The organism is Demequina ureilytica (assembly GCF_048553575.1).
In the GTDB taxonomy this organism is placed as follows: domain Bacteria; phylum Actinomycetota; class Actinomycetes; order Actinomycetales; family Demequinaceae; genus Demequina.
Genome location: NZ_JBLZIE010000002.1, coordinates 1 through 54,961 on the forward strand (window position 1 = coordinate 1; position 54,961 = coordinate 54,961).

59 protein-coding genes (1 of these 59 cut by a window edge) are annotated in these 54,961 nt (G+C 67.7%); 25 read left to right on the forward strand and 34 right to left on the reverse strand.

Features of this window, described 5'->3' with window-relative positions; all coding sequences use genetic code 11:
- Window positions 1-55: 55 nt before the first annotated feature.
- The 3 genes from ACNI3K_RS06740 to ACNI3K_RS06750 form a co-directional block, all read right to left on the reverse strand.
- Window positions 56-1,264, reverse strand: coding sequence for an HNH endonuclease signature motif containing protein (locus ACNI3K_RS06740; protein WP_419391117.1), 1,209 nt, complete (start codon window positions 1,262-1,264; stop codon window positions 56-58).
- Between the two features lie 95 nt (window positions 1,265-1,359).
- Window positions 1,360-2,058, reverse strand: coding sequence for an AMIN-like domain-containing (lipo)protein (locus ACNI3K_RS06745; protein ID WP_419391118.1), 699 nt, complete (start codon window positions 2,056-2,058; stop codon window positions 1,360-1,362).
- Window positions 2,059-2,332: 274 nt separating this feature from the next.
- Window positions 2,333-2,488, reverse strand: coding sequence for a DUF6131 family protein (locus ACNI3K_RS06750; RefSeq protein ID WP_419391119.1), 156 nt, complete (start codon window positions 2,486-2,488; stop codon window positions 2,333-2,335).
- A gap of 239 nt (window positions 2,489-2,727) precedes the next feature.
- On the opposite strand from ACNI3K_RS06750, the gene ACNI3K_RS06755 reads away from it, so the two are divergent.
- Together ACNI3K_RS06755 and ACNI3K_RS06760 are read left to right on the forward strand one after the other, a co-directional pair.
- Entirely contained in the window at window positions 2,728-3,498 is a 771-nt protein-coding gene (locus tag ACNI3K_RS06755; protein ID WP_419391120.1) for an ABC transporter ATP-binding protein, read from the forward strand.
- A 5-nt stretch (window positions 3,499-3,503) separates the two neighbouring features.
- A complete protein-coding gene (locus ACNI3K_RS06760) occupies window positions 3,504-5,384 on the forward strand; it encodes an FtsX-like permease family protein (RefSeq protein ID WP_419391121.1) in 1,881 nt (626 codons plus the stop codon).
- Here ACNI3K_RS06760 and ACNI3K_RS06765 read toward each other — a convergent pair.
- The 6 genes from ACNI3K_RS06765 to ACNI3K_RS06790 form a co-directional block, all read right to left on the reverse strand.
- The gene (locus ACNI3K_RS06765) at window positions 5,381-5,632 is read right to left on the reverse strand and encodes a hypothetical protein (protein ID WP_419391122.1); all 252 of its coding nucleotides are present in this window, start codon (window positions 5,630-5,632) and stop codon (window positions 5,381-5,383) included. The two genes, ACNI3K_RS06760 and ACNI3K_RS06765, sit on opposite strands and share 4 nt — an antisense overlap.
- A gap of 148 nt (window positions 5,633-5,780) precedes the next feature.
- Entirely contained in the window at window positions 5,781-6,263 is a 483-nt protein-coding gene (locus ACNI3K_RS06770) for a hypothetical protein (protein WP_419391123.1), read from the reverse strand.
- Window positions 6,264-6,362: 99 nt separating this feature from the next.
- A complete protein-coding gene (locus ACNI3K_RS06775) occupies window positions 6,363-6,707 on the reverse strand; it encodes a hypothetical protein (protein WP_419391124.1) in 345 nt (114 codons plus the stop codon).
- Window positions 6,707-7,060, reverse strand: a complete 354-nt coding sequence (locus ACNI3K_RS06780; RefSeq protein ID WP_419391125.1) for a DUF4288 domain-containing protein — start codon at window positions 7,058-7,060, stop codon at window positions 6,707-6,709. The genes ACNI3K_RS06775 and ACNI3K_RS06780 overlap by 1 nt, the downstream gene beginning before the upstream one ends.
- A 427-nt stretch (window positions 7,061-7,487) precedes the next feature.
- Window positions 7,488-7,973 carry an FBP domain-containing protein gene (locus ACNI3K_RS06785; RefSeq protein ID WP_419391126.1) on the reverse strand — a complete coding sequence of 162 codons (486 nt, stop codon included), beginning with the start codon at window positions 7,971-7,973 and terminating at the stop codon, window positions 7,488-7,490.
- A 258-nt stretch (window positions 7,974-8,231) separates the two neighbouring features.
- Window positions 8,232-8,927: a hypothetical protein gene (locus ACNI3K_RS06790; RefSeq protein WP_419391127.1), complete on the reverse strand. Its 696-nt coding sequence runs from the start codon at window positions 8,925-8,927 to the stop codon at window positions 8,232-8,234.
- Between the two features lie 211 nt (window positions 8,928-9,138).
- Between ACNI3K_RS06790 and ACNI3K_RS06795 the strand changes: the two genes are divergently transcribed.
- Both ACNI3K_RS06795 and ACNI3K_RS06800 read left to right on the forward strand, forming a co-directional pair.
- Complete coding sequence (locus tag ACNI3K_RS06795; RefSeq protein ID WP_419391128.1) at window positions 9,139-10,290, forward strand: ThuA domain-containing protein; 1,152 nt, start codon at window positions 9,139-9,141, stop codon at window positions 10,288-10,290.
- A 215-nt stretch (window positions 10,291-10,505) separates the two neighbouring features.
- Window positions 10,506-10,688: a hypothetical protein gene (locus tag ACNI3K_RS06800; RefSeq protein WP_419391129.1), complete on the forward strand. Its 183-nt coding sequence runs from the start codon at window positions 10,506-10,508 to the stop codon at window positions 10,686-10,688.
- 99 nt (window positions 10,689-10,787) lie between these two features.
- On the opposite strand, the gene ACNI3K_RS06805 is transcribed toward ACNI3K_RS06800, so the two are convergent.
- Together ACNI3K_RS06805 and ACNI3K_RS06810 are read right to left on the reverse strand one after the other, a co-directional pair.
- Entirely contained in the window at window positions 10,788-11,579 is a 792-nt protein-coding gene (locus tag ACNI3K_RS06805) for an NAD-dependent epimerase/dehydratase family protein (RefSeq protein WP_419391130.1), read from the reverse strand.
- A gap of 124 nt (window positions 11,580-11,703) precedes the next feature.
- A complete protein-coding gene (locus tag ACNI3K_RS06810; RefSeq protein WP_419391131.1) occupies window positions 11,704-12,210 on the reverse strand; it encodes a hypothetical protein in 507 nt (168 codons plus the stop codon).
- Window positions 12,211-12,428: 218 nt separating this feature from the next.
- On the opposite strand from ACNI3K_RS06810, the gene ACNI3K_RS06815 reads away from it, so the two are divergent.
- The 5 genes from ACNI3K_RS06815 to ACNI3K_RS06835 all read left to right on the forward strand — a co-directional run bounded on the left by ACNI3K_RS06815 (window position 12,429) and on the right by ACNI3K_RS06835 (window position 18,981).
- Window positions 12,429-13,520, forward strand: a complete 1,092-nt coding sequence (locus ACNI3K_RS06815) for a histidine kinase (protein ID WP_419391132.1) — start codon at window positions 12,429-12,431, stop codon at window positions 13,518-13,520.
- Entirely contained in the window at window positions 13,517-14,122 is a 606-nt protein-coding gene (locus ACNI3K_RS06820) for a response regulator transcription factor (RefSeq protein ID WP_419391133.1), read from the forward strand. Before ACNI3K_RS06815 ends, ACNI3K_RS06820 begins: the two co-directional genes overlap by 4 nt.
- Window positions 14,123-14,259: 137 nt before the next feature.
- A complete protein-coding gene (locus ACNI3K_RS06825) occupies window positions 14,260-14,715 on the forward strand; it encodes a hypothetical protein (protein WP_419391134.1) in 456 nt (151 codons plus the stop codon).
- A 109-nt stretch (window positions 14,716-14,824) separates the two neighbouring features.
- A complete protein-coding gene (locus tag ACNI3K_RS06830; RefSeq protein WP_419391135.1) occupies window positions 14,825-15,772 on the forward strand; it encodes a hypothetical protein in 948 nt (315 codons plus the stop codon).
- A 356-nt stretch (window positions 15,773-16,128) separates the two neighbouring features.
- Window positions 16,129-18,981: a TrlF family AAA-like ATPase gene (locus tag ACNI3K_RS06835; RefSeq protein WP_419391136.1), complete on the forward strand. Its 2,853-nt coding sequence runs from the start codon at window positions 16,129-16,131 to the stop codon at window positions 18,979-18,981.
- Window positions 18,982-19,473: 492 nt separating this feature from the next.
- Here ACNI3K_RS06835 and ACNI3K_RS06840 read toward each other — a convergent pair whose 3' ends face one another.
- On the reverse strand, window positions 19,474-19,830 hold the full coding sequence (locus ACNI3K_RS06840; RefSeq protein WP_419391137.1) for a phenylalanine--tRNA ligase subunit beta-related protein: 357 nt from the start codon (window positions 19,828-19,830) through the stop codon (window positions 19,474-19,476).
- A 183-nt stretch (window positions 19,831-20,013) separates the two neighbouring features.
- On the opposite strand from ACNI3K_RS06840, the gene ACNI3K_RS06845 reads away from it, so the two are divergent.
- Complete coding sequence (locus ACNI3K_RS06845; RefSeq protein ID WP_419391138.1) at window positions 20,014-20,469, forward strand: hypothetical protein; 456 nt, start codon at window positions 20,014-20,016, stop codon at window positions 20,467-20,469.
- Between the two features lie 1,257 nt (window positions 20,470-21,726).
- Here ACNI3K_RS06845 and pheT read toward each other — a convergent pair.
- Complete coding sequence (gene pheT, locus ACNI3K_RS06850) at window positions 21,727-24,342, reverse strand: phenylalanine--tRNA ligase subunit beta (RefSeq protein WP_419391139.1); 2,616 nt, start codon at window positions 24,340-24,342, stop codon at window positions 21,727-21,729.
- A complete protein-coding gene (gene pheS, locus ACNI3K_RS06855) occupies window positions 24,342-25,430 on the reverse strand; it encodes a phenylalanine--tRNA ligase subunit alpha (RefSeq protein ID WP_419391140.1) in 1,089 nt (362 codons plus the stop codon). Before pheS ends, pheT begins: the two co-directional genes overlap by 1 nt.
- A gap of 406 nt (window positions 25,431-25,836) precedes the next feature.
- Here pheS and ACNI3K_RS06860 point away from each other — a divergent pair, with 406 nt between their 5' ends.
- Window positions 25,837-26,319 (forward strand): hypothetical protein, encoded by a 483-nt coding sequence (locus tag ACNI3K_RS06860; protein WP_419391141.1) that lies wholly within the window; start codon window positions 25,837-25,839, stop codon window positions 26,317-26,319.
- Here ACNI3K_RS06860 and ACNI3K_RS06865 read toward each other — a convergent pair.
- From ACNI3K_RS06865 to infC, 8 genes are all read right to left on the reverse strand, one after another.
- Window positions 26,316-26,837, reverse strand: coding sequence for a hypothetical protein (locus tag ACNI3K_RS06865; protein ID WP_419391142.1), 522 nt, complete (start codon window positions 26,835-26,837; stop codon window positions 26,316-26,318). The two genes, ACNI3K_RS06860 and ACNI3K_RS06865, sit on opposite strands and share 4 nt — an antisense overlap.
- 93 nt (window positions 26,838-26,930) lie before the next feature.
- The gene (locus ACNI3K_RS06870; RefSeq protein ID WP_419391143.1) at window positions 26,931-28,499 is read right to left on the reverse strand and encodes a diguanylate cyclase; all 1,569 of its coding nucleotides are present in this window, start codon (window positions 28,497-28,499) and stop codon (window positions 26,931-26,933) included.
- Between the two features lie 111 nt (window positions 28,500-28,610).
- Window positions 28,611-30,236 (reverse strand): sensor domain-containing diguanylate cyclase, encoded by a 1,626-nt coding sequence (locus tag ACNI3K_RS06875; RefSeq protein WP_419391144.1) that lies wholly within the window; start codon window positions 30,234-30,236, stop codon window positions 28,611-28,613.
- Window positions 30,220-31,329, reverse strand: coding sequence for a diguanylate cyclase (locus ACNI3K_RS06880; RefSeq protein ID WP_419391145.1), 1,110 nt, complete (start codon window positions 31,327-31,329; stop codon window positions 30,220-30,222). Before ACNI3K_RS06880 ends, ACNI3K_RS06875 begins: the two co-directional genes overlap by 17 nt.
- 56 nt (window positions 31,330-31,385) lie before the next feature.
- Window positions 31,386-32,228: a TrmH family RNA methyltransferase gene (locus tag ACNI3K_RS06885; protein WP_419391146.1), complete on the reverse strand. Its 843-nt coding sequence runs from the start codon at window positions 32,226-32,228 to the stop codon at window positions 31,386-31,388.
- An 11-nt stretch (window positions 32,229-32,239) separates the two neighbouring features.
- Window positions 32,240-32,620, reverse strand: a complete 381-nt coding sequence (rplT, locus tag ACNI3K_RS06890; protein WP_419391147.1) for a 50S ribosomal protein L20 — start codon at window positions 32,618-32,620, stop codon at window positions 32,240-32,242.
- Between the two features lie 26 nt (window positions 32,621-32,646).
- Window positions 32,647-32,844 carry a 50S ribosomal protein L35 gene (rpmI, locus tag ACNI3K_RS06895; RefSeq protein ID WP_419391148.1) on the reverse strand — a complete coding sequence of 66 codons (198 nt, stop codon included), beginning with the start codon at window positions 32,842-32,844 and terminating at the stop codon, window positions 32,647-32,649.
- Window positions 32,845-32,909: 65 nt separating this feature from the next.
- Window positions 32,910-33,752: a translation initiation factor IF-3 gene (infC, locus tag ACNI3K_RS06900; protein ID WP_419391149.1), complete on the reverse strand. Its 843-nt coding sequence runs from the start codon at window positions 33,750-33,752 to the stop codon at window positions 32,910-32,912.
- 146 nt (window positions 33,753-33,898) lie between these two features.
- Between infC and ACNI3K_RS06905 the strand changes: the two genes are divergently transcribed.
- Genes ACNI3K_RS06905 through ACNI3K_RS06925 form a run of 5 tightly spaced genes read left to right on the forward strand, consistent with a single transcriptional unit; the run spans window position 33,899 to window position 37,319 of the window.
- Window positions 33,899-34,264, forward strand: coding sequence for a DUF1844 domain-containing protein (locus ACNI3K_RS06905; RefSeq protein WP_419391150.1), 366 nt, complete (start codon window positions 33,899-33,901; stop codon window positions 34,262-34,264).
- A gap of 3 nt (window positions 34,265-34,267) precedes the next feature.
- A complete protein-coding gene (locus tag ACNI3K_RS06910; RefSeq protein ID WP_419391151.1) occupies window positions 34,268-35,203 on the forward strand; it encodes a hypothetical protein in 936 nt (311 codons plus the stop codon).
- Entirely contained in the window at window positions 35,200-35,970 is a 771-nt protein-coding gene (locus ACNI3K_RS06915) for a S1 family peptidase (RefSeq protein WP_419391152.1), read from the forward strand. The genes ACNI3K_RS06910 and ACNI3K_RS06915 overlap by 4 nt, the downstream gene beginning before the upstream one ends.
- 57 nt (window positions 35,971-36,027) lie before the next feature.
- Window positions 36,028-36,588 (forward strand): hypothetical protein, encoded by a 561-nt coding sequence (locus tag ACNI3K_RS06920; RefSeq protein WP_419391153.1) that lies wholly within the window; start codon window positions 36,028-36,030, stop codon window positions 36,586-36,588.
- The gene (locus ACNI3K_RS06925; RefSeq protein WP_419391154.1) at window positions 36,585-37,319 is read left to right on the forward strand and encodes a trypsin-like peptidase domain-containing protein; all 735 of its coding nucleotides are present in this window, start codon (window positions 36,585-36,587) and stop codon (window positions 37,317-37,319) included. Before ACNI3K_RS06920 ends, ACNI3K_RS06925 begins: the two co-directional genes overlap by 4 nt.
- A 22-nt stretch (window positions 37,320-37,341) precedes the next feature.
- Here the strand turns inward: ACNI3K_RS06925 and ACNI3K_RS06930 are convergent, their stop codons facing one another.
- Window positions 37,342-38,088, reverse strand: a complete 747-nt coding sequence (locus ACNI3K_RS06930) for an SseB family protein (RefSeq protein ID WP_419391155.1) — start codon at window positions 38,086-38,088, stop codon at window positions 37,342-37,344.
- A 43-nt stretch (window positions 38,089-38,131) separates the two neighbouring features.
- On the reverse strand, window positions 38,132-38,869 hold the full coding sequence (gene priA, locus ACNI3K_RS06935) for a bifunctional 1-(5-phosphoribosyl)-5-((5-phosphoribosylamino)methylideneamino)imidazole-4-carboxamide isomerase/phosphoribosylanthranilate isomerase PriA (RefSeq protein ID WP_419391156.1): 738 nt from the start codon (window positions 38,867-38,869) through the stop codon (window positions 38,132-38,134).
- A gap of 160 nt (window positions 38,870-39,029) precedes the next feature.
- On the opposite strand from priA, the gene ACNI3K_RS06940 reads away from it, so the two are divergent.
- From ACNI3K_RS06940 to ACNI3K_RS06960, 5 genes are all read left to right on the forward strand, one after another.
- A complete protein-coding gene (locus tag ACNI3K_RS06940) occupies window positions 39,030-39,434 on the forward strand; it encodes an ArsR/SmtB family transcription factor (protein WP_419391157.1) in 405 nt (134 codons plus the stop codon).
- A complete protein-coding gene (locus ACNI3K_RS06945) occupies window positions 39,434-40,108 on the forward strand; it encodes a cation efflux transmembrane domain-containing protein (protein ID WP_419391623.1) in 675 nt (224 codons plus the stop codon). Before ACNI3K_RS06940 ends, ACNI3K_RS06945 begins: the two co-directional genes overlap by 1 nt.
- A 394-nt stretch (window positions 40,109-40,502) precedes the next feature.
- Window positions 40,503-41,339 carry a transporter substrate-binding domain-containing protein gene (locus ACNI3K_RS06950; RefSeq protein WP_419391158.1) on the forward strand — a complete coding sequence of 279 codons (837 nt, stop codon included), beginning with the start codon at window positions 40,503-40,505 and terminating at the stop codon, window positions 41,337-41,339.
- 1 nt (window position 41,340) lies between these two features.
- Window positions 41,341-42,009: an amino acid ABC transporter permease gene (locus ACNI3K_RS06955; RefSeq protein WP_419391159.1), complete on the forward strand. Its 669-nt coding sequence runs from the start codon at window positions 41,341-41,343 to the stop codon at window positions 42,007-42,009.
- A complete protein-coding gene (locus tag ACNI3K_RS06960) occupies window positions 41,996-42,808 on the forward strand; it encodes an amino acid ABC transporter ATP-binding protein (protein WP_419391160.1) in 813 nt (270 codons plus the stop codon). The genes ACNI3K_RS06955 and ACNI3K_RS06960 overlap by 14 nt, the downstream gene beginning before the upstream one ends.
- 47 nt (window positions 42,809-42,855) lie before the next feature.
- Here ACNI3K_RS06960 and hisH read toward each other — a convergent pair whose 3' ends face one another.
- Genes hisH through ACNI3K_RS06980 form a run of 4 tightly spaced genes read right to left on the reverse strand, consistent with a single transcriptional unit; the run spans window position 42,856 to window position 45,859 of the window.
- Window positions 42,856-43,515, reverse strand: coding sequence for an imidazole glycerol phosphate synthase subunit HisH (gene hisH, locus ACNI3K_RS06965; protein ID WP_419391161.1), 660 nt, complete (start codon window positions 43,513-43,515; stop codon window positions 42,856-42,858).
- A 42-nt stretch (window positions 43,516-43,557) separates the two neighbouring features.
- Window positions 43,558-44,172, reverse strand: coding sequence for a hypothetical protein (locus ACNI3K_RS06970; RefSeq protein ID WP_419391162.1), 615 nt, complete (start codon window positions 44,170-44,172; stop codon window positions 43,558-43,560).
- Window positions 44,169-44,768 carry an imidazoleglycerol-phosphate dehydratase HisB gene (gene hisB, locus ACNI3K_RS06975; protein WP_419391163.1) on the reverse strand — a complete coding sequence of 200 codons (600 nt, stop codon included), beginning with the start codon at window positions 44,766-44,768 and terminating at the stop codon, window positions 44,169-44,171. Before hisB ends, ACNI3K_RS06970 begins: the two co-directional genes overlap by 4 nt.
- A complete protein-coding gene (locus ACNI3K_RS06980; RefSeq protein ID WP_419391164.1) occupies window positions 44,765-45,859 on the reverse strand; it encodes a histidinol-phosphate transaminase in 1,095 nt (364 codons plus the stop codon). The genes hisB and ACNI3K_RS06980 overlap by 4 nt, the downstream gene beginning before the upstream one ends.
- A 163-nt stretch (window positions 45,860-46,022) precedes the next feature.
- On the opposite strand from ACNI3K_RS06980, the gene ACNI3K_RS06985 reads away from it, so the two are divergent.
- Both ACNI3K_RS06985 and ACNI3K_RS06990 read left to right on the forward strand, forming a co-directional pair.
- On the forward strand, window positions 46,023-48,251 hold the full coding sequence (locus ACNI3K_RS06985) for a RecQ family ATP-dependent DNA helicase (protein ID WP_419391165.1): 2,229 nt from the start codon (window positions 46,023-46,025) through the stop codon (window positions 48,249-48,251).
- A 48-nt stretch (window positions 48,252-48,299) separates the two neighbouring features.
- Window positions 48,300-48,782 carry a VOC family protein gene (locus ACNI3K_RS06990; protein WP_419391166.1) on the forward strand — a complete coding sequence of 161 codons (483 nt, stop codon included), beginning with the start codon at window positions 48,300-48,302 and terminating at the stop codon, window positions 48,780-48,782.
- 25 nt (window positions 48,783-48,807) lie between these two features.
- Here ACNI3K_RS06990 and hisD read toward each other — a convergent pair whose 3' ends face one another.
- The 3 genes from hisD to ACNI3K_RS07005 are packed head-to-tail and all read right to left on the reverse strand — an operon-like array spanning window position 48,808 to window position 51,448.
- Complete coding sequence (hisD, locus tag ACNI3K_RS06995; RefSeq protein WP_419391167.1) at window positions 48,808-50,112, reverse strand: histidinol dehydrogenase; 1,305 nt, start codon at window positions 50,110-50,112, stop codon at window positions 48,808-48,810.
- A 37-nt stretch (window positions 50,113-50,149) separates the two neighbouring features.
- A complete protein-coding gene (locus ACNI3K_RS07000) occupies window positions 50,150-51,010 on the reverse strand; it encodes an SDR family oxidoreductase (protein WP_419391168.1) in 861 nt (286 codons plus the stop codon).
- 51 nt (window positions 51,011-51,061) lie between these two features.
- Window positions 51,062-51,448, reverse strand: coding sequence for a DUF4260 domain-containing protein (locus ACNI3K_RS07005; RefSeq protein ID WP_419391169.1), 387 nt, complete (start codon window positions 51,446-51,448; stop codon window positions 51,062-51,064).
- 142 nt (window positions 51,449-51,590) lie between these two features.
- Between ACNI3K_RS07005 and ACNI3K_RS07010 the strand changes: the two genes are divergently transcribed.
- Window positions 51,591-52,460, forward strand: a complete 870-nt coding sequence (locus ACNI3K_RS07010) for an SDR family oxidoreductase (protein ID WP_419391170.1) — start codon at window positions 51,591-51,593, stop codon at window positions 52,458-52,460.
- 12 nt (window positions 52,461-52,472) lie between these two features.
- Here ACNI3K_RS07010 and ACNI3K_RS07015 read toward each other — a convergent pair whose 3' ends face one another.
- From ACNI3K_RS07015 to ACNI3K_RS07025, 3 genes are read right to left on the reverse strand one after another with little or no spacing between them, the layout of a single operon-like run.
- The gene (locus tag ACNI3K_RS07015) at window positions 52,473-53,456 is read right to left on the reverse strand and encodes a M56 family metallopeptidase (RefSeq protein ID WP_419391171.1); all 984 of its coding nucleotides are present in this window, start codon (window positions 53,454-53,456) and stop codon (window positions 52,473-52,475) included.
- The gene (locus ACNI3K_RS07020) at window positions 53,453-53,845 is read right to left on the reverse strand and encodes a BlaI/MecI/CopY family transcriptional regulator (RefSeq protein WP_419391172.1); all 393 of its coding nucleotides are present in this window, start codon (window positions 53,843-53,845) and stop codon (window positions 53,453-53,455) included. Before ACNI3K_RS07020 ends, ACNI3K_RS07015 begins: the two co-directional genes overlap by 4 nt.
- Window positions 53,842-54,381, reverse strand: coding sequence for a hypothetical protein (locus tag ACNI3K_RS07025; RefSeq protein WP_419391173.1), 540 nt, complete (start codon window positions 54,379-54,381; stop codon window positions 53,842-53,844). Before ACNI3K_RS07025 ends, ACNI3K_RS07020 begins: the two co-directional genes overlap by 4 nt.
- A gap of 111 nt (window positions 54,382-54,492) precedes the next feature.
- Here ACNI3K_RS07025 and ACNI3K_RS07030 point away from each other — a divergent pair, with 111 nt between their 5' ends.
- A protein-coding gene (locus ACNI3K_RS07030; protein WP_419391174.1) for a DsbA family protein crosses the window boundary here: on the forward strand, window positions 54,493-54,961 show its 5' portion. It continues 323 nt past the right edge of the window; only the first 469 of its 792 coding nucleotides appear in the window; it begins with the start codon at window positions 54,493-54,495; its stop codon lies beyond the right edge, outside the window.

The window sequence follows — 54,961 nt, forward strand, 5'->3', positions numbered from 1 at the left end:
ATCCACCCAATCTGTCTGGGTGGCCTCGTTTTCGCCCGTCGCTATGGCCTCGTTTTCAAGCGTCGCCGACAGTCAGGCCGCCGTGCTGCCACCACCGAATGTGATGGGCCTCGCAATGCTCCGGCGGTGCATGACACTTCGCGCACCCACCATCCCGGTGCAGCAACGCGATGCGCTGCTCATCAGTGAAGAACCGCTCCCGCACCCCCTGATCCAAGATCTCGCTGTCACCGCCCAGGACCTGCGGAAGGAGCCCCGCATCCCCCGACAACCGGCGCAACTGACCCACCGACACGGGCTGCTCGATCCCATCGACACTTCCCAGACCCTGACCACGCATCAGATCCGACAGGCCCATCCGCACCACGATCGTGGTCCGCACCCCCGACTTCTCCGTCCGCGTGCATCCCAAAGCGTGCCGAGCCAGCTCGAACAACGCATCAGCCCGCATCTGACCCACCGTTCGTGTGTCCGCATCAGGATCATCACTGCGACCCTTGTTGCGCACATCCCGCGTGGTCATCTGCTCCAACACGTTGATGATCGGCGCCGCCGTCACCGCATCCATCTGCCCATGGATCACCACATTGCCCTCGTGATCCTGCTTCCACCACAGAAACCTCGCCTCGTGATTCTCACGCTCACGCTGCTCGTGACCGGCACGGTCGGCATGGGCCACAGCACGAGCGACCATCTTCCGCACCTCATGCGCAGCCATCGACTTCGCTCGCGACACCAGACGCTCCTCAAGCGCCACCAACGCTGCGTCCTCGACGCGATCCGACAACTTGTTCAAAGCACCCACGATGAGGGCTGCGGCATCAACCGACAACTCCCCCGCCACCGACGCCGCGGCAACCACCGGATACTTCGGTCCGGGCACCTGCTCAACCCCCGCGCTGGCTGGGTCAGGATCACCAGCCACTGGCGGCTTGGGCGCGAACGCCTCCCCCGCCGCAATCGACCTCTTCGCTCCCGCGACCGTGCCGCCACGCACGTTCGACAACAACTCACCCGCGGTTCCTTGGCCCTCGCGCCGCGCCAATCCACCACCGGGAAGGTCGGGGGTGGAGCGGCGCGCAATCTCGCCCGCGCATCGGGCGCCCAGAGCGCCCACCACCCGCTCCAGGCGAGCCACCGCGCCGTTCACGTCGAGCAACTGGTCCTTGGACAGGCCCGAGACATCGCGAGACGCGAGCTCGCCCACCAGGGCGCTCACCTCGTCGATCTCCGCTGCCTGAATGCCAGGCGTCTCAATGGCCATGAATCAAGTCAAGCACCGAGGTCTGACATCGACGCGCCGCGCCCCCTACCAGGGATAACGCAACAATACAGGCCTCCCAGGTAGGCGCATCGGCCCTAAGGGTGCTGGACGTCGATGACCACTCGCGTGGGATCCTCAAGACTGAACACGCGGAACGGCTCCTCCGAGCTGAGGCCCACGTAGATGTCGACCTGCCCCTCGTAGACAGATCCGTACACGACCTCCTCGATCACGCCCGCGGCCTCAGGCTGGAACCGCTCGGGGCCTTCGTACTCCGCAGCGTCCTCCTCCGTCGGGTAGACGACTCCGTCCACGTGCGTCACGAGCGAAGCCTCGCCGGCAAGATCCACTGTCCTGCCCGAACCCGCCATCGTCGGTTCATCGACGTACGAGCTGCTCCATCCGGGCTGTCCGGGCCCCTCGAGGTCGAGCACGATGCGGTCGTAGCCCTCGTGCACTCCGAACCGCATGTCGACGGGGCTCAGTTGGGCATCACCGCTGGCGTCGGCCGTGTCGGTGGCGCGGTCCGCGGGGAACGGCGCCTCCTCTTCGGGGGGCTCGTCGTCCTCGGCCGGGTCGGGCTGCGTCGTGACTGTCTCCGTCGGCGTGCTCACCGGCTCGTCCGAAGGCGATGGCGTGGGCGCGGTGATGGTCGTGGCAATGTCCGTGGGCGTGGCCGTCGTGGGAGAGGTGGTCGTGATGTCCACCTCGGGGTCCTCCGAGCCGCAACCCGCGATCAGCAGGCCACCGGCGGCGGTCAGGGCAATCGTTCTGGTCAGGTGTTCGTGTCGCATGGCTTCCCTCCGTAAGTAGAGAGCCGGCGTCGCAGCGCCGACCAGGGCGTGCACCTCTCCATCCTCACCCGGGACGCCATGGTTCGCAACGTCGGCGCGGCGGCTGCCAGGGAGATCACGCACAGGCCAGGCGCCCGATGCGCGGGTTGGCTGGGTAGGGGGCGTGCGGCACCCCCGGGAACGCCGAAGGCGAGCACGATGCGGTGGTCGCCATCGTGCTCGCCTTCGGTCTAGCAGTACTCAACAGCGAGTTGACAAGAACTCGCCTACTGGATCAGAAGTAGTGCTTGCGGCCGCCGACGCCCTTGCCGGACCTGCCGATGAGAGCCAAGACGAGGCCGACCACCACGAGGATGCCGCCGATGGTCGTCAGGACCGGGATCGAAGCCAGGAGGCCGATGATCAGGAGAATGAGGCCGAGGATGATCAAGATATTTCCAATCTGTAGCGGCCCCCGAGAAGGGGGCCGTGGTCGTTCTGTCGTGGGGGTAAACACCCCAAAGGCCACGTATCTTCCCTCATGAGGCAGCGCACCCCTCTGTTGAAGGCGTTCCATCCAAAGATGGAACCCTCCCAGTAGGTCCTTTCGCCGCTAGAGGCGCACCCCTCCAGATCCATACCTTGGCCTCAGCTGGCGCATCCCGCGCCGCCCCAGCCAAGGAGAGATCTATGAGCACCCCAGCCACCACACAGCCCGCCCGCACCACAGCACCGCCGACCACAGCCGTCAGCCTCACCGACGTCCGCAAGACCTACTCCACCGGCCCGCAGCCGGTCCACGCCCTGCGCGGCGTCAGCCTCGCCGTCGCCAAGGGCTCTTTCACCGCCGTCATGGGCCCCTCTGGCTCCGGCAAGTCGACCCTGCTCAACGTCGCCGCCGGCCTGGACCAGCCGTCCTCGGGGCGCGTCGTCATCGGCGACACCGACATCAGCCACCTGTCCGCGGACAACCTCACCAAATTCCGCCGGCGCCGTGTGGGGTTCATCTTCCAGTCCTACAACTTGCTCCCCCACCTCAGCGTCTCCGAGAACCTGCGGCTGCCGTGGTGGCTCGACAACCAGGCGCCGGACCCGGTCCGCGAGGCAGAACTCCTCGCCACCGTCGGGCTCCAAGACATGGCAAACCGCCTCCCCACCGAGCTCTCCGGCGGGCAGGCGCAGCGCGTCGCGATCGCACGTGCCCTCGCCACCCGGCCCGAGGTGATCTTCGCGGACGAGCCCACCGGCGCCCTCGACTCCCACACGGGAGCTGCCATCCTCAAAACCCTCCGCGACGCAGTCGCCACCTACCAGCAGACGCTCGTGATGGTCACGCACGACCCTCAGGTCGCATCGGCCGCCGACGAAGTGGTGTTCCTCGCCGATGGTGCCGTGGTGGACCGAGCCGCGAGCGCATCGGCCGCCCAGATCTCCCAGCGCGTGCTCGAGCTGGGACGGTAACGGCCATGCGACAGATCTCCTTGCGCGCACTGCGCGCCCACTGGCCCAGCGCGGCAGGCGTCCTCCTCACGATGGTGCTCGCATCGGCCCTGATCTTCGCCTCGGGCGTGCTCATCGAATCGGGACTGCGCGAGAGCGACCCGTTCTCCCCCACCGCCACCATGCTCCCCGCAGTCATGGGGTCCTTTGGCGGCGTCGCGATCATGCTCGCCGTGTTCGTCGTGTCATCGGCCTTCGCCGCCTCCCTGCGGGACAGGCGCCGCGAGTTCGCGCTGCTGCGCGCGGTCGGCGCCACCGGAGGCCAGGTGCGGTCGCTCATCTCCACCGAGGTCATGACGATCTCTCTCGCCGCCCTCGTGGTGGGCAGCGTCGCGGGGTTCTTCGGCGCCAAGGCGCTAGTGCCGCTGTTGCGCTCGAGCGGCATCGTCGAGGAGGGCTTCGCGCCCGTTCTTTCCATATGGCCGATGCTCGGGACGGCAGTCCTGCTCCTCCCCGCCGCGTGGCTCGCGGGTCGCTTGGCGGCTCGCGAAATGTCTCGCCTCAGCCCTACGTCCGCAGTGAGCACCACGGCGGCCGATGCGCGCGCGCTTGGCAAGGGACGCGTCACCGCGGCGTGGGTCTGCTTGGCAGGTGGCCTGGCGGCCACCACGACCCCTGTATTTGTTCCGGGAGCGATGGGCGGGGCGACGGGTGCCGCATCGGCGCTGCTGTTCATCACCGCCGTCGCGCTGGCCGGGCCCGCGCTCGTGCTGCGCGGTGCGACCTGGCTGGCCGGGCGTCGGTCGCTCCAAGCCCGCGCCGCCAGCCTCTTGGCCACGGCGAATGCACGCGGCTACTCCCGTCGCCTCACTGCCGCGGTGGTGCCGCTCGCGCTGCTCCTGTCGCTCGGCTCGGTGCAGACGGGCTTCAACCAGACGGTCGCACAGGCTGGCGCTCAGCAGTTGGGCGGTGCGATCTCGGGCGACTTCGTGTGGCAGGGGTCGCCTGAGCGGGCGGCCGATGCGCGCGAGACTCTCGCAAGCCTGCCCGGCGTGACCGCTGTCGCGTCTATGGGCACGGGGATGGTCCAGGTGAAAGTAGAAGCCACCGACGAGGATGCGCCGTTTATGGACGGGCTCTCATGGGAGGCGGGGTCCGTGATGATGCTCGACGACCCCTCCGGGCTCGTCGATCCTGACGTGACCGAGGGGGACCTCGCGGAGCTCGAGGGCGCCGATACGATCGCGCTTGCCTCGGACGGGCTGACGCTGACGGGCAAGGGACTGGGCGACACGATTGACCTGCGCCACCCCGATGGGTCCGAGTCGGCGCCGACCATCGTCGCGATCTACGAACGTGGGCTCGGACTGGGAGGGCTGATCGTCGGGCCGGATGATGTCGATGCCGCTGGTGCGGGCTCCCCGACGGTCATCGTCGAGGCCGTTGCCGGCGATCAGGATGCCGTGCTGCGCGCGGCCGACGAGGCAGGACTCTCGCTCGTGCCCGTCGACGACTACGTCGACGCCGCGACGGAGATGGGCAGCTCCGACAGTCGACTCTCGAACGTGCTGCTGATGGTGCTGCTCGCGTTCATTGGAATCGCGGCCGGCAACGCGCTGGTGATCGCGACCCGATCGAGGGCTGGCGAGTTCGCGCTGCTGGGCCGGCTCGGCGCGACTCGTCGGCAGATGCGGTCAATGCTCGGCATCGAGGCGGCACTGGTGGCTGTTGCCGCCGCGGCGCTCGGCACACTGACCGCGCTGCCGGGACTGGTCGGGGCATCGCTCGCGATGGTGCGCGGGTTCAGCCTGGGGGTCGATCCCGTGTTCTGGGCGGGCCTCGCCGGAGCAGTCGTCGTGATCGCCTTCGCGGGGATGGCAGGTGCGCGCCTACGCGTGCCGGCCTAGAGACTGCGCTTCAGGAACTCCCGAAATTCAGGTTCCACCATCCAGGAGGCGCCGCCCTCGCCAGTACGGTCCAACTTGATGGCGGCACCGTACTGGCCGAGGAGTTCGCCCATGTCGTCCGCCAAGAAGGTCTCCCGCTCGGCGATGATCTCCACGATCTGCTCCATGGAGAGCTCGCTCTTGGCTTCGACGAAACGGTCGTTGTTGAAGTCATTCATGCTTCGAGCATCGGTGTTGAAGTCGTCCATGCTTCGAGGCTAACGCCGCTGCGCGGGCGGTGCACAGCCAGTCACTAGGCTCAGATAGCCTCGATGTCGAACGCGGCGAACGCCATCGGCAAGGCCCAGATGACTGCTCGTCACTCACTCCGCGCCACGGGCGCGGGCAGCGGTGGATCTAGTCGAGAACCGGCCGGCGGGGGCGCAACACGTGACCGAACGAGGCCAGTAGAACGGCCGTCACGGCCACCAGCTGAACGGCGGAGCTCCGTCCTCCGTACTCGATCCAGCCGAGCAAGCCGCCGCCGTACGGTCCCGTGTCGTCGACGTGAGGAACCGATTGATAGGGCCACGCCATGTACGACACCACAATGATGCCAAGCACGAGCGCCGCAAAGGCAGCGCTAGCCGTTCTCGATTCGCGGAGATCAATCCGCATCGTCGCGAGCGTCAACACCGCGATCGCGGCGACGCCCAAAAGCGCACGCCCCACAATGAGCCAGACGGGTATGTGCGAACCGACCAGCAGTTCAACCTCGTTGTTGGCGTCCAGCGAGACCCCGTCGCGTGCTGCGCTGATCCGCATCTCAAGGAACCCGGTCGCGAGCACCAATATGGCGCCAGTAGCCATTCCGGCGAGGGCATAGAGGAAAGGTTTCATGCGGCTCCACCGTACAAGCCCGAGGCGACCCAGAAGCCTCCGCGTGAATATGCCGCCCGGCTACACCAGCGGGCTTTGACCGACCGTGCCGTTCTGCGATCAGCCGTATCGCCCAGCATGGAGGACCAGGAAAGGCATCGCGATGAGGGCCAGCGCCGCAGCGAAACTCCATATCCACCGCTTGGCATGACGGGCGTTCCAGGGTACGAGCGCGGCCGGCACGGCGGTGACGACTACGGCGAACGCCAAGTAGCCCAGCGTTCCTGCGGTGCGGACGTTGAACGCCCAACCATATCCGGGCCGATCACAATGCCCTAACCCACACAGGTTGATGCTCCCGAGCAATAGCGCGGCGCCAGCCAGCGCCAACGGCGCTGGCATCAGCCACAGCAGGTGCAGCCATGGACGTGGTCGCCGGGTCGGCTGCTCCTGTGTGGAGGCCATCATTCCTCAATGCGCATTTGTCGCTCGCCGCCGTTGTCAAAGAACCGGGTGATGTACTCGTCGGGTTCGAGCGCGCTATCTCGCATCAAGGAGAAGATCTCTACGCCGATACCGAGGTCGTCGGCGATTCGAAAGCACTGCGCCAATCCGACGTATTTCATCGTCGAGTTCTTGTCGTGGAACGCACCCGCATAGTCGTTGGCCTCCTGCTCTGCGCTCTCCATGGCGCTCTCTGCAGACGCAGACCGCCACAGCGTGATTCGCTCCTCATAGGTGTAGTCATCCTCGCCAATGGATTCGAGTACGAAGACACATCGCACGGAGTACCACGCGAGGATGGGCTCGGGTTCCATGCCCGTCATTGTCCTGCCCAACAGGATCGTTTCCGAGTTCCCTCACCGATAGCGCGAAGCCGGCGAAACTCACGCTTTCCACTTCTTCCTGTCCGGACCCTGCCACCGGCCGTCGTTGCGCGTTGAGAGCCCAGTGCCGCAAGCGTCGCGGCCACGGTGAGTGCGCCCGGGTCCTCACGCCGCCTCGCGGGCAAGGCCGTGGTCGAGACGATCGATCTGCGGCACCTCGACGGGTCCGAGGCAGCGCTCGTGCCTTTGGCTGCGGTCGCGCTTGGCACTCTCACCGCGCTCCCGGGACTGGTCAGCGCGCCGCTCGCGACGGCGCGGGGCTTCAGCTTCGGTGTCGTTCCCGTTTTCTGGGCGGCCCTGACCGTGATCGATTGGAGTTCACGGTCAGGGCGCTGGCGGCACGCAGCCGTCCCAGGCGTCAGGCGATCTCTGCCACGAACGCCGCCGCGCGCAACTGCAGGTCCTCGATCTGCCGCAATCGCGCCGCCTCGACGTCGAAGCCCTCGTACCAGGCCTTGGGCGTCCTGCGGACGTTGACCGAGCATTGAAAGTCCTGGCAGACGAGTGTGCTGACAGTGTCACCGTTCCGCCCTGCCTTGCCCGGCAGCTTGGCGTTGTAGAGCACCACGTCGTTCGGGAGAGTCACGTCGTGGCACCACGAGCACTGTGCACGCGAGCGCGGCAATGAGCCGGGATGCCGGAACAGTACTCCGACGAGCTCGCGCTCGAGAGTCGGAACGATCGCGTATGCGCGCCGCGGGAGCTTGGGGTCGCGCCAGCCCAGGTAGTCGAGCCCGTCCCAGTCGAGTCGATCAAAGTCGGCGGGCAGGGTGAGATCGTTGACCTCCTTGCGGGAGGCGTTGATGAAGGACGCGCGGAGGGTCTTCTCGGGAAAAGGGAGCATGAGGTGTCGCTTTCGAAGACACCCGGGGCGCGCGCATGGCGCCGCTCGGGTGGAGGTTTTCAGGGTTGACACTGTGGCCGCGCCGAATGGCGCGGCCGGGGCGTCACGCCCTGATGCCGGCGATACGGGCGCCGACCACCTCCTGAAAGCTCACCCAGCCAGTGTACGGCCCGCGGTAGGCAGGCGACTCAGCCCCCGCATCGGCCCTGTGCCCGGGGCTCCCCGTCCTCGGTCTCCGGCACCGGGAAGCGCCAGCCGTCAGTCGTCTGCGTGGTTCTGAAACTCCTCCGGGACCGCGTCGGGGTCTCCGCTCGGGTCCAGGAAAAGGTGGATGTGGTCGCCGCCCGTCTCAAGCACAAGAGAGTCGAGCCTGGCCCCACCCGCCTGCCACAGGCTGACGGCCTCGAGGCGGTCGCGCCCGACGTCCGCCAGCAGGTCCTGCTGGCGACCGGGCTCGGAGGCCTGGGCCGCCGCGACATCCTCCACAGCCGAACGGAGGAGTGCCACCGATCCGAGGAAGGCGGCCCGCGTCACGGCCTGGTCGTCGTTGCCCTGGCCGGTGGCCGACAGCGCGTCTTCGGCCTGGTCGAGAGCGGAAATCCACTCTTCGACGTCGGCCTGCGCCCCGGCATCCAGGTCGGTCGCACCCGACCCGTCGTCCGGCGGGACCACGGCGGCCAGTCCTACGAGCACATCCCCGAGCAGGTCGTGGGCGACCTCCCCGGCCGACGCCAGCTCCTCAGCGAGGTCGGCGGACTCCTGCCGCTGCCCCTCGGCCAGCTCGGCGGCGATGGACTCGATGGACCCGGGTTCGGGGGTCGCAGAGGCCTGGGCCGCGCCATCGCCCGTGCTCTGGCCCGCGAGCACGCCGACCACTGCAGCCCCCAGGACGGCTCCCACCAGCACCGATACCAGTGCCACGATGACGACGACCCGCCCCCGTGGAGCGGCCACCCTTGCCGGCCCTGAAGTCGATCTGCCTGCTGGTTCCGGTCCATTCGATCTAGCCGCCACGGCCGCCACCTCCTCGTGATCGCCCCCAATGTACGTGATCCGCCTCACGCAATTGACACGACTCTATAAGTTGCAGGACACGCGAAATGTGCCTACCGTCGAATTGCGGCGGTCAACGAGGACCGCCCACTGACGATGGCCAGGAGTCCCTATGAACCGTCTGATACGTACGTCCCTGGCGGCCGCCCTAGGAGGCGCGCTCGCCCTTCCTTTGCTCGCCAGCGTCCCCGCCGGCGCAGTTGATGATGACCCCGGCGAGGTCGCCGCTAACGAGCCCTATGAGGTGCTCGTCGTCGGCAAGACGCTCGGCTTCCGCCACTCCAGCATCGACGAGGCCACCACAGCGATCATGGCCCTCGGCGAGGCCAACGATTTCAGCGTCGATGTGTGGGATCCGCCCACCGATAGCAACAGCTTCTGGCGTGACTCCCCCGGCCAGCCGGAGCGCACCCTGCCGAGCACGCCGTTCACCTCGGCGGAGGACCTCGAGCAGTACGCCACCATCGTGTTCGTCTCCACCGTGGACGCCACGAACAACATGAATCCGGCGACGCGGACGCTCCTCGACGAGTCGGAGCTCGAGGCGTTCCAGGGCTACATCCGCAACGGTGGCGGGTATGCCGGCGTCCACGCGGCGACCGACACGATGCACACGATCCCGTGGTACTCGCAACTGACCGGCGGCGGAGCGCGCTTTGTCGGCCACCCGCAAAACCAGGATGCGGTGCAGATCGTTGAGGACCAGACGCACCCCTCCACCGATCACCTCGGCGAGACCTGGGAGCGGTATGACGAGTGGTACAACTTCAACGTGTCGCCGCGCCCCGAGGTCCGCGTTCTCACCAGTCTCGACGAGACCACCTACAACGGCGGTTCCATGGGTGCGGACCACCCCCTGTCCTGGTGCCACAACTTCGAGGGCGCTCGCTCTTGGTACACCGGCGCCGGCCACACCGAGGCCTCGTTTGTCGAGCCGGCGTTCCTCGAGCACCTGCTCGGCGGCATCGAGTGGACCGCCGGCGCGGTCGACGGCGGCGGCAACTGCGTGACCTGGTACGAGGTCAACACGCTGATCGATGACCTGGTCGACGATGGCAGCGTCAGCGACAAGGCTGCTGACCGCATCACCAAGCAGCTGGACAAGGCTCAGGCAAAGGCGGAAGCCGGCAACCACACTGCGGCTGCGGGCAAGCTCAACGCCGCCTCGGCCCAGGTGCGGGCCCACGTGAAGGACGACGCCACCGCCGACCTGCTTCGCGGCAAGATCGCGGACTTGCAGGATTGGCAGGCCGCGATCGACTGATCCACGGCCCTCGCAACACTAGGCCGCACGACCACAACCCTGCCGTCCACTCGGGCGGCAGGGTTGTCGTGTGTGAGGGGGCCTGACCGCGGCGGGCGGGAGCGCGCCCGTCAACGGGGCCGATGCGCGGGTGGCCGCAGTGTCGACGTCGCCTTGGCAGCGGGTTGAGACATCTTTCTTGACTCCGACGCGGCGTCATATTTCTTGCTCAACGCATGAAGCTCCTACCTGCGACCTACCTCGCCTCCTACACCTTGTCCGCGCTGGGCAACTCGATCGCCGCCGTCGGGCCCGCAGTGCTTGCCGGAACGTGCATGGGCGTCGTGATCGACCGAATCAACCGGCGCAGCTTCTCGGCAGCGATGGTCAGGACCACCTCACGGCGATCTACGAACTGATCAGCCACCCCAACGAGACGATGCGACCGCGACGGCGATGACGACGTGGGCGAATCTCGACGACGAGGCCAGCCTCGAGAGCGCTGAAGAGAGCGCCGGCTACTCTCGCATGCGGTCTAGCGAGTACTCCTCGGACGCGTAGCGCCCACCCTGCGGCATGCTGGCGTCAATCGGCTCGAGCGCACCCCAGCCGGCCGCATCGTCCTCGGGGACGAACCCAATTGCCGTTCCTGCGTCGAGGTCCCACCAGCGTTCGGAGTTCGCGGAGACCGCGTAGAATACAGCACTCGCTTGCGTGGTCGTCATGGCGGCGAGGAGCGCGCGCACCGCATCGGCGGGGCTCAGCCAGGTGCGCTGCTCGCGCGGCGAGCCCGGCTGCTGCTCGTAACTGCCGATGCGCACCGAGACGGTGCTGATCCCGAACTTGTCGGTGTACAACTGACACAGCGCCTCGCCCGCCACCTTAGAGACGCCATTAAAACCATCGGGCCGGGCGGGCATGTCGGGCGAAACCATCGTGCCTGCGGGATACATGCCCGTCAGACGGTTGCTACTGGCGTAGACCACTCGAGGCACTCCTGCCCGTCGAGCGGCCTCGAGCACGTGATACGTGCCCACGATGTTCACCGTCGCCAATTCGTGGAAATCTGCCTCATCTGGGATGCCGCCCAAATGGATCACCCCGTCAGCGCCCTCACACAGGGCCACCATGGCGTCGAGATCCCCTACGTCGGCCTGCACCACTCGGTCGTCTTGCCCTACCGGCGTTGTGGTGACGATGTCTGTCGAGACAAGTGCCACCTGACGCTCGTGAAGGGCGGCGCGTAGCTCAGTTCCGATGGTCCCCGCGGCTCCGGTGACAACCCAGCGACTGTTCGCGATCTCAACCATGCGAGCACCCTACGGCGATGCTCCGACACCACCTGGGCGGAAGGAGTGGTGCGGGCGAGACGCCAAGCCGCGAGCGCATCGGCCGTCGTGCCGCCGATGCGCCCGCGGACTTGGAGTCTGTCGCTCAGCCGAACCACCGAATCGCGAACTCGGTGAAGAAGCCGAACAACACTCCCCACGCGATGATCGAGATCCCCATCCAGAAGTACACGCTGCGTGCCGAGGCACCGAGCGCGACCATGGTGGGTCCGGTGAACTGGCTGGGAAGTGCGAATGGACCGAGCAGCGAAACGCCAGGCACGCCGAACCGATCCATATACTTCTCGATCTTCTGGCGGCGCTTGGTCGGCACGGACGTCGCCCCGCCACTGCGCCCATTGATGACCGCTCTACGGGCGCGAGCGGCGCCGGCGATGAGTAGGAACGTCGTGATCGCATTGCCGACTGAGGCGATCGCGACCGCGACGATGGGATCCAGCCCCACGAGGATGCCCATGAAGCTCCCCATGTAGGACTCAATGAAGGGGATGGCGCTCACGAGGATGAGACCGCCAATCTGCTGCCACGATTCGAGGTCGGCCACGAATTCGAGCAGCTGGATGAAGTAGTCACCGATTCCGTCAAACAACATGATTGATCCTTAAGGTGGGAAGAGGGCGGCGAGACCTTCGGTTGAGGGACCCGCGGAACTGGACGGCATCAGAATCCTCGGAATCGCGGTTTCGCAGAAGTGTCACCAAGTCACCAGCTCGGCATGACACAGCGTCACTAGTGCCAGCCACGGCCGCAGGCGAAAATGGGTGTCCACACCCCGCTACCAGGCCGCTCGCAGAGGAGGTCGAACGCCGAATGACCACTACGGAAGTTCGCCCCCTCACGCGCATGCGCGCGATCACGACCTACACGATCGTGGGGACCGGAATCCTGGTGGGCGGACTCTCACTGATCCTCTCGGCAGGCCCGTGGTGGCACCCCGCCCTCGTCGCCCCGAGCCTCATCGCGGCGATCTGGGTCGTGAGCAGGTGGCATTCCCCTCCCCGGCTGCCTGTGCTGCTCGGGGCGCTCGCCTTCGCGGAGATCACCTGGGCCGTCGCCATCCTCGTGGGCGTGGATGTCCCGGCAGCCGTCCCGGTCGCACTCATCGGCGGCGTCATCGTCGCCACCCGCCCGTGGTCGCGGTCGTTGTGGTCGTTGGCCCTTGTGGCGCTGATCGGCGCGACTGCCCTGCTCAGCCTCGTGAGCAATCCGGACTCGACCCTTGGCTTCGTGGTCGGCTCGCTCTTCTATACCGTGCTCTTCATCGCCACCTTCTGGCTTAACGACATCGCATGGAAGCTGTTCACCGAGCTCGACGCGATGCGCGCGTCGGATGCCGAGCTCGCGGTGGTCAAGGAGCGCATGCGCTTCGCGGCCGACCTCCACGACATCCAGGGCCACACCCTCCACGTCATCAAGCTCAAGGCGGCTGTCGCGGCGCGGCTCCAGCACACCGACCCCGAGCGCGTGGCCGCCGAGCTTGCAGAGATCGAGCGACTCACCGGCGAGACCATCGATCAGGCTCAGCAGCTCGTGAATTCGACCCGGCGACTGTCCTTCGCGTCCGAGCTGGTGAACGCCACCGCGCTCATGACCGCGGCAGGTATGGAGGTCGACGTCTCGGGCGGCGACACGCGAGTCTCGGCCAACGAGGATCTGTTCGCGCTCGTATTGCGCGAGGGGACCACCAACATCCTGCGGCACCCGGTCGCACGCAACGTCAGCATCGCTATTACGGCCGATGCGCTCACCATCAGCAACGACGGCGCCACCGGCACGGTGCGGCCTGAGCGGGGCCTTGCGGCCCTGCGCGAGCGCGTCGCCGAGTCCGGGGGCGCGCTGGAGGTTTCGCATGAGGCCGATGCGTTCACGCTCAGCCTCACGTGCGGCCGGGTGGCGGCGTGACCATCCGGGTGGTGCTGGCCGACGACGAGGGCCTGATCCGCACCGCACTCGCCACTCTGCTCCCGCTCGAGGGAGACATCGAGGTCGTCGCCGAGGTAGCGGACGGGCACCAGGCGCTGGCCGCGTTCAAGCAGCACCTGCCCGATGTGCTGGTGCTGGATCTTGAGATGCCCGGCCTGGACGGGCTCGACGTCGCCAGTGCCGTGCTCGCGGAGCATCCCGACCAATCGGTCCTCATGCTCACCCGCCACGCGCGCCCCGGCATGCTGCGCAGCGCACTGAAGTTAGGCGTGCGCGGGTTCCTCGGCAAGCAGTCGGCGCCCGACACGATCGCGGACGCAATCGCCCACGTCGCCGGCGGAGGTCGTCATGTCGACCCGAGCGTGTCGGCGCAGGCGCTGATCGACGACTCCCCGCTGACGGAGCGCGAGAAGGATGTGCTGCGGGTCGCGAGCGACGGCTACTCAGTCACCGACATCTCGAAGATCCTTCACCTCGCACCGGGGACTGTCCGGAATTACCTGTCGAGCGCCATCGGGAAGACGCATACGACCAACCGGCACGATGCCGCACGTTACGCGCGCGAGCAGGGGTGGATCTAGGCACTTGGCGGATGCCTGTGAACGATGGGCGCGTGACTCAGCACCGCACCATCCATCCGGCAAGGTCGGCACCACTCGCTCATCCGACGTGCTGTGTCTTCGATGACCTCGAGCCTCAAAGGTGCCATGCTTGCACAGTGGACACAGGCAAGGGCGCCCTAGACGCAGGACGAAGCTTGGTAATCGATCGGGTGGACACGTTCGACTCACACACCAAGGGATTCAGGCGAGACTGGTGGGAGGCGCCAATCCGCAATTCAATCCTCAGCCGGCGCGAGCTCTATACCTGGGCGGGTGAAGGAGGCGAAGTCGTGCGCGCACAGCTCCACCAGGAGCACGAACTCGGACGTGCGTACGAGGAGATGGCCGGCTTTGGTCCGGTGTGGCTTATCGAGTATTTCGAAGTGCGAACGGATCTCCGTCGACGAGGAGTCGGCCACCAGGCATTGGGCCAGTTGAGCGGTCTTCGGCCTCGTCGTGCGCTTGCCGCCTTCTCTGCCGGTGTCGATGAGTTCTGGGCGAGCGCAGGATGGCGCGCATGTACTCGTATGGACGGCGACGACTATCATTCCGCGCTATTCCTCTCCACATAGTGCACTTAGCAGCAGACGTGCGAAGACGAGACCCGCGAAATCAAAGCACCGAACGCCCTCGGGGCGTGCCGAGTGCAATACGTAGTTTGCTCAGTACCGAGGGGGAGTTGTGGGACTAATTCACGAACAAATCGCCAAGTTGCCGAACTCCGACGACCTGCCTGACGTTGACGAGATCGACGCAGCACTCGGTAGAGGCAAGGGTGATCCGGCTCGGGTTGCCGTCGAGCGGTACCGCGTCGCCAGACAGTTTCTGATCGCCTTCAACAGCGAGCCAGAGGAAGAACTGGCCGACAGCGAAATACACCGGGTGCGCCAATTGGCGCAAAACTTGGTCGGGCAAGTGACCGAGTACTCACGCTGGATGCCAAGTAATCCTGAGCGCGCGTTCCAGGCACTGTCGCGACTCGGAGACCTTTCAACGGAGATCACTGCAACGGTTAGGCCACTCGTGCGCGGAGGGAGCGTCTCTTGGGCCGACGAACTGGACTACGCCCGCGAGGCGCGTATAGCCGCTTCGGAGGCGCAGGCCGACGCAGAGCGACTGGCCGAAGAGCTACGGGACTTGGCCGAGCGGGCCGGCACGGGCGCCCTGGCGCGGGCATATTCAACGGAAGCCGAGTCTCACAGCCGAAGCATGCAGAGATGGCTATTCGCGGTCGCAGCATTAGGTCTGCTCCTTACCGCCGGGGGATACTGGGCTATCGCTACAATCCCGCACACCGGGGATTGGCGTCAGTATGTGGCGAGCGCCGGAACCAAAGCCATTGTCATCGCCGCCACCACCTTTGGCCTCGCGTTCTGCGCGCGCAACTACCGTGTCCACGTGCACCTGCGAGCCGTATACCGGCAGCGTGCCGCCGCCATCGACACATACAACCTGCTAGCAAGGTCGATGCACACGGACGACCCCTCACGTTCGCTGGTGCTAGGAAAACTCGCCGAGAGCATTTTCGCGATTAGCGACACCGGCGTCCATCGCGGCCAAGGCGACACAACGGTTATCGAGACCAATCTTCCGTGGATCGCCACCCCACCGGCGGCTGGGCGCTCTTAGCCGTCGCCGGCCGCAACCTACGTCGCAGTGGGCCGCCTCGAGCAGCGGCACTGATAAGGAGCAACGCGCGTGGGCCCGGTGCGATCTCGGGCGTCTGTCGGAGGCGGTCGATGCTGGTGCCGGAGGTACTCACATTCACGATCCCTGTCACCGGACGCTACGCGGAAGAGACGATCGCTGACTCGGCGCCCGCGACGACGAAGAGCAGCCACCGGTGGAAGTCATGCCCATAGCTAGGCCAGGCTCCGTGCAAACCCGCCGATTGCTCGATGGACGCCGTTCGCTACCATCACTGTGCAAGCGGCAAAGACAATCGTGGACGACAGTCATGTCGAAAACAGGAAGGGAAGAACACGATGGGCAACTCGGGAACTGACCACGACGGCGCTGGCCCGAGCAACCCAGCCGCCCATGTGGGTGCACGCTGGTGGAAAGTAGACTTCCACGCTCATACACCGGCTTCGTTCGACTTCGGGGGCCTGGATGATGAGCCCGCAAAGTCTGAGGTCACCTACGAAGAGTGGCTTCGTGCATACATGGCGGCCGAGATTGATGTTGTCGTGATCGCGGACCACAACACCGCCGACGGGATAACAGCCGCACGACAGGCTCTAGCCGCCATGGACCCGGACAAGACAGAGGGATACCGCGATCTAGTGCTGATCGCTGGAGTCGAGATAACTGTTGAGGGCGGGTACCACCTGCTCGCTGTATTCGACCGCGATACAGCTCCTGGCGTCATCGAAGACACGCTTGCCAACGCCGGGATTCCGAGTTCGGAACGCGGAACAGCGAGCGCAAGCACCAATTCAAGCTTCCTAGATGTGGTGAAGATTGTCGCCAACGCCGGAGGGCTAGCCGTTCCCGCCCATGCAGACGCAGAACGCGCGAACGTTCTAGGCTTCGACAAGCGCACGCTTGACAAGATCCTCCGCTCGAAACACATCCACGCGATTGAAATGAAGGACGACGGAGGCTCATACCGCAAGCAGTTGCGAGACTTCGTCCCGTTGCAGGGAAGCGATGCCCATCACCTCGACGGAAGCACGGCAGCCGATGACGCCGAAGCCAAGTACCCAGGGAGTCACTACACCTGGGTAAAGATGCAGTTGCCTAACCAGAGCGGCCTAAGGATAGCCATCGCGGACGGACCGGACTCGGTGATTCGCGCATCCGGCGACAGTTCCGCGCCGGGAGAGATCCGCCACTCACACATCGAATCCCTCTCAGTGGAGCACGACAACACCTCTGCCTCGTACTCCTTCGGGCCGTGGCTCAATACGGTAATCGGCGGCCGAGGTGCCGGAAAGTCCTCTCTGGTCGAGATGATGCGCACGACGATGGGAGTCTTCGACGATCTCCCTGCTCCACTCGCTCAGGACCTGCGGTGGTTCGACCCCAACAACGGGGTCCACGCAGACAGATTCTGGGATGAATCTACCGAGATAACTTTAGGGATATCAAAGCGGTGCCGGACCTATCGGGCCAGTTGGCGAGGTAGCGAACCTAGCGCCACAACGATCAACGCCTGGGATGTAGAAAGCGGCAACTGGGTCCGCGAGGAGGGCTCGGCGAAGGATCGATTCCCCGTGCAGATCTATAGTCAGAAGCAACTATTTGAGAGCGCCAGACAGCCGAATCACCTCCTGACGATGGTGGATCGCCAAAGTTCAGTGAACCGGCCAGAGTGGGATCGAAAATGGTCGGAACTCGAGACCGCGTACCGCAAGGCGCGGACGGAAGTGCAAGCCCTCGAAGCCAAAATCGCGACGAGCACTGGTCTGCGAGGCGAACTTTCGGATCTTGAGCCGCAAATCAAGTCGCTTGCTCTTCGACTTGACTCCGCCGAAAGCCGAGAGCTCGAATCTCTCGAGGATCAAGAGCAGGAGCTTGCGGGCGAGAAGACCATGGTCGAGGCCTTCGTGGCGGATCTTCATGCGGCGCTTGAAGACGTAGAAGGGCTCGCCCCAGCTCCAGCCAGCGAGAGCCAGGATTCCCATGAGGCTCCGACTGCGTCACCAGAGCCCGAGTCGGATAACGCAGTCGGACAGGCTGACCAACGGCCATCGCAGGAATCCCACGTCGAGACGTGGCAAATTGCGAATGCGGAAGCGATCTCTGCGGTGCGAACTACGACAGAGGAATTAGATGCAGCACACGACGCTTTCGCTGCTGCGAATGAATCGTCAGACCGATTAGCTCGTATTCGCACCCTTCGCAGTCAACTCACTGTCGCCGACGAACCTTCCAGCAAAAAGGAAGGCACGGCCGATCATCTCCGGGAGCTGAAAGAGAGAAAGCAACAAGTGATGGCGAAGATCGAAGAGGTCGACCTCGCCGTTGAACAGCATGCAAGCGCCGTCACGGACGCGACCTCCGCCGCTCAGGCACTCGCCGAACACCGGGCGGTCTTGACGCGCCGCCGCCGCGAGGTGATCGAAAAGATTGTTCTCGACAACGTTAGCGTACGTCTACACGCGCAGGCGAGTCCCACCTCGTTCGAGAATGGCCTGCGTCGGGTGCTTCAGAAGACGAGCGCTTTCGACGAGGCGTTTGACGCTCTGAATGGCCTAGGCTCCGTCGCGGCGAAGAATCCACGAGATCCGAAGTGGGTGGCCGGTTTGACGAAACTGCGGACGCGTCTGCTTGAGTCCGCACAGAGCGCGAGTTCTGCGGAGAAGACAAATGCACACGGCTTCAGGATGCCCGCCAAACTGGTGAAGCACCTCCAGTCGCTCGACATTGGAGCACTCGAGACTGAGCTCCACCTCTGGTTTCCAGAGGATGAACTTGACGTGCGGTACCGCCGCGATTCCAAGGACGCGTTTAAGAGCGTGACGGTTGGATCCCCGGGACAACGGACCGCAGCGATCCTCACGATCGTGTTGGCAGTCGGTGAAGAACCGATGATATTGGATCAACCGGAAGATGACCTCGACAATGATGTGATATTCACCCTTATCGTTGCAGCCCTCCGGTCTATCAAGAATAATAGGCAGGTGATCGTCGTGACGCACAATCCGAACGTTGTCGTAAACGCGGACGCCGAGAATGTACTGGTACTCAAATACGGAAAGTTGCCAGTGTTATCAGCCTCTGGATCGATTCAGATTCGGGAGGTCCGGAACGCAGTCTGTGAAATCATGGAGGGTGGCCGAACTGCCTTCGAAGCCCGGTACAAGCGGCTCCTCGATCCTGCTTTCGACTAGTTCGACAGGATTCGAGCCCGGAAAGCGCGCTATATCTCCACCGTGAGTCCTCGAACCCTTCACCGGTGAATAGTATGCCAACCGTGCACTCAATGCAGAGTCCATGAGCCGTGCGCTACCAGAGGCTACGACAGACCGGTATCCATGGAACTCCGAAAGGTGATCAAACCTCCGCCTTGGTGATCTGACGACCCAAGTTCTCCGTACAGGCCAATACGCCGAGATGCGCGCTCTCGCATCCAAAGCGTCGCTTACGACCTTGTACTGCGGGGCTATCGAGCTCCGCTCGTGTCGTATTGACTTTCCGCCATCGCACCGATACTAAGTTCCGCGTGCCAGCCTTCGAGCTATTTGCCACTCAACGGTAAAGAGTAATGCAGAGAACGAAATATGTATCAGATCGCGCTGACACCGTCACACAGGTGGCTAATGAACGACTTCGCTCATCCGGGACCGAAATACTTCGGGACGATCCGTTCTTGGCTTTGTCGGCTACCTCAGCACGGCTCCGAAGTCGCGCTCAGCCTTCGCGATGATGGCCTCCCGCACGCCCAGCACCTCGTCGGCGCTCAGGGTGTGGTCGGCGGCTCGCATCACGACGTCCACTGCCAGCGACTTCTTGCCTTCGCCTACCTGCTCGCCCGTGTAGACGTCGAACACGCGCGCCGCCTCGACCAGGTCTCCCCCGGCGTCGCGCAGCGCTACCTGAAAGCCTCCATCGTGATCACCACGAACCGACCCGTCGGAGCCTGGGGTGACATCCTCGGCGACACCACCGAAGATCTCCAGCGAGTCAGTGACGAGCTCAACCGGCGTCCGCGCAAGACCCTCGGCTGGAAGACACCACATGACCTCTTCGCTAGCATTCAGAACAAGTCCGTGTAGCGACGACCGCTGGAATCCGCCGAGAACTCCGGGGAAACTCGACGAGCGCCGTCACTGGCGGCGTGACTACAACCTGTCACATCCGTGCAGCGGACCTCCATGAAAAACTCCAACAGGGCCGCGTACCCACGGCGGAAGGAAACGACCATGAGCGGCCAGACGAAGGCCTGCACGATATGTGCCTATCCCGATGACACACACGAGTGCGCCAGGTGGGACACCTACCCCGCTATTGCCGCTAGTCCCAGCACCGAGGTCATCAACGTCGTCCCCGACGCTTTCGGGAGCGTAGACGTCTCCATCGATACTGTCCCCGTCGTCGCGTTCAACCGGCACGGTCGCCCCCTCGTTATCGAAGCCAACCGACTAAGGACCTCGTGGGCGCAACAAGGGGCGCACGACCTGCTCATCGACTGGGAGCGGCAGCCGCTGACGGAGGCGCAGGTGCACCAGTTCGTTGCGAGCATTGTTGAGTGGGGACGGTTGAGTGAGATATCGAATCTCGCCGGATTGGTTAACAGGGGTCGAGCGGTCGTCGCGTCCGAGGACGCCATCCGCGAGGACCTGCTCGCGCTCGTGCGGAAGCACGGAGCTACACCGTGACCGGGGAGCGCCGCAGGCGAGACTCCATTTGCACCATATCTGCCATCCACGAGCCGTACGTGACCATAGGCGCGGTCCGACGGATTCGCGACAGGCACACTGCTGAAAGCAGAAGGCCAGGCGATTCACGAGTCACGACCAGTCGGAGCACGAGCTCCAACCCTGCCAGCCGGCCCCAGGTCAGCCACTACGAGACTTACAGGCAAGTCAGACTGTGCAACATGGCTCATCCACTTTCGGATCCAGCGGTCCTGGCCGAAGACGGGGCCAAGCAGCGATTGACACGACGGACCGCCTGGACGTGGAAGTACAACTAGGGGACGTATCGGGCGAATAGTCGTCGTGCATCGGCAAGCCCGGGGTGCGATGCGTTATCGGACCAGGACCACCGGTTGTGCGAAGGGTGCGGCACGTACAACGCGGCCGGAGTTGACGTCGTTGAGATGGACCGGAGAATGCGATGTGCGAACGCACCCGCTACCACCAACTGGGCAGCCCCACCGAAAGGAACTCTGTGAAGGCGCGTATCGAACGCCTTGGCCAACGCGTAGGTTGCTTGTCGCCCGGGCACGTTCGTCATCGACGAGGGAGACCTTGAGGCCGAGGCGCGCACGGCACGTACAGTCTCCCAGTCTGTGGACGAGAGAGGCGGAGCGCCCGTTGCGGCCAAGGCTTGGGACTGCAAAGGAACGAGGCAGGTGTTCATGACGCCGACCGAGTAGTCGCCCACCGCTTGCTTGCGCGCGACCCAACTACCGAGGGCCTCCCGGCTGCTGGTGTCATCGAGCAGATATGCGAGTGCAGCCACCCCTGTCGCACCAATGACGGGCAGGCCGTGCGCCAACTCGCAGGTGTGCGGGGACTCGAACACAAACAGGAGATCGACCTGCGCGCAGGACCCCACGGGAGGCACGAGATCGGGCACGTGAAACGGTGCGAACACACCCGAGCCGTCCTCAGCCACGTAACGATCAGGAGTCATAGCCGTTCTCCATCATGAACATGACCGCTATCGCCACAGGTCGAACCTTGCAATGTCGTGGCCACGGGAGGTCCCGCCAGGATTCTGGCCACGCGCTGCCACTAGAGGACCGCACGACCCATCCGCGCTAGCCGCGACGGTTCCAGCAGGGTGTGCCCAGATGAACCCTGACGAGTCCGACCGAACCCACTGTCCATAGAGCACTCCCCTCGGCTCAATGGACCATAACATCGCACAGTAACGCCCAACGTTGAACACGTCAGCCCGTACGACCCCTACCGCAGCACGGCTCCGAACTCCTGCTCCGCCGCCGCGATGATCGCCTCGCGCACGCCCAGCACCTCGTCGGCGCTCAGGGTGTGGTCGGCGGCTCGCATCACGACGTTCACGGCCAGCGACTTCTTGCCTTCGCCCACCTGCTCGCCCGTGTAGACGTCGAAGACGCGCGCCGACTCCACCAGGTCTCCCCCGGCGTCGCGCACCGCTCGCACCAGGTCGCCCGCGGCGACGTCATTGGTCACGACGAACGCGAAGTCCTCCTTCGCGAGCACCTGCTGCGACACGGCCTCGGCGGCGTAGATCACACCTTCGGTCGCCTGGATCAGCGGGTCGAGTACGAGCTCGAACGCCACCGTGCGGGGCGGCAGTCCCAGGGTTTCGAGGACCTTGGGGTGCATCTCCCCCGCTACTCCGAGCAGGTCGTCGCCCAGATAGTAGGTGGCGCATCGGCCGGGGTGCCAGGGCTCGACCGCGTCGGCCACGACGCGCACCTCGACACCAGCGACGCCGATGATCCGCTCCACGGCGGCAAGCGCATCGGTCCAGTCCCAGGACGTCGCGTGGCCGTTCCAGCCCGCACGCACCCGGTGGCCCGTCATGATGCCGGCCGCGCGACGGGGCTGCTCGCCTAGCGCCGCGTCGAGAGCCTCGACGTCGTCCGGCGTGATCGCGTCGCCGCTGAACCCCTTGGGGATCTCCGACATGCGCGAGGCGCGGTAGGCACGGCCCAGCTCGTACACGGCCACGTCCTGAGCACCGCGCGCGAGGTTGACCTTCACCGAATCCACAAGTGTGGCCATCAGTGTGGTGCGCAGCAGCGGGTACTCCGCGCTCAGGGGGTTCGCCAGGCGCACCGAGTCGCGACGGATGTCGCCCTCCGGCACGCGCATCTCGTCCAGACGGGTCTCCGACATGAACGGGTACGTCAGCACCTCGGTCAGGCCCGACTCCGCCAGGGTGCGCGCCACCGAGCGGCGCAGCTTCTGGCCGTGCGTGTATCCACGTCCGGGGGGCGCAACCGGCAGCACCGACGGGAGGTCGTCGTAGCCCTGCAGGCGCGCGACCTCCTCGACCAGGTTGATGGGCAGCTCGAGGTCAGGGCGCCAGGTTGGCGGCGTCACCGTCAACTGGTCGCCGTCTCTCGCCACCGCACAGCCCACCTTCATGAGGGCTTCCACGACCGCATCGGCCGAATACTCGACTCCCACGATGCGCGAGGGGTAGCCCGCGTCCATCGAGATGGGCTTGGGCGCGACCGTCAGGTTGACGTCAGTCCAGACCTCGTCCAGCCGGCCCCCACCGAACTCCTGCATGAGCCCCAGCGCGCGCTCGACTGCGATGGGCGCGAGCGTGGTGTCGACTCCGCGCTCGAAACGGCGCGACGCCTCCGAGCCCAGCTTGTGACGGCGGGCCGTGCGCGCGATCGTGATGGGGTCAAAGTGCGCGCCCTCGAGCAGGATGTCGACGGTCGACGCCGACACCTCAGTGACAGCACCGCCCATCACACCAGCGAGGCCGATGGGACGGAAACCGTCGCCGCCCGCCGAGTCCGCAATGAGCAGGTCCTCCGGGTGGAGCTTACGCTCCACGTCGTCCAGAGTCTCGAGCACCTCACCCTTGACCGCGCGGCGCACCACGATGGGCTCCACCAGCTTCTCGAGGTCGTAGGCGTGCAGCGGCTGACCCAGCTCGAGCATCACGTAGTTGGTGACGTCCACGGCGAGAGAGATCGAGCGCATGCCCGTCTGCTCCAGCCGGCGCTTCATCCACGTCGGAGTAGCCGCGGCCGGGTTGAAGCCGCGCAGCACCCTCGCCGCGAACCGGTCGCAGCCCACGGTGCCGCGCACGGGCGCCTTGTCTTCGATGGCGACCTCGAAGGCCTCGGTCCGGGCGGCATCGGCCACCCGCGATCCCGAGATCTCCAGCACCGCGGGATCGCGGAATGTCTGGCCGGTTGCGTGGCTGTACTCACGCGCGACGCCGCGCACCGAGAACGAGTACCCGCGGTCGGGCGTGACGTTGATCTCGAGCACCTGCTCGTCGAGACCCAGCAGCGGGATCGCGTCCTTGCCGGGCACCAGGTCGCCGTCGGCGACCACGCCGGGCATGGTGACCTCAGAGGCGCCTGACGGCGAGGCGAGCACCACGATGCCGCCCGTCTCCTCGCCGAGGCCCAGCTCCTTCGCGGAGCAGATCATGCCGTCGGACCAGTGACCGTACGTCTTGCGCCCACCGATGGGAAACGGCCCTGGCAGCACGCCGCCGGGCAGGATGCACACCACGTAGTCGCCCTCGGCGAAGTTGTGCGCACCGCAGACGATTCCCTTGGACTCCGGGTACTCGTCCTTGTTGTCGGGCTTGTGGCCGGGGCCCGCGGGGTCGTTGTGCTCCCCCACGTCCACGCGGCAGTAGTTGATGGTCTTGCCGTTGGAGGCGACCTCGGGGACCACGGACAGCACGCGGCCAATGACGAGGGGGCCGCTGACGCCACCGCCCTCGATGCTCTCCTCTTCGAGCCCCACCTTCGCAAGTGCGACGGCAACATCCTCGGCGGTGTGACCGGGTACCAGGTCCACGGACTCCGCGAGCCAGTTAAGCGGAATCTTGGGCATTACAACTCCATCCCGAACTGCTGTGAGAAGCGCACATCGCCCTCGACCATGTCGCGCATGTCCTTCACCCCGTGGCGGAACATCAGCGTGCGCTCGATCCCCATGCCGAACGCGAACGCCGTGTACTCCTCCGGGTCGATCCCCGCGGCGATCAGCACGTTGGGGTGCGTCATGCCGCAGCCGCCCCACTCGATCCAGCCGGTGCCGGAGCACGTGCGGCAGGTGGTGTCCTCGCCCTGGCAGACAAAGCAGCGCAGGTCCATCTCCGCGCTCGGCTCCGTGAAGGGGAAGAACGACGGGCGCAGGCGCGTGACCGCATCGGGCCCGAAGAGGCTGCGCGCGAACGCGTCGAGCGTGCCCTTGAGGTGAGCCATCGTCAGGCCCTTGTCGACCGCGAGGCCCTCGATCTGGTGGAACACCGGCGTGTGGGTGGCGTCCAACTCATCAGTGCGGAACGTCTTGCCCGGGCACACCACGTAGATGCCGCGGCCCTCATTCACCAGGGCGTCGCGGCGCTCGAGTGCGGCGCGCACCTGGACCGGCGACGTGTGGGTGCGCAGCAGCAGGCCGGATTCGGGCGGGTCGATGAAGAACGTGTCCTGCATCTCGCGCGCCGGGTGGTCCGGGTCGAAGTTGAGGGCGTCGAAGTTGAACCACTCCGCCTCCATCTCCGGCCCCTCGGCCACCTCCCAGCCCATCGCGACGAACGTGTCACACATGCGCTCCTGCATGGTCTCCAGCGGGTGGCGCGCTCCTTGGAGGGTGCGCGTCACGGGCAGCGTGACGTCGACGGTCTCCTCGGCCAGCACGCGCGCGTCGCGCTCGGCCTCGAGCTCCTCCTGCCGGGCGGCGATGGCCTGCTGCACGCGACCGCGCGCCGCACCCATCGTCTTACCGGCAGTGGCCTTGTCCGCGGGCTCCAGATCCTTGATGCCGCGGTTGGCGAGGCTCAAGGGCGCCTTGTCGCCCGTGTGAGCCAGGCGCGCCTCCTTGAGCTCCTCGAGCGTGGTGGCGGCGGCGATCGCGTTCAACGCGTCGGCAACGGCCGCGTCGACGCCGGCGGCGTCGAGGGGAGACAGGTCAGTCATGAGTGCCATTCCAGGGGGTTCGGGTTTCCGTCGGGAAGTCTACCGGCGCATAGCGGACCCCCGGCCGATGCGGGGGCTTACCTTGCGCACGCAGGCCCAGGGGTTCTCCCTGGGCCTAGATAAACGGCGAAGGTGCCGGGTGCGTTGGCACCTCGGGCTCCCGTGGCAGGCGTGCGTCGACCGCGATGGCGGGGCGCTCGCTCGTGCTCATGCCCACCACTGTAACCCTGAGCGTGGGCGCTGGCCCAGCCCCCGCATCGGCCGCACTGAGCGTGAGTTGCCTCGTGACACCGGCTTTGGCCCTGAACGTGGACATGAGTTGCCTAGTTCGCGGGTGGGACGTGGTGTGAGGGTGTGAGGGGGTGTGGCGGGGCGGGGGCGGGGCCGCTGGGATAGCGTGGGACGCATGATCGATGTCGGATACGTGATTGTCAGCTCCTCCGCCAGGCCGGAGGCCTTCTTCGAGCGCTGGACCGCGCACGAGACCCACCCCGAGTGGGCCTCCAACGTCGAGTGGTTCCACCTCGACGAGCCCATCGCCATCGGCGCGAGCGGTCAGGTCAAGTCGATGACCGACGAGCCCCGGCCCGTGCGCATCACCGCATACGAGGAGCCCTACGTCTACGCGCAGACCACCGAGCTGGATGGCGCCGAGCTCACCGTGCACCACGAGGCCCGCCCCACTGCCGACGGATCCCGCGTCGAGCTGCGCGCGTTCCTTGAGGGCCCGCGCGCGGCTGACCTGGAGCTCGAGTTCCGCGCCAACGTGCAGCGCGCGCTGGAGTCCGACATTCAGGCGCTCGTCGAACTGGTTGAGGGCAGGCGCCCCGACCTGGCCGACGACTCCGCGGTGACGGACGGCGCCCACCCGGAGGGCATCGAAGGCTAACTGGCTGCGCCGCCTCCGACGAGTCCGGGGAGCAGCAGCAGGATGAACGCGCCCGCGAGCGTGTTCAGGATCGCGACGCCGATGCGCGCCGCCTTGGGCATGACCGGATTCTTCACGGCCATCACGTTCATGAAGAACAGGATCACGCCCAGCACCACGCCGGGGAAGAGGAACACGACCAACAGCACGGGCAGGAACATCGCCATGCGCTCCGCCAGCCCCACATGTGCGCCCATGCGCAGCACGTCGCGGTTGCCGAGGTACAGGGTCTGGAAGCCGGGGATGAACCCGCGCGACTGGAGCTTGACCTCGCCGCCGTCGCGCGTGGGGATGGTCCAGCCGCCGCCCTTGCGCTTGACCGGCTCGCCGTCGATCTGCACCTTGTAGAAGATGCGCTCGGCGCCGGTGACGGTCACGTCGCCGCGCGCGCCCGGGATGTCGAGCGGCACCGTGTCGTTGACGGCGCCCTTGTCATTGCCGGCGCCCTTGCGGTTGCGGTCGCCCTTATTGTCAGCCATGCGTGCCCCTTTGAGTTTCTGGCGTGAGGCTACCAGTGCGTGAGCGGGGGCTTGCGACGGTGGGCCGTTCTTGCGCGAGGCCGATGCGGTGGTTCAGGCGCGGTGCACCATCCCCTTCTTTACGCGCTTGCCCTCGACCAGCGCGGCATCGGCGCGCATCACCAGCTCGCGGAGGTCGATGCCGGGCTCGCTCAGTGCGTAGCCGGCGGTCACCCCGACAGCAGATCCCTCGATAGGGAGCCACTCGAGCCGGCCAGCGACGTTGAGGCGAATGCGCTCCACGATGGTGTGCGGGTCGTCGCGCGGATCGAGTCGTTGCAGCACCACGAACTCGTCCCCGCCCAGGCGGGCGGCCACGTCGTCACCGCGCACGCTGGCCCGGAGAGCCTCCCCTGTGGCCGCGAGCGCAGCGTCGCCGACATCGTGCCCCAGCTCGTCGTTGAGAGCCTTGAAACCGTCGAGGTCCAGCACGACGGCCAGCACGCGATGACCGCGCACCGAGGCCTGCAGCAGCATGCTCTTGCCCGCGCGCTCGTACTCGTGACGGTTGGCCAGTCCCGTCAGCTGGTCGGTGCTGGCGCGTACCCTCATCCGGCCCACCGAGTGGCTGACGTTCCACGCCACGACGGCGGCGATGCCGCTGGCCGCCAGCGACAGCCCCGATACCCACCACAGCGCGGCGCCGACGTTACCCAACCCCGTAGACAGCTGTGATGCGTCCGCCGTCAGGTGCACCTGCCAGTCCACTGATTCCGTGGGCGGCAGCGATCGGTCCAGCACCATGCGGTTGTCGCTGTCCGAGCGTGCCGACTCCCCGGGCTCCAACGTGCTGGAATCCACGACGACGCCCAGGTCGGCCGCCGTCGGCACCCTTCCGGACTCCTCCGCCAGCGCCTCGAGTCGCGCGGTGTAGCGCTCGGGCGCGCCCACGACCTGCAGGGACCTGGTGAGCACGAACGCCTCGGCGCCGTCACCGTACGGCAGGTCGTCGAGGATGGACCGCAGCACCTGCAGGTTGAGGTCCGCGCCCACCACGGCGATCAGCTCTCCGTCGACTCGCACGGCGGCGGCGGGTGAGACCAGGGTGGTGGGGTTGCCGTAATCCAGGTAGGGCTCGGACCACACTCCTTCATCGGCGTCCCCGGCGGCGACGAACCATGGCCGCGACGCAGCGTCGTAGTCGCTGGGCGTACTCGTCTCGGAGATGACAGCCATGTCCTGGTCGTAGTGGGTCACGGACTCCTCGCCGCTGCCCGCGGCGATCCACTGCGAGTGATAGCCATCGTCGTTGCGGCTCAGCGCGAGGAACCGGCCGTCGGGCCACCCCACGTACAGCGTCCGCACATTGTCAGTACGCGCGAGCCGCTTGGCCATCGCTGCCGTCAGGTCCGCGCGGTCGAGCTCTCCCGAGTACTCGAGCGACAGCGCAGTGTCGTCGACCATGTCGCGACCGGAGGCGGCGTAGCGCGCCACGCTCTCGACGGTGAGATCCCCCACATACTCGTACGTGTCCGCGGCCGCCTCGTCCACCTGCTGGCTCGCGAATGTGGACGCGACGACGATGACGGCGAGCTGTACCAGCACCGCCACGGCGATGAGGCTGGAGGCGATCGTGTAGCCGCGCGCGCCGAGCTGGCGCGGGATGCGGGTACGTGACGACACAGGAAAGACTCTAGAGAGTCGAAGGGTCCTGGCACGAGCCCTGCGAGTGATTTCTTTCACCCGGCGTGTTGCAGGGGCATCTTTTCCGGTCGCCGCCGCTGGCGCAGTGCTCTATCGACGCCGCTCGGCGACATCCTCCGAGGAGTACACGCGGCCCTTCTTCGCGCGCTTTCCCATGACGAGCGCGTGGTCGGCGTGGGCCACCAGCATGTCAAGATCCTCGACGCCCGCAGTGGCAGTCGTGTAGCCGGCGGTGACCCCCACGCCGCCGGCGTCAGCGATGCAGATGCGAACCTCGCGCTCGACCGCGTCCCGGATGCGCTGCGCCACGTGCAGCGGGTTGTCGTCCGGGCGCAGCACGTGGAGCATCGAGAACTCGTCGCCGCCTGTCCTCGCCGAGAGATCCCCCGCGCGAGCAGAGCCCATCAGCGCCGTCGCCACCGCCTTGAGCGCCTGGTCCCCTACCAAGTGACCCAACCTGTCGTTGAGATCCTTGAAATGGTCGAGGTCCAAGACAGTCACCATCACCACGTCTCCGTGCTCCGTGGCTCGCCGCAGCAGCAGCCGCGCTCGACGGTAGAACTCGTGCCGGTTGAGCAGTCCGGTCAGACCGTCCGTCATCGCACGCTCACGCATGCGGCTCAGCGGGTGCCTCACTCGCCACAGCACGATGGCGGCGATCAGCACCATCCCCAACGAGACCACGTTGAACCACAACACCATCGATCCCAAGGTGCCTAGCCCGGCCGAGAGCTCCTGGTCGGATGCGCGCACGTGCAGTCGCCACGGGATGGTCTGTGCGACGGGGAAGCCGCGATCGAGGATCACCAGGTCGAAGTCGCGGCCAAAGCGCTCCGTCATCGGTCCCACGGGCTCGGGATCGACGTTCAGCCCGATGTCCGAGGCGTGAGCGACCTCCCCCGACGCACCGGTCAACGCAGCGACGTCGTCCGCGTAAGAGGTTGGAGCCGCGACGATCTGCAGATCCTGAGTGAGCACGAACGCCTCGGCGCCCTCACCATACGGGAGGCTATCGAGGACGCCGGCAAGCTCGTTCACGTTGAGGTCGGCTCCGACGACGGCCGTCACCTCGCCCTCCTCGCGCACGGCACGCGTGGCGGAGACGAGCGTGGCCCCGTCGAAGTAGTCCACGAACGGCGGACTCCAGCGCTCCCTCGTCGTCGACCCGACCCCGGTGTGATACCACGGCCGGGTGCGCGGGTCGTAATCGGAATCGACGACCTCGCTGGACACCAGCGAATACGACTGGTCGTACACCCGCGAGGTGACCTGCGGCCCATGCTGGCCGCCGCCGCGCTGCGATAGAAAGGTGTCCCCTTCACGGCGCATGACCATGAACTCACCATCAGACCAACCCACGTAGACGGCGCGTACCGCGTTCGCGGATGAGAGTCGCTGGAAGAGGGACCTCTCCAGTTCCCCCCGGTCGACATCGGTGCCTACCAGCACCAGCTCGCTCGCGGTGGCCTCCGTCACGTAGCGAGCCGCCTCCGTGAATCGGGACACGCGCTCGACCGTGAGCTCTCCCACGTACTCGAAGGTGTCAATCGACACTTGCTCGAGCTGCTTGCCCGCGATGACCATTCCGGCGAAACTCGTGAGCATCTGCAGCACGATGATCCCTGCTACCGAGGCGACGGCGAACGTGTAGGCGCGCGACCGGGTAAGCGACCCGTCCTTGGCGCGCCGCCGTAGGCGCTCAGCGAGAGGAGTCATCAGACGCCTCGCGGCGCTCGGCGTGGAGCGTATCACGGCGCCTGTCCACGTCGGTGGTGGCGTCGCCCGAGCCGTAGACGGGGCCCTTCGCCTTCGTCTTGCCCGCCACGAGGGCACGATCGGCGTGGACCACCAGCGTGTCAATATCATTCAGGCCAATGCCTGCAGTGGCGTAACCGGCCGTGACACCCACCCCCTCGGCGTCGGCGACGCGAGTGTAGATCTCGCGCTCGACGGCATCCCGAACCCGCTGAACAACGTGGAGCGGGTTGTCCTCTGACCGCAGCACGTGGAGCGTGACGAACTCGTCGCCACCCGTCCGCGCCGCCAGATCACCGGCACGCGCCGAGCCCGTGAGCCCGGCCGCCACCGCACGGAGGGCCTCGTCGCCCACTGCGTGACCGAACCTGTCTCTCCGGTCCTTGAAATCGTCGAGGTCCAGGACCGTCACCATGACGGAGTCACCGCGTTCACTCGCTCGCCGCGCCGCATGCGCCGCCGAGACCAGCGTGCCGCCGTCGAGGTAGTCCGTGTATGGCTGCGTCCACCGCGTCATCCCTGTGGCCGTTCCGGTCATGAACCACGGCCGCGTGCGGGGGCCGTAGTCCGACGGCTCCACCTCGCGTGACATCAGAGTGAACTCCGCATCGAAGGTTCGCGTCGTGACCTGGGCTCCCGCGTCTCCGCCGCCGCGCTGCGAGACAAAGTCGTCGCCGTTCCGGCGCAGGACCATGAACTCCCCGTCTTGCCAGCCCACGTAGATGGCACGCACACCGATCTCTCGCTCGATCCGGCGGTGCAACGACTCCTCCAGGATGTCGCGGTCCATCCCCGCTCCCAGCAACTCGAGCTCGTTGGCAGTGCCCTCTGCGACGTCGCTGCCGGCCTCCGCAAAGCGGGAGACGCGTTCGGCGGTCAGATCGCCCACATATTCGAACGTGTCGACCGACACTTGCTCGTACTGCCGGCCAGCGATGACGCCTCCAACGACCGTCGTGAGCATCTGCAGCACCAGAATCGTGGCAATCGTGGCGATCGCGAGCGTATACGCGCGCGAGCGCGTCAAAGACGCGTCAGGAAGCCATCGTGACATCCCTCAAGGGTACGGAGATTGCCTGCTACCTCAGGTGTTTTCCGGTGTGACCTTGCTCACTGAAGGCGCTGGGCTGTGGCCGATGCATATAGGCACACCGAGGCTGCGGTGGCCAGGTTGAGGCTCTCAGCGCGGCCGTAGATGGGGATGCGCACCACCTCGTCAGCGAGGCCGCGCTCGTCGGCGCTGAGGCCCCATGCCTCATTGCCCAGCACCCACGCGGTAGGCGTCGCGAGCGCTTGCGGATCGGCACCTGGCTCCCCGAGGGTGACCGTGCCAGACCCGTCGGCCGCGAGCACGCGAAGTCCGGCACCCTGCAGCTCTGCGACGGCGTCGACCAGGGGCAGCGCGCGCACCACGGGCAGGTGGAACAGGCTGCCGGCGGAGCTCCGCACGACCTTGGGGTTCGAGGGGTCCACGCACTCCCCCGCGAGGATCACCGCATCCGCCCCGGCCGCATCGGCCGCACGGATGACGGTGCCGGCGTTGCCCGGGTCGCGCACGTTGCTGAGGACCGCGACCAGTCGCGGCGAGCCCGCGAGCACGTCGTCGAGCGACACGCCCGTCTCGTCCACGACGGCAAGAATGCCCTGAGCATCGCGGCTCATGGCATCCAGCACCTCGCCAGTGCCCAGGTGCACCCAGCGACCAGCGTCCAGAGCTGCGGCGACGATGTCACGGTGGCGGGCGAGCGCCTCGGTGCTCACGTACAGGTCCCGCACGCGGTCGGGGGCAAAGCGCACAGCCTCGCGGACCGACTGCGGGCCCTCGACCAACAGCGCACCGGCCCTGGAACGCGCAGAACGCCCCGTCAGCGCCGCGACCTTCTTGATCCGTTCGGCTCGAGGATTGTCGAGCGTCAGGTTCAGCTGGTCGGGGCTGTCGGGGCGTCCTGTCATGTGTTCAGCGCTTACGCGACGGGTGCGTTCACGTCCTCGGGGAGCGCCTTCTTGGCGGTCTCCACAAGGGCGGCGAAGGCAGCCTCGTCGCTCACCGCGAGCTCAGCGAGCATGCGGCGGTCGACCTCGATCTCAGCGGCCTTAAGGCCCTGGATGAGGCGGTTGTAGGTCATGCCGTTGGCGCGAGCCGCGGCATTGATGCGCTGGATCCACAGCTTGCGAAAGTCGCCCTTGCGCTTGCGACGGTCGTTGTAGCTGTAGACCATCGAGTGGGTGACCTGCTCCTTCGCCTTACGGTAAAGGCGCGAGCGCTGGCCCCGGTATCCCTGGGCCCTCTCGAGGGTAGTGCGGCGCTTCTTCTGGGCGTTGACCGCCCGCTTAACGCGTGCCATGTGTTTACTCCTTGATTCTCGGGCGGTTACTTGCCCAGCAGCTTCTTGATCTTCTTCGAATCCGCGTCCGACAGGATGGCGGGGATGGCGACGCGGCGCTTGCGCGACGACGTCTTCTCCTCGAACTTGTGGACGTTCATGGCGTGCGCGTGCTTCACCTTGCCGGTGCCGGTGAGCTTGAAGCGCTTCTTGGCGCCCGAGTGGGTCTTGTTCTTAGGGCTCATGATTGCTCTTCCTTGACTCTTGCTGAGGTGTTCACCCCTCGCGGGGCGAACGTGTAGTTCCCGGGCTACTCGCCGGACGTCTCGGTCACATCTTGATCGGCGACAACGGCCGCATCGAGCTCCTCGGCCTTGCCTGCCTTCTTAGGCTTCTTGGGCTTCGCTGCCTTCTCGGACTTCGGAGCCTTCTCCGGCTTCGCGGGCTCTTCGGTCGTCTCGGTCGTGTCAGAGTGGTCGGCCTTGGCAGCCACACGCTCGGCGCGCTCCGCCTGGGTGGCGGCCTTGCGTTCCTCGCGAGCCTTGCGCTGCTCCTCCATGGCCTCGGCCTTCTTCTTCAGCGGTCCAAGCACGAGCGACATGTTGCGTCCCTCCTGGGACGGCATGTTCTCGACGATGCTGAGGTCCTGCAGTTCGTCTGCAAGCTTGAGCAGCAGACGCCGACCCATCTCGGGGCGCGACTGCTCACGACCACGGAACATGATGGTGACCTTGACCTTGTCGCCGCCCTTGAGGAAGCGGATGACGTGGCCTTTCTTGGTCTCGTAGTCGTGCTCGTCGATCTTGAGACGGAACCGCATCTCCTTGACCTCAGTGTTCGCCTGGTTGCGCCGCGACTCGCGAGCCTTGACCGCCGCCTCATACTTGAACTTGCCGTAGTCCATGAGCTTGACGACGGGCGGGCGCGAGTTGGGCGCCACCTCGACGAGGTCGAGGTCCGACTCCTGCGCGAGGCGGGTCGCGTCCTCAATGCGGACGATTCCGACCTGCTCACCGTTTGGTCCGACGAGACGGACCTCAGGAACGCGGATGCGCTCATTGATACGGGGCTCGTTGATGGGTGGCTCCTTCTGTCGAGTCTGCTGCCGCCGGGCAAAGAAAAAGGCCCCTGCTCGAACACGAGCAGAGGCCACCGAGTCAACGACGATCAATCAGCGCTATGCGCTGCGATCCCCGCAACCGAACCCCGGCCCAAAACTTTGGCCCTAGGGTGGGAGGTGGACTCCACTTGTGCGCCAGGGAGCGATCCCCAGCCGGTCTGAACCCCAAGGATAGCATCATGAGCGAGAAACTTCCCCTGCCCGACCCCGAGGCGCTCGGCGTGTCATCGGCCGCGAGGGACATGGCGGATGTGAGCGCCGTGGAACTCATCACCACTGTAGGCGTTCACCTCATGAGCGCGGCGGCCCTACGCTGCGGACTGGCCGAGGACGGCGAGGAGCACCAAGACCTGGATGAGGCGCGCAAGCTGATCGAGGCCCTCGCCGGGCTCATCACGGCCTCCGCACCCGACCTCGGCAACACCCACGCGCGCGCGCTGAGAGACGGGCTGCGAAGCGTACAGTTGGCCTTTCGGGAGGCCTCGGCCATCCCGGACGCACCCGGCGAGGGCCCGGGCGAGAAGTACACGGGGGCAGTCACCTAGGCCATGAGCACGGACACCGCGGACTACGAGCACGCGCGTCGCAGGAGCGACGGCGCGGGCGCTGGGCCTGCCGTCGACGACGAGTCCGTGACCGAACCCGCCGCCGAGCCGCCCGCGACGCACGAGGAACCGGCTGCCGCATCGGCCGCGACTCCGGACGACCGTGCGAGTCAGGATCCGCGCGCCGGCTACGACGACGATGGCACGCCTGAGGGCGACGATGAGTCCGATGCGTCGGAACTCGATGAGGTCGACGACCCCGCGACCACTCCCATCATCGTTCCGGAGGCCCCTGGCGGCCGCGGGCGCAGGCGCTCCGACCTGGCCCGGGAGGACCGTGCAGCCGCACGACACCGGCGCTCCGACGGCCCCCGTGCCCGTGCGCCCTACGACTACGACCTCGACGACCCGACTCCTCAGCGCGTGCGCGGTCGGCGCGGGTGGATCGCGGCGACCGTGGTCTTCGCGCTGCTGTTCGGCGGCGCGGCGGCCCTCGACTGGTACCTGTGGAACACCACCGAGGAGTGGGAGGCCCGCGCGGGGATGCTCACCGAGGCGAACTACGACCTCGGCGAGCGCCTGTCCAGCGAGCAGCAGACCACCATGCAGCTGTCCTCCGAGATCGATCTGCTCACACAGCAGCTCGCCACGTCCAATCAGAAGGTCACCGACCTCAGCTCCGAGAAGGCCAACGCCGTCGACGAGTCCGCGTTCTACCTGCAGCAGATCGACGCGCTCGAGGGCAACGTGTCCAGCGCGACGGGCGTGGCGAACGCGCTGCACCGTTGCGTGGATGGGCAGCAGGAGCTCGTGACCTACCTGCGCGATGCGGAGAGCTACGAGCCCGAGGAACTAGCGGACTTCTCCGAGAGCGTCCGAGCGCTGTGCGACGAGGCGGAGGCCGCGAACGACCGCCTGCAGGACGCGCTCAGCGAATGACGTCGCGCACCGCTCCCGTCCGCCGGGCCCGAGGCGCCGTCCGGCGCACCGCCGCCCTCGCGGCCGCATCGGCCCTCGCCCTGACCGGCTGCGCCGCGCTGCCCCATCCTCCCGCGCCGATGCCCTCGGACTGGGTGCCGTCGCCGAGCGCCACCCCCATGGCCTCGACGGTGGGCCTGTCCCCGGATGGCTTCTCCGCCGCGCAGCGCATGACGTTGCGCATGCGCAATATCACCTGCGCGGGTCGCGTCAACACCGGCACGGGGTTCGCCCTCGACGCCTTCACCCTGGTGACGAACCGTCACGTGATCGACGACTCGGAGACTCTTGAGGTGTCGACTCATGACGGACGGATCATCGAGGCGACCGCTGCGTCCAGCACCACCGTGGCCGACATCGCAATCATCACCACCACCGAGTCGCTGGGAGGTGCCTTCGCCGCGCGCGCTGAGGAGGATCCCGGAGAGGGCGACGTCATCACCGTGGTGGGATACCCGAATGGCGGCAAGCTGACTACGGTCTCCGGAGTTGTGCTCGGCCCGGTGCAAGACCCGCTGGGCTCTGCGGTGGACACCGTGCTCGCGACCACCGCGGTGGTGCAGCCGGGATCCTCGGGCTCGCCGGTGCTGAACGACGCCGGTGACGTGGTGGGTGTGGTCTACGCGAAGAACGACTCGAACCAGAGTTTCATCGTCCCCGTCTCGGTGCTCAACACCCTGCTCGCCCAGCCCGCGCTGCTGGTGCCCGAGCGGGTCGACTGCAGCTGAGCGCAGCCGCGCCAATACCCCGGCCGCGCGCCGGTCGCTAGTGGAGGAGAACGCACCGTGAGCGAAGCGCAAGGGTTCGACCCGGTCGACGACGATGGCGTCCAGGCCCGCCCGGAGGCCCGGCACGACTCTCCGCAGCGCGCCAGCCGGGGGCGGCGCATCCTCAAGGGCATCTCGTGGACGTTCGCAGCCGCCGTGGTCGCGGCCCTCGCAGCGCTCAGCGGCTACCTGTGGATCACCCATGATCAGTGGGTCGACCAGAACGATGAGCTGCGCGCCGAGGCGCTGACTCTTGGCGAGGAGCTCGCGACGGCCCGTGCCGACGCGGAGGCGAATGCCGCGGCGCTGGCCGAGACCCAGGCGCAGCTGGCCGAGGCCACCAGCACCATCACGGAACTCGCCGACGGCGACGCGAATGCCAGCGACGGACTGCGGGTCGCCACCCGCATCATCGAGCAGACGCAGACCTGTGCGAACGAGCGCGCCGAGCTGATCGGCTACCTCAAGAACTCCTCCCAGTACACGGCGGAGAGCCTGCGCCAGGCGGAGAGCGACATCGACACGTTCTGCGCCGAGGTCGAGGAGTCCTGGGACGCGTACCTGGACGAGAACGAATGACCGTCCCCGCGGCGACCCGAGTGGCAGCGGCTGGCGCAGTCGCGCTCTTCGCCCTGTCCGGCTGCTCCGCCCTCCCCACGGCTCCGCCGCCGCTGCCCAGCACGTACATCCCCGAGGCCGCCGCCCCCTCCGCCGAGCCGGGCATCCCGCTCGGGGACGACGGTTTCACCATCGTCGAGCGCGTGGCGATGCGCGTGACGGTCGAATCCTGCGACGAGTACCGCAACGGCTCCGCCTGGGTGCTGGATGAGAACACCGTGGTCACCAATCGTCACGTGGTCGAGGGAGCCGTCGACATCGAGCTCGCCAGCTACAACGGCGAGCGGTACACGGCGACCTCGTCGGTGCTGTCGGAGGACGTCGACCTCGCCCTCGTGGACATCGACGGAACCTTCCCCGAGGCGGCGCAGCTGGCGACCACCGAGCCGTCGACCGGCGAGCCCGTCTTCGTGGTCGGGTACCCCGAGGCGGGGCAGCTCACCACAACTCCCGGCACCTACGCTGGCACCGTCCCCGAGAACAGCGGGGTCGAGACCGACGGCGCGTACGCGATCGCCGCGAGCACAAAGCAAGGCAACTCGGGCTCACCCACGGTGGACGCGACGGGCGCGGTAGTCGGCGTGGTGTTCGCGTCCGACGAGGAGCAGACCACCATCGTGGTGTCACTTGAGTCCCTGCGGGACTTCATCGACGATCCGTCGCTGCAGGTCCCGAACGAGGCAGACTGCTAGGCCAGACTACGAGGGCCGATTTCTACGAGGCAGTGGCGAGTTTCAGCTCAAGGCTGTCGACGCGCTGCGCGACCACGTCGGAGTGCGCGAGCTCTCGCTGCACCCGCGCGACGAGGTCATCCACCTCGGGCTGCGTGAGCCCCGGCGCGAGCCTCAGCACCACCGTGATCTCCGCGCCCGAGCCTGCGACCGCCTCTACCGAGGTGAGCGCTGAGTCCGTGCTCACGGCGGATGTCACGGCGTCCCGGACGTCCTCGGCCACCTGGCCGTCGACGACGGCGGGCCGCCAGTCCAGACCTTGACCGAGCGCCCACACCGCAGGTCGCGGGATCACGACAGTCTCCATGCCGGGGTTGATCACGAGGCTCGCCCAGCTCTCCGCGATCGCGGCCAGCGCCGCGCGGGGGCCCTCTGCGGGGATGGGGCGCGCCTTGTCGTTCCACGCCTTGACCGCATCCACGTCCGTGAACACCGGCAGCGCCGCGCGACCATCGGGCATCTGCACCGCTACCACGCCAGTGGAGGCGACCTCGTCCTTCTCCACGCCGTGCTCGCCCATCACGCGCCGCTCGCCCGAGGACAGGACGGGGATCAGCACGCGCGCGTAGGCCAGCGCGTCCACCACCTCTCCGAGCGTGGTCTTGCCGTGGGAGTAGCGGATCAGCGCCTGCGCCAGCCGGGCATCGGCACTGCCGTCGTCGTCGGAGAAGACGGACTCGGGGATCTCCTTGAAGGGTTCCGCGCCGTTCGCGCCACCGGTGTCGCTCATGGTCACGATGCTACGCGCGAGCCCCGACGCGCTCGGGATGGCGCTACGGGCGACCGGCGACGTCGAGCGCCTGCGGCAGCGTGAAGTTGCCGTTGTACAGCGCCTTGCCCACGATCGCGCCCTCGACGCCCCGGTCGACGATGGCGCGCAGCGCGGCGATGTCCTCGAGAGAGCTGATCCCGCCGGAGGCCACCACCGGTGCGTCGGTCGCCTCGCACACGTCCATGAGCAGCTGCGTGTTGGGTCCGGACAGCATGCCGTCCTTCTTGACGTCGGTCACGACGTAGCGGCTGCAGCCCTCGCGGTCCAGGCGCGCGAGCACGTCCCACAGGTCGCCGCCGTCGCGGGTCCAGCCGCGACCGGCCAGCGTGGTGCCGCGCACGTCGAGGCCCACCGCGACCCGGTCGCCGTGCTTGGCGATCGCGGCGGCGGTCCACTCGGGGTTCTCGAGCGCCGCGGTGCCGATGTTGACACGGGCACAGCCGGTCGCGAGCGCCCGCTCGAGAGACTCGTCGTCGCGGATGCCGCCGCTCATCTCCACCTTGATGTCGACCGACTTCACCACGCGCTCAAGCAGCTCAGCGTTGGAGCCGCGCCCGAAGGCGGCGTCCAGGTCCACGAGGTGAATCCACTCGGCGCCGCCGTTCACCCAGTCCTGCGCCGCGCTCAGCGGATCGCCGTAGCCGGTCTCGGTGCCGGCCTCGCCCTGCGTGAGGCGGACGGCCTGCCCGTCCGCGACGTCGACGGCGGGGAGGAGCTCGAGGTGACGGGAGTGGGGCATGGTCTCGCTTTCTGGTCGGACGGCCGATGCGCGGGCCCGGTTCACGTTCCCAGGCGCCTGCGCGCGGCCACCAGGCTACCGCCACTGCGCCGTTTGGCCACCACTGCTCCAGTCAGCCATCGTTCGACAGTACATCGCTTCGTGTACTAATATCGTCTGCATGACCACAGCCCTCGACGAGACGGCCTCTGGCGAGACCACGCTCGACGTGACCGCCGAGCCCCGCGATCACATTGCCTGCGCAGCACCTGCCCACACCCGGGCCGTTGCACACGTGGGCCACGCACTGTCGGACCCCACGCGGGCCGGGATCGTCCTCGCGCTGCGGCACGGCAGCCACTGCCCCGCGGACCTGGCCGCCGAGCTCGGAGTGAGCCGCCAGTCAATGTCGAACCACCTGACCTGCCTGCGCGGCTGCGGCCTCGTGACCTCCGAGCGACGGGGACGCCACGCGCACTACTCGCTTGCGGATCCCGCGCTGGCCTCCGCGCTGGAGGCGATGCTCGCGCTGACGTACTCGCTCGATCCCACCTGCTGCGACAGCGAGACGGGGTGCACCTGCTGATGTCGACCGCCATCCTCACCGGCGCCCGTGCCGCGACGCTGCGCAAGCGCATCCGCATCATCGTCGCGCTCACCATCGCCTACAACGTGGCCGAGGCGATCATCGCGATCGCCGCCGGCGCCGCGGCCTCCTCGAGCGCGCTCATCGGCTTCGGCCTCGACTCCGTCGTGGAGGTCGCCTCTGCCGCCTTCGTGGCCTGGCAGTTCACCGCGCCCGACCCTAAGCAGCGCGAGCGCATCACCCTGAAACTGATCGCGGGAGCGTTCTTCGCGCTCGCCCTGGTGGTGACCGTCGACGCCAGCCTCGCGCTGATCGCGGGCGACGTGCCCGAGCACTCGAACGTCGGCATCGTGCTCGCAGCGGTCTCACTCACCATCATGCCCACGGCGGCATGGTTCGAGCGCCGTACCGGTCGCGAGCTCGGGTCCGCGACCGCGGTCGCCGATGCGCGTCAGCTCATCATCTGCTCGTACCTGTCCGCCGCGCTGCTCGTGGGGCTCACCCTCAACGCGCTCCTGGGCTGGTGGTGGGCGGATCCGCTCGCGGCGCTGTTCATCGCCGGCTTCGCGGTGCGCGAGGGTCTCGAGGCCTGGAAGGGCGACGCGTGCGCCACCACCTCGGGCGCGCTCCTGCACGGCCAGGAGTCCTGCGACTGCGAAGACGGTTGCTCCTGAGCACGCCGGTGAGCGACGGCATGGCCGCACCGCCTGTTCCAGGGCGATTCTGAGAACCGGCGACGCTGTGGTTGAATCTCAGCATGCTCTTCACGCACCCATTCCGCTCGACGACGGCTCACCCCGCTCGCACGATGCGAATGTGTTGCTGTGGCGGCATCGCCACGTGCTGTTGATCGCAGCCTGACTGTCGATTCCAGCCAGCGCAGGCGGCCCGACCGCCCACGTCGTCACGGACGACACTGCGCGCACTCGGCACCGACCGCCGTCCGCTTGCGCTGACCGGCACTCCCGTCATCGACGGCCGGACCTCGGCGCGCCGACGTCCCCACCTCCGCACCACCCCCACGTCCCCACCGTTCATCCGCATCCGCGCACCTTGAAAGGACCCACCATGTCCACCACACGCACCACCCCGCTCCTCACCGCCGCTGCGGCAGCGCTCACTCTCGTGCTCGCGGGCTGCTCCACCGGCGACGACGCGACCGACGCCACCACGACCGAGCCCACGGGCTCGGCCACCGGATCGGCCGTCTCCGAGCTCCTCGACGACGGCATCCTTACCGTCGGCACCGAAGGCACCTACCGCCCGTTCAGCTTTCACACCGATGGCGCGGGTGACCTCACCGGATACGACGTCGAGGTCGTCACCGCCGTTGCCGAAGAGCTCGACGTCGAGATCGAGTTCGAGGAGACGCAGTGGGACGCCATCTTCGCCGGGCTCGAAGCGGGGCGATTCGACGTGGTCGCCAACCAGGTCTCGATCACCCCGGACCGTGAGGAGAAGTACGTCTTCTCCGCTCCGTACACCGTGTCGCGCGGAGTGATCGTCGTCCCGAGCGACGAGACGGACATCTCCTCCTTCGCCGACCTCGACGGTCGCACCGCGGCCCAGTCGCTCACGAGCAACTGGCACGCGCTCGCCGAAGACAGCGGCGCGAACATCGAGGCCGTCGAGGGCTGGGCGCAGTCCGCTGCGCTCGTCCAGCAGGGCCGCGTCGATGCCACGATCAACGACAAGCTCACCTTCCTTGACTACCAGACCACGAACGACGCTTCTGGACTGAAGATCGCGGCTGAGACCGACGAAGAGTCACAGTCTGCCTTCACCTTCCGGCAGGACAGCGAGGAGCTCGCGGCGGCGTTCGATGAGGCGCTGGCGGCGCTATCCGAGGATGGCACCCTCGCGGAGATTTCCGAGAAGTACTTCGGCGAGGACGTCTCAGGCTGACATGACGGAGTCCAATTGGGACCTGTTCTTTGACGCGTTGGGGCCGATCGTCCTCGGGGCGGTGCGCGGCACCATCCCGCTGACGGTCGTCTCCTTCGCGGTGGGGCTGGCCCTCGCATTGATGCTGGCCCTCATGCGCCTGTCGCACCGCTGGTGGCTGGCAGGCCTCGCGCGGGGATACATCTCGATCGTCCGCGGCACGCCGCTGCTGGTGCAACTGTTCGTGATCTTCTACGGTCTGCCCTCGATCGGCATATTGATCGATCCGTGGCCGAGCGCGGTGGTCGCCTTCTCGGTGAACGTGGGCGGCTACGCGGCAGAGATCATTCGCGCCGCCATCCTCTCCGTACCCAAGGGTCAGTGGGAGGCTGCATACATGGTCGGCATGTCCCGTCACGTGGCGCTGCGGAGAGTCATCCTTCCCCAGGCGGCGCGCGTCTCCGTCCCGCCGCTTTCGAACACCTTCATCAGCCTGGTGAAGGACACCTCTCTCGCCTCACTGATCCTCGTGACGGAGCTATTCCGCCAGGCGCAAGAGGTCGCGGCGTTCAGCCAAGAGTTCATGCTGCTGTACCTCGAGGCGGCGCTCGTCTACTGGGTGATCTGCTTGGGACTGTCCGCCGTTCAGACCCGTCTCGAGACCCGATTGGACCGCCATGTCGCCCATTGACCCCGTCTCCGCACCCGATCCGCTCGAGCCCCCTCCGCCCGCACGCGGGTCCGGGCCGCTGCTCACCGTTCGCGGGCTGCGCAAGCGGTTCGGCGACCACGAAGTGCTGCGGTCCGTGGACCTGACCGTGCGACGCGGCTCCGTGCTGGCCTTGATCGGGCCCTCAGGATCGGGCAAGACCACGGCGCTGCGGTGCCTCAACGGCCTGGAGACGGCCGATGCCGGCACCATCGAGGTCGGATCCGAGTTCAGCATCGATCTGGAGCGCAAGCTCAGCACAGCCGAGCGCGCCGCCCTGCGCGACCGTTCTGCGATGGTGTTCCAGCACTACAACCTGTTCCCTCACAAGACGGTGCTCGAGAACGTGGTCGAGGGGCCCATCATCGTGCAGCGCAGGCCCGCGGCCCAGGCACGGGACGAGGCGCGGGTGCTGCTGGAGAAGGTCGGCCTTGCGGACAAGGCCGATGCGTACCCGTTCCAGCTCTCGGGTGGCCAGCAGCAACGCGTCGGCATCGTGCGCGCACTGGCGCTGCGGCCCGAGTTGCTCCTGTTCGACGAGCCAACCTCGGCGCTGGACCCCGAGCTGGTGGGAGATGTGCTCGACATCATCTCCGAGCTCGCCAAGGAGGGGTGGACCATGGTGATCGTGACTCACGAGCTTCAGTTCGCCCGCGATGTCGCGCACGAGGTCGCGTTCGTCGACGGCGGCGTGATCGTCGAGCACGGGCCCGCTGCCGAGGTGCTCGGCAACCCGCGCCACGCGCGCACTCAGCAGTTCCTCAAGCGTCTGCTCCGCTGACGCCACCGCGCGCGACCGGCCAGTGCGATCGCGCACCAACGGTCAGCTCAGCGCAGCGACTTGACCCAGTTGCGCAGCAGCTGCAGCCCGGCCTCGCCGGACTTCTCGGGGTGGAACTGCGTGGCCGTCAGCGGCCCGTTCTCGACGGCCGCGACGAACCTGTCCCCCGCATCGGCCGGTCCCGCCTCTGACCACGTGACCAGCGGCGCCTGAAAGCGCCCCGTGTCCTCGGCGGTGCCCAGCGGGAAGGCGCGCGCACCGTAGGAGTGGACAAAGTAGAAGCGCTCGTCGGCGACGCCGTCGAACAGCGTCGAACCTTCGGGCACGTCGACGTTCGCCCAGCCCATGTTGGGCACGACGGGGGCCTGCAGCTTCTCGACGGTGCCCGGCCAGTGGTCCAGGCCCTCCGTCTCGACGCCGTGCTCCACGCCGCGCTCGAACATCACCTGAAGTCCAACGCAGATGCCCAGCACCGGACGTCCGCCGGCGAGCCGGCGGCCCACGATCTGGTCGCCCCGCACCTCCTTGAGACCCTTCATGACGGCCTCAAAGGCGCCCACGCCGGGAACTATCAGCCCATCCGAGTGCTCGGCGACCGTGCGGTCCGCCGTGAGCGTCACGCGGGCTCCCACGTGCTCGACCGCACGCACCGCAGAGCGGACGTTGCCGAAGCCGTAGTCGAGGACGGTGACGAGGGGGGAGTTCACGCGTTCCAGTCTAGACGCGACGGCGCGCGGCCGATGCGGGAGTCAGTCCGCGTTCGGGTCCGGATTCGAGTCACGCGCGTTGGCCTCGCGCGCCTTCAGCTGACGCTTGGCGTCCTTGGCCGCGCGGCGCAGCTCGCGGAAGGCCTTCATGCGGGACATGCGTGCCTCGAAGACCTTGCCGGGGTGCGTCTTGGCGATTTCGTCGATGGTCTGCGTGCCCGCCATCAAGGTGGTGATGACGCCCGGCGCCTGGTCGAGCGCGAAGCCCGGGGGGACGGTGTCGCCCTTGACCCCTTCGAGCCACCTCCGCACGGTGATCTGCCCGGCGCGGCGCTCCATGGCCAGGATCGCCTGCGTCTTCACGAATGCGCTGACCACCTCGCCCGCGGTGTCCACGGCGCCCTGGCTGGTGTCGTCCAGCACCGCGAAGGCACCCGCCGACGTCTCGAGCGTCTGGCCCCGGACGCCGTTCAGCGCGCACACCGCCGCGAGCACCCGCCCGTTCTGGATGGGAGTGAACAGCGCGACGGTGTCCTTCTCGACGTGAGGCCCGCTCTCCCCCATCGGCCTCGCGTCGGCGAGCGCTCCCAAGTCGTCCGGAACGTGGAACTCATCCCCCGCATCGGCCGCCTGGTCGTCGTCGCGTGGCTCGCTCACAGGGCGCCCTTCGTGGAGGGAATGCCCTTCACCCGGGCATCGGCCGTCACGGCGGCGCGCAGCGCCCGCGCGAGCGCCTTGAACTGAGCCTCGACGATGTGGTGCGGGTCGCGGCCGGCGAGCACACGCATGTGCACGCAGATGCCTGCGTGGTGCGCGATCGACTCGAGCACGTGGCCCGTGAGCGAGCCGGCGAAGTTGCCGCCAATGAGATGCGTCGCCTGCCCCACCGGCTCACCGATGTGCACGAAGTAGGGACGGCCGGAGACGTCGACGACGCACTGCGCGAGCGCCTCGTCGAGCGGCACCATCGCATCGCCGAACCTCGAGATCCCGGCCTTGTCACCCAGCGCCTGCTTGAGGGCCTCGCCGATGCAGATCGCGACGTCCTCGACGGTGTGGTGGCTGTCGATGTGGACGTCGCCCGTCGCCTGGACGGTCAGGTCCATCAGCGAGTGCTTGCCCAGCGCCGTGAGCATGTGGTCGTAGAACGGCACGCCGGTGCTGATCTCGGTGGTTCCCGAGCCATCCAGGTCGAGCTCCACGAGTACCTGCGACTCGCTCGTCGCGCGCTCGATGCGTCCGGTACGGCTCATGCGGTGACCTCCAGTAGCGCGCTGCGGAACAGCGCCATCTCTTGCGGGGTGCCGATCGACACCCGCAGCCATCCCTCGGGGCCCGTCACGCGGATCAGCACGCCGCGGTCCAGGAGCCCCTCGAACACTCTCTCACGGTCCTCGAACGGCCCGAAGAGCGCGAAGTTCGCGTCCGTCTCCGCCACCGTGTAGCCCTGGTCGGTGAGCCACGCGACGGTGTCGTCGCGCTCGGCACGGATCTCGTCGACCTGCGCCTGCAGCTCGCGGTGGTGCGAGAGCGCGGCCCGGGCCGTTGCCTGCGTCACGGCGCTCAGGTGATACGGCAGGCGCACCACACGCAGCGCATCGATGACGGGCTCGTGCGCGACCAGATATCCGAGCCGGCCCCCCGCGAGCGCGAAAGCCTTGGACATGGTGCGACTCACCGCGAGGTTCGCGTGCTCCGGGATGATCGTGGCGGCGCTCGGCACCCCCGAGCGACGGAACTCCGCGTAGGCCTCGTCGATGACCACCACGCAGCCGTCCTCGACATCGTCGGCCGCGGCCATGAGTCCGCGCACATCATCGAGGCTCAGCGCCGTGCCCGTGGGGTTGTTGGGGCTCGCGACCAGCACCAGGCTGGGCTTGATTTCGCGGATCGCGGCCTGCGCCGCGTCGATGTCCAGCGTGAAGTCTTCGCGCCGCGGCAGCGTCACGTAGTCCGTCACCGTGTCGCGCGCGTACTCGGGATACATCGAGTACGTGGGGGCGAAGCTGAGCACCTTGCGTCCCGGTCCGCCGAAGGCCTGGTGCAGGTGCAGCATCACCTCGTTCGAGCCGTTCGCGGCCCACACGTTGCGCACCTCCACGAAGTCCACGAGGCTCTCAGCGGCGAGATAGTGCGCGAGGTCGGCCCGCAATGCCGTGAAGTCGCGGTCCGGGTAGCGGTTCAGACCTTCCGCGGCCTTGCGCACGGCCGCGGCGATGGCGTCCACCACGCTCGGCGGCGGCGCATACGGGTTCTCGTTGACGTTCAGGCGCGCGGCGACCTCCAGCTGCGGGGCGCCGTATGGCTCCAGCCCGATCAGTTCCGGGCGCAGGGGCAGAGTCATGGCAGGAAGTCTAGTGGCGTCGCCCCCCTCCATTCCCAATGGTCGATGTGACGGTTGTGGCCCGTGGGGCCGATGCGGTGGCACCCCACAGTCCCATCCGTCACCTCAGTCACTTGGGCCATTGGGAATGGGTGGTGTCGGCGGCCGCGCCTACGGTGGGGACATGGCATCTCCCGCACCTGCGTCCATCTCTGAGACCGAGCCGGCCCCCGCATCGGCCGCACTGCGCGCCGAAGGCGAGGCCGCGCTGCAAGCGCTGGTGGGGCGGGACGACGCCGCGCTGCGCGACGACCAGTGGCGCGCCATCGAGGCGCTGGTGCAGCGGCAGGCCCGGGCGCTCGTGGTGCAGCGCACCGGGTGGGGAAAGTCCGCGGTGTACTTCGTGGCGACCATGCTGCTGCGCGCGCGAGGGGCGGGGCCCACCATCATCGTGTCGCCGCTGCTGGCGCTCATGCGAGACCAGATCCAGGCGGCGTCGCGGGCAGGCATCCGCGCCGCGACGGTGAACTCCGCGAACGTCACCGAATGGGACCAGGTGCATGCGGCCATCGCTGCCGGCGAGATCGACGTGCTGCTGTGCTCTCCCGAGCGGCTCAACAACCCCCAGTTCCGCGACGAGGTGCTGCCACGGCTCGCGGCCGATGCCGGGCTCGTCGTCATCGACGAGGCCCACTGCATCTCCGACTGGGGGCACGACTTCAGGCCCGACTACCGGCGCATTCGCACGCTGCTCTCGGAGCTGCCCGACGGCATCCCGGTGCTCGCGACCACGGCGACCGCGAACTCGCGGGTGACGGCCGATGTCGCGGAGCAGTTAGGGGTGCGCGGCGTCGATGCCGACGCAAGCGAGGACGTGCTGGTGCTGCGCGGGGCGCTCGACCGCGAGTCGCTGCACCTGGGCGTGGTCCAGCTGCCGGATCCCGCGGCGCGCGTGGCGTGGCTCGCCCAGGCGCTGCGCGAGATCGACGGTGCCGGGATCATCTACTGCCTCACGGTCTCCGCCGCCGAGGAGGTCGCGTCGCAACTGCGCGCGGCCGGCCACACCGTGGGCGCCTACACCGGGCGCACGGACACGGCCGAGCGCGAGCAGCTCGAGGAGGACCTCAAGGCCAACCGCGTGAAGGCGCTCGTCGCGACCTCGGCGCTGGGGATGGGCTTCGACAAGCCCGACCTCGCTTTCGTCATCCATCTCGGTGCGCCGTCGTCGCCCATCGCGTACTACCAGCAGGTGGGGCGTGCAGGTCGTGGCGTCGATCGTGCGCTCGTGGTGCTGCTGCCCGGGGCTGAAGACCGCGCCATCTGGGAGTGGTTCGGGTCGCAGGCATTCCCGCCCGAGGACCAGGTGCGCGCGGCGCTCGGCGCGTTAGGCACGGCGCAACCCACGTCCGTGGCGGCGCTCGAGACCCAGGTGGACCTGCGGCGCGGGCGGCTGGAGTCGATGCTCAAGGTGCTAGACGTCGACGGCGCGGTGAGCCGCGTCAAGGGAGGCTGGCTGGCGACCGGCCAGGAGTGGGCCTACGACGCCGATCGCTACGCGCGGGTCGCCGAGACCCGCACCGCCGAGCAGGGCACCATGCTCGAGTACGAGCGGCTCGACGGCTGCCGCATGGCCTTCCTGCGCGGCGTGCTCGACGATCCGGATCTGGAGGACGGCTGGCGGTGCGGGCGCTGCGACAACTGCGGCGGGGTCGATCTTCCTGCGGCACCCGACGGCACAGCCGTGGACGCGGCCCGCGACGGGATGGACCGCGTCGGCGTGGAGATCGTGCCCCGGCGGCAGTGGCCGAGCGGCATGGACTCGCTCGGCGTGGACCTGCGCGGGCGCATCCCCGCCGATGAGCAGGCCGCCGCGGGCCGCGCCATTGCAAGGCTCGACGGGCTGGGGTGGTCGGGCGCGCTGCGCGAGCTGTTCGAGTCGCGTGACGAGTCCGGCGCCCCGGTCGACGGCGAGACGCCGCCGCCGCTGCGTGAGGCCGCCGTGCGCGCTCTCGAGGATTGGAACGAACTGTGGGGCGGCGTGAAGGGCCCGGCACCTTCTCTCGCGGTCCACGGCGTTGTGTCGGTGCGCTCGATGACGCGGCCGCTGCTGATGGACCACCTGGGGCCCGGGCTCGCGCGGTTCCTGAAGGTGCCGTTCGTGGGGACGCTCGGGCCAGTGCCTGCGCGACCCGAGCCGGACCGCCACGACGTCAACTCGGCGCAGCGGCTCGCGTCAGTGTCGCGGCGGATCGGCCTCGAGATGGATGGTGCGGCGCTCGAGGGGCTCCGCGGGCGCTCGGTGCTGCTGGTGGACGACTACACCGACTCCGGGTGGACGCTCACGGTCGCGTCGCGGCTGCTGCTGCGCGCGGGTGCGACCGCCGTCTATCCGTTCGTACTCGGCGTGCGGTAGCGGAGTCGCGCACTGGCGAGCCTCGATGGCCGTCGCTAGCGTTGAAGCATGACGATTCGCCGACTGGAGAACATCGGGATCGTGGTCGAGGACCTCGCGGCCGCCGTCGACTTCTTCGAGCAGTTGGGGCTGACCCTGCTGGGTGAGGCCACCGTCGAGGGTGACTGGGTGGACCGTGTCGTGGGCCTGGATCAGGTGCGCTCCCAGGTTGCGATGCTGCAGACCGCCGACGGTCACGGCCGGCTCGAGCTCATGCGCTTCGCCCGCCCCACAGCTCATCCCGGCGAGGGCGCCGCCCCCGCGAACACCCTCGGGATCCGCCGCATCGCATTCGATGTCGACGATCTCGACGCGACGGTAGCGGGGCTGAACGCGCGCGGCGCAGAGCTGGTCGGCGAGGTCGTTCGATTCCAGGACGCGTACCGGCTGTGCTACGTGCGCGGACCCGAAGGCATCATCGTGATGCTGTCGGAGGAGCTCGGCGACGCCGCCGCGGGCGACCACAAGTCCGACGCGCCTGCGCCGGACTGACCAGGGTCGGGCCCCGGACGGGCTGTCAGCGCTCGAACCGCGCGCGGATCGCCTCGCCGTGAGCCGGAAGGTCCTCAGCCTCCGCAAGCGCAACCGCACTGTCCCCCACTGCTGCGAGCGCATCGGCCGTGTAGTGGATGGTCGAGACCGCCTTGAGGAAGCTCGCGGTGTTCAGCCCGCTTGCGAAGCGAGCCGTGCCGCCTGTGGGCAGCACGTGGTTCGAGCCCGCGATGTAGTCGCCGAGCGACACGGGGCTGTGCGGCCCCACGAAGATCGCGCCCGCGTTGCGAATCCGGGCCGCCACCGCAGCCGCGTCACGGGTGTGGATCTCCAGGTGCTCGGCACCGTAGGCATCGGCGACCTGGACCGACTGGTCGATGCCGGCCGTCAGGATCACCGCGCTCTGGCGACCCGTGAGGGCCTCCTTGGCGCGCGCGAGGTGCCGGGTCGCGTCAGCCCTTTGTTGCAGTGCCGTCTCGACGCGCTCGGCGAGGTCCTCGGAATCGGTAATCAGCACGGAGCCGGCCATCGGGTCGTGCTCGGCCTGACTGAGCAGATCGGCGGCGACATAATCGGCGTCGGCGCTGTCGTCGGCAATGATCGCGATCTCGGTGGGTCCGGCCTCGGAGTCGATTCCCACGACGCCGTTGACCGCACGCTTGGCGGCGGCGACGTACACGTTGCCGGGGCCCGTGATGATGTCGACCGGGTCGCACAGATCGTCGACGCCGTACGCCAGCAGCCCGATCGCCTGAGCGCCTCCCACGGCGTAGACCTCATCGATGCCTAACAGCGCGCACGCCGCCAAGATGGTCGGGTGCGGCTCACCGCCGAAGGCCTTCTGCGGCGGCGTCGCGACCGCGATGGACTCCACGCCTGCGGCCTGCGCCGCGACCACGTTCATCACGACGGAGCTCGGGTAGACGGCGAGACCGCCGGGAACATACAGCCCCACGCGGGCCACGGGGATCCATCGCTGCGACACGGTGGCGCCCTCCGCCACCTGGACGGAGACGGGCGGCGGGACGGTCGCCTCGTGGAAGGCCCGGACGCGGGAGATCGCCTCACGAAGGGCGTCGAGGACCTTGTCGTCCTGGGTGGCAACGGCGGCCTCGATGCGCGCGGGCGGGACCCGCAGGTGCTCGGGGGTGACGCCGTCGAACCTCTCGCCGTACTCAAGGATCGCCTCGGCACCGCGGGTACGCACGGCTTCGAGAATCGGCTGCACAGTCGCGAGCGCGCCCGCGACGTCGGTGTCCGCGCGGGGGACGATGGCGAGCAGCTCGCGGGCGGACAGGTCGCGGTCACGCAGATCGATTCGGCTCAGCACGCGCACCAGCCTATCCCCGCCCGCGGTGGGGGGCGGGTCACGCCATCGCGAGGGACAGGCCCGGCTCCAGCGGAGTCGTGGGCCGACCGGCGAGGCGCGCGAGGTCGTCGCCGGCGACGTCGAGCTCGCCCGCGAGCACGGCCTGGTCGATCTGCACCGCCATCTGGGCGTACGGCTGAGGCACTCCTGCGCCCAGCAGCGCCTCGAGATGGGACGGCGCATCCACCTGACGCACGTGCACCTGTCGCGCACCGATCCTGCCGATGACCTCGGCGAGGTCGTGCATGGTCCAGCCCGCGTCCCCTGCGAGCTCGTACCGCTTGCCCTCGTGTCCCGGCGTGGTGAGCACGGCAGCGGCGGCCGCGGCGAAGTCCCGGCGCGAGGCCGATGCGGTACGCCCCTCGCCCGCGCTCGTGAGCAGCTCGCCCGAGGACAGCGCCTGGCGCGCTTGAGCCACGTAGTTCTCGGTGTAGAAGCCGTTGCGCAGCATCACGAAAGGCACCCCGCTGGCCTCCAGGTACTGCTCCGTCCCCACGTGCTCCTCGAGCAGGGGGTTCACCGTGGCTTCGCCGGCACGAAGCACGGACGTGTACGCGATGAGGCTCACCCCCGAGTCGCTCGCCGCGTCAATGGCGTTGGCGTGCTGCCTGACCCGCCGGCCTACCTCGGACCCCGAGATGATGAGAGCTCGGTCCACGCCTTCGAAGGCGGCGATGAGGCTCGGCGGATTGTCATAGTTTCCCTGGCGGATCGTGACCCCGCGAGCGGCGATCCCGTCCGCCTTGCCCAGGTCCCGCACGACGGCCACGAGCTGGCTGGGACGCACGCCGCGGGCGAGCAGCTCATCGATGACGAGTGGGCCCAGTTTCCCGGAGGCGGCGGTGACGGCGATGGTCATGGTTGGTGCTCCTTGATCGTCCTGCCAGGGACAACTCGCGATCGCTACGGGTCATTCCCCCTGGCGACCATCAGAGCGCGCCTTGCCGATCCACCCCAGATGGGTGTGCTCAAAGGCGTCCGAGTGCTTGAGCCCAAAGCCCAGCGCGCGGTCGGCTGCGACGTGGAACGCCCACGAGGTGGCGAGGATCATGAGCGCGTCCTCACCCGTCACCGCGAAGGCCGCAGCGCTCAGCACCGGTCCCACGTAAGAATGCACGGCGTTGTAGAGGGCCGCGCCCGCTCGGGGTCCGGCCAGATACCCCACCGCGCTGAGGTCGAAGGCGAGGAACAGCGCCAGCGGCCACCACCATGCGTACCCGAAGGCGATGGCGGGCAAGGCGAACACCGCGATGGCGATCAGGGCCGACTCAAGGCGCTGATACACGACGGGGCTCATGCCACCAAAGCCTAGGACCGCTCCTGCTAGATTGACCAGCATGAAGACCCTGTGACTTTTGGCTCGCAGCACGTTCCGCGACCCTGCCCTGGCCGCCCTCGCGCCGGGCCTTCACTCGTCACGACGACCCACAGGACTTCACATGACCCATGCATTTCCCCTCTCCGGCCAGACCGCGCTCGTCACCGGAGTCTCCCGCCGCAGGGGCATCGGCTTCGCTGTCGCGACTAGTCTGCTCGAGCTCGGCGCGAGCGTCTTCGTCCAGCACTACCGCCCGCACGATGCCGCTCAGCCGTGGGGCGACGACGACATCGACGCGGTGCTGGCCACTCTCGACTCCTCGCGCGCCCCCGGCGCCCGCCTGGGCGACGCTCACGCTGACCTACGTGCGGCCGATGCGCCCGCCAGCTTGGTGCGCGACGCCGCCTCGCTCACGGGGCGGCTCGACGTCCTGGTGTGCAATCACGCGAAGAGCGGCGACGACGGCTCGATCCTCGACATGACCGCCGAGCGGCTGAGTGCGATGTGGGAGACCAACACGCGCTCCACGATCCTGTTGACGCGCGAGTTCGCGGCGCTCCATGGCGCTCCGGGGCCGGCGGCCGCACGTCCCGGAGCCCGCTCCGCGGACCGCGAGCCGTTCGCGGCCCCGGTGGGACGGGTGTTCTGGATGACCTCGGGTCAGGGCGACGGGCCGATGCGCGGGGAGGTCGCGTACGGCGCGTCCAAGGCGGCGCTGGCCGGCATCACCGCGACCGTCGCCGCAGAACTGCTCGACCTAGGGATCATCCTCAACACCATCAATCCGGGGCCGGTCGACACCGGCTACCTGGACCCCGAGGGCACGGACCGGGACCTCACCGAGATCGAGGCGTGGCGCCAGCGCACGCCGTTCGGACGGTTCGGTGAGCCGGCGGATCCCGCGCGGCTCATCGGATGGCTAGCCACCGACGAGGGAGCGTGGGTCGTCGGACAGGTCATCAAGTCCGACGGCGGGCTCAGCCTGTACTGACCGCCGCAGGCGCTATGCGCATCCGGTGGCGACGGCGACGGCGTAGGGCACCAAGATGCCGATGCCGAGAACCACATACGCAAGGCTGACACCCGCGACCGCCGAGGCCGGCACCATGCCACCACGCGATGTCGCACCCACCAGGCGACCGATGCGGTGGGGTCCGGAGGCGTGAAGAACCGGCGTGCGAGCGTGGTCGGCAGGCATTCCTGCGATCGTCGTCGGAATGCCCAACACGAGCAGGGCGCTCGCGAGAGCCGGCGTGCCAGCTATCCGCTGCGCGTGGGCATCGGCAGAAATCTCGAGGTAATGCGGCAACGCCTCAGCCGCGCTGCGGATGAACGGCACCCACCCGAGCGTGCGGCGCAGGCCGGCAGCGAGCGCGGCGATCGTGTGGTGTCCCTGGCGCAGGTGCGCGCTCTCATGGGCGAGCACGGCGTCGAGCTCACTGTCCGTGAGCGCGGAGACGGCCCCGGCCGACAGCGCGATTCCCCCGTGGCGGGCGTGCAGCGTCCAGGCGTACGGCGCGGCGTCGTTCACGACGAGCACGCGGTGGCCGCGCACGGTAGCGGGACTGGCGGCGGCGCGCAGCCATGCTGCGGCGGCACGGCCCTCGCGGCGCCGACTGCGGAACTCGGCCATCAGCCCCACGCCGATCCCGGCCGCTATGAACGCCCCGAGCGTGACCGGCACCACCGCCGGGAGCGCGAAGGCGGAGGTGGGGGCGGAGAAGGGGTTGGCCGATGCGAGGCAGCGTTGGCAGACCTCGCCTGCGCTGCCGCCGAGAAGAGACGGTCCCGCCGCGGCCCACGCCACGACCGGGCCGAGCGCGACCAGCGCCGCGGCCCACGCGACCATGGCCCCGCTGACGATCGCGACCGCGGTGCGGGGGGCGCGCATGAGCGCGGGCGACGAGCGTCGCAGCAACAGCGGGCCCAGCGCCGCGAAGGCCACGAGCCCGGTGGCGAGCGCCACCGACGCGACGATCGCGTTCATCGCTCCGCCGGTGCCGCGCGCTGGACGAGGTAACCGCGCAGCAGGGCCATGTCGCTCTCGTCCATCGACTCGACGAAGTGAAGCATCGACGCGGCCCTGTTGGGGCTCGACTCGAGCGCGTGCGCCATCACGGCGGCGGTGTGCTCCTCACGGGACACCCGCGCGGCGTATTTGACCGCGCGGCCGTCCCTCTCGGGGATCACCAGGCACTTGCGCTGAAGGTTCCCCAGCACGGTCGCAATGGTCGTGTACGCGAAGTCCTGCGGGAGGGCATGGATCACGTCGCGGATCCGGGCGGGGCCGCCGTTCCACAGCACGTCCATCACCTGCGCCTCGAGAGTTCCGAGCCGCGGCGGTTCGCACGACGGGTCGGTCGCGGGGTCGGTCACGCCGTCGCCTCCACCCGAGCCATCGGGACGGCGCAGGCGATCTCGCCCCGAAGGCGCGCCACCAGCGCGACTCCCGTCACCGCGAGCGCCGCCACCGCAAGCACCGGCTGGAACGGCGCGAACCACGTCAGCGCACCCGAGTAACCGAGAGCCAACAGCGCGATCTTGTTGCAGACCGGGCAGCCCACGGCGAACCAGCCGAGCATCGCTCCCGCGACTCCCAGCCGTCCCGAACGTTCGGCCTCCGGGTCATCCAGCTGCTGCTCTGCCGGGCCCCGCCCGCGCATGTAAGTGGCGATCAGCATGCCAGTGAGGGCGGAGGTGGCGAGCCACACGGGATAGTTCCACCACACCGGCGCGATCTCCCTGCCGAACACGGGGTTGGGGATCAGCACGGTCGCAGCGCCGACCACCAGGGCCACCGCGACGCCGGCGACGGTAGCGATCGCCCAGGTGCGCGCATCCCACAGCCGGAGGGCCTGAACTGCCAGGCGGATCGACTCGGCGGGGGTGCGGAACGCAGAGGTGAAGAGCATCGCCCCATTATGCATGACGATTACTATGGTGCATAGTCGACTATGACAGATAGTAATCAGCGGACCGATCGCACCGTCGATCCCGCTGCCTCACCCCCTCCAAGGAGAGCAATGACCGAGTCCCCGTCCCCCCGCCGCGCCACCCCCGCCTGGCTCGTCCCGGTGGTCATCGTCGCGATCGCCGCGATCGTCATCGCGCTGATCGTGGTGGTCCAGCGACCGGGCGACGATTCCGACGGTGCCACGGCCGCCCAGCCGAGCGCGAGCGCCACCGCCGCGGGTCCCGGCGAGGCCGAGGCGGACACCGACGCCCCCACGACGGTGGGCGGGGAGGACGCTCCCGACCTGTCCGAGGCCGAGCGACGCGACGCCGAGGACCCGCTCGCACAGGGCCCGGTCGATGCGCCCGTGGTCTTGGTCGTGTTCTCCGACTATCAGTGCCCGTACTGCGCCAAGTGGAGCGCCGAGACGCTGCCCACCATGAAGGAGTACGTCGAGTCCGGCGACCTCCGTATCGAGTACCGCGACGTCAACGTGTTTGGCGAGGCGTCGGTGCGCGGCGCCCGCGCGGCGTACGCGG

Bases quoted from the DNA above. Each gene is read 5' to 3' on its own strand.
- ACNI3K_RS06740 (WP_419391117.1), bottom strand. From the start codon at position 1,264: ATGGCCATTGAGACGCCTGGCATTCAGGCAGCGGAGATCGACGAGGTG.
- ACNI3K_RS06745 (WP_419391118.1), bottom strand. From the start codon at position 2,058: ATGCGACACGAACACCTGACCAGAACGATTGCCCTGACCGCCGCCGGT.
- ACNI3K_RS06755 (WP_419391120.1), top strand. From the start codon at position 2,728: ATGAGCACCCCAGCCACCACACAGCCCGCCCGCACCACAGCACCGCCG.
- ACNI3K_RS06760 (WP_419391121.1), top strand. From the start codon at position 3,504: ATGCGACAGATCTCCTTGCGCGCACTGCGCGCCCACTGGCCCAGCGCG.
- ACNI3K_RS06765 (WP_419391122.1), bottom strand. From the start codon at position 5,632: ATGGACGACTTCAACACCGATGCTCGAAGCATGAATGACTTCAACAAC.
- ACNI3K_RS06770 (WP_419391123.1), bottom strand. From the start codon at position 6,263: ATGAAACCTTTCCTCTATGCCCTCGCCGGAATGGCTACTGGCGCCATA.
- ACNI3K_RS06775 (WP_419391124.1), bottom strand. From the start codon at position 6,707: ATGGCCTCCACACAGGAGCAGCCGACCCGGCGACCACGTCCATGGCTG.
- ACNI3K_RS06780 (WP_419391125.1), bottom strand. From the start codon at position 7,060: ATGGAACCCGAGCCCATCCTCGCGTGGTACTCCGTGCGATGTGTCTTC.
- ACNI3K_RS06785 (WP_419391126.1), bottom strand. From the start codon at position 7,973: ATGCTCCCTTTTCCCGAGAAGACCCTCCGCGCGTCCTTCATCAACGCC.
- ACNI3K_RS06795 (WP_419391128.1), top strand. From the start codon at position 9,139: ATGAACCGTCTGATACGTACGTCCCTGGCGGCCGCCCTAGGAGGCGCG.
- ACNI3K_RS06800 (WP_419391129.1), top strand. From the start codon at position 10,506: ATGAAGCTCCTACCTGCGACCTACCTCGCCTCCTACACCTTGTCCGCG.
- ACNI3K_RS06805 (WP_419391130.1), bottom strand. From the start codon at position 11,579: ATGGTTGAGATCGCGAACAGTCGCTGGGTTGTCACCGGAGCCGCGGGG.
- ACNI3K_RS06810 (WP_419391131.1), bottom strand. From the start codon at position 12,210: ATGTTGTTTGACGGAATCGGTGACTACTTCATCCAGCTGCTCGAATTC.
- ACNI3K_RS06815 (WP_419391132.1), top strand. From the start codon at position 12,429: ATGACCACTACGGAAGTTCGCCCCCTCACGCGCATGCGCGCGATCACG.
- ACNI3K_RS06835 (WP_419391136.1), top strand. From the start codon at position 16,129: ATGGGCAACTCGGGAACTGACCACGACGGCGCTGGCCCGAGCAACCCA.
- ACNI3K_RS06840 (WP_419391137.1), bottom strand. From the start codon at position 19,830: ATGTGGTGTCTTCCAGCCGAGGGTCTTGCGCGGACGCCGGTTGAGCTC.
- ACNI3K_RS06845 (WP_419391138.1), top strand. From the start codon at position 20,014: ATGAGCGGCCAGACGAAGGCCTGCACGATATGTGCCTATCCCGATGAC.
- pheT (WP_419391139.1), bottom strand. From the start codon at position 24,342: ATGCCCAAGATTCCGCTTAACTGGCTCGCGGAGTCCGTGGACCTGGTA.
- pheS (WP_419391140.1), bottom strand. From the start codon at position 25,430: ATGACTGACCTGTCTCCCCTCGACGCCGCCGGCGTCGACGCGGCCGTT.
- ACNI3K_RS06860 (WP_419391141.1), top strand. From the start codon at position 25,837: ATGATCGATGTCGGATACGTGATTGTCAGCTCCTCCGCCAGGCCGGAG.
- ACNI3K_RS06865 (WP_419391142.1), bottom strand. From the start codon at position 26,837: ATGGCTGACAATAAGGGCGACCGCAACCGCAAGGGCGCCGGCAATGAC.
- ACNI3K_RS06875 (WP_419391144.1), bottom strand. From the start codon at position 30,236: ATGACTCCTCTCGCTGAGCGCCTACGGCGGCGCGCCAAGGACGGGTCG.
- ACNI3K_RS06880 (WP_419391145.1), bottom strand. From the start codon at position 31,329: ATGTCACGATGGCTTCCTGACGCGTCTTTGACGCGCTCGCGCGCGTAT.
- ACNI3K_RS06885 (WP_419391146.1), bottom strand. From the start codon at position 32,228: ATGACAGGACGCCCCGACAGCCCCGACCAGCTGAACCTGACGCTCGAC.
- rplT (WP_419391147.1), bottom strand. From the start codon at position 32,620: ATGGCACGCGTTAAGCGGGCGGTCAACGCCCAGAAGAAGCGCCGCACT.
- rpmI (WP_419391148.1), bottom strand. From the start codon at position 32,844: ATGAGCCCTAAGAACAAGACCCACTCGGGCGCCAAGAAGCGCTTCAAG.
- ACNI3K_RS06905 (WP_419391150.1), top strand. From the start codon at position 33,899: ATGAGCGAGAAACTTCCCCTGCCCGACCCCGAGGCGCTCGGCGTGTCA.
- ACNI3K_RS06910 (WP_419391151.1), top strand. From the start codon at position 34,268: ATGAGCACGGACACCGCGGACTACGAGCACGCGCGTCGCAGGAGCGAC.
- ACNI3K_RS06915 (WP_419391152.1), top strand. From the start codon at position 35,200: ATGACGTCGCGCACCGCTCCCGTCCGCCGGGCCCGAGGCGCCGTCCGG.
- ACNI3K_RS06925 (WP_419391154.1), top strand. From the start codon at position 36,585: ATGACCGTCCCCGCGGCGACCCGAGTGGCAGCGGCTGGCGCAGTCGCG.
- ACNI3K_RS06930 (WP_419391155.1), bottom strand. From the start codon at position 38,088: ATGAGCGACACCGGTGGCGCGAACGGCGCGGAACCCTTCAAGGAGATC.
- priA (WP_419391156.1), bottom strand. From the start codon at position 38,869: ATGCCCCACTCCCGTCACCTCGAGCTCCTCCCCGCCGTCGACGTCGCG.
- ACNI3K_RS06940 (WP_419391157.1), top strand. From the start codon at position 39,030: ATGACCACAGCCCTCGACGAGACGGCCTCTGGCGAGACCACGCTCGAC.
- ACNI3K_RS06945 (WP_419391623.1), top strand. From the start codon at position 39,434: ATGTCGACCGCCATCCTCACCGGCGCCCGTGCCGCGACGCTGCGCAAG.
- ACNI3K_RS06950 (WP_419391158.1), top strand. From the start codon at position 40,503: ATGTCCACCACACGCACCACCCCGCTCCTCACCGCCGCTGCGGCAGCG.
- ACNI3K_RS06955 (WP_419391159.1), top strand. From the start codon at position 41,341: ATGACGGAGTCCAATTGGGACCTGTTCTTTGACGCGTTGGGGCCGATC.
- ACNI3K_RS06960 (WP_419391160.1), top strand. From the start codon at position 41,996: ATGTCGCCCATTGACCCCGTCTCCGCACCCGATCCGCTCGAGCCCCCT.
- hisB (WP_419391163.1), bottom strand. From the start codon at position 44,768: ATGAGCCGTACCGGACGCATCGAGCGCGCGACGAGCGAGTCGCAGGTA.
- ACNI3K_RS06980 (WP_419391164.1), bottom strand. From the start codon at position 45,859: ATGACTCTGCCCCTGCGCCCGGAACTGATCGGGCTGGAGCCATACGGC.
- ACNI3K_RS06985 (WP_419391165.1), top strand. From the start codon at position 46,023: ATGGCATCTCCCGCACCTGCGTCCATCTCTGAGACCGAGCCGGCCCCC.
- ACNI3K_RS06990 (WP_419391166.1), top strand. From the start codon at position 48,300: ATGACGATTCGCCGACTGGAGAACATCGGGATCGTGGTCGAGGACCTC.
- ACNI3K_RS07000 (WP_419391168.1), bottom strand. From the start codon at position 51,010: ATGACCATCGCCGTCACCGCCGCCTCCGGGAAACTGGGCCCACTCGTC.
- ACNI3K_RS07005 (WP_419391169.1), bottom strand. From the start codon at position 51,448: ATGAGCCCCGTCGTGTATCAGCGCCTTGAGTCGGCCCTGATCGCCATC.
- ACNI3K_RS07010 (WP_419391170.1), top strand. From the start codon at position 51,591: ATGACCCATGCATTTCCCCTCTCCGGCCAGACCGCGCTCGTCACCGGA.
- ACNI3K_RS07015 (WP_419391171.1), bottom strand. From the start codon at position 53,456: ATGAACGCGATCGTCGCGTCGGTGGCGCTCGCCACCGGGCTCGTGGCC.
- ACNI3K_RS07025 (WP_419391173.1), bottom strand. From the start codon at position 54,381: ATGCTCTTCACCTCTGCGTTCCGCACCCCCGCCGAGTCGATCCGCCTG.